Origin of the sequence: Nocardia albiluteola (assembly GCF_018860155.1) — a bacterium.
GTDB lineage: Bacteria > Actinomycetota > Actinomycetes > Mycobacteriales > Mycobacteriaceae > Nocardia > Nocardia albiluteola.
In genome coordinates, this window is record NZ_JAHKNI010000019.1 from 1 (window position 1) to 54,580 (window position 54,580).

The following is a 54,580-nucleotide window of genomic DNA, read 5'->3' on the forward strand; positions in this document are numbered from 1 at the left end:
CTGCTTCCCGTCCTCCCCGGCGTCTCCCGGATCAGACTGCCCTCAGCTACAGCGATCATGCTGCGACACAGCCCTCAGCTACAGCGATCATGCTGCGACACAATCACTTCAAAGGCCTCTCACCTCCGAACCGGAAAACAGCGCCTCGTGGCGCACGACGGTGTAGACGTACTGGTAGCCGAGGGTGAGGGCATGGCGGTGAAGCGCGGCGGTGTGGCGGGTTACGTGTACGCCGGAGAGGTCTGTGCGTAGATATCCGAGCGCTTTTGGTCGGCGGGTGGTGGCGTTGGCGATCGCTGTCCCGTTGTTCGGCGCCGGGGTGTGGGTGCGTCTTCCCCGGGTTACTGGAATATCCGTAAAGGAATGCGCCACTCGGTCATTCGATCGATAATCGCGCGGGAGGGCGATGGTGAATGGCTCCTTGTCAAGGGTTGCTGAATCCTCTAGCATGGCGCTCGACTCCGAAAGTAATTGTGACAGTGCGGTATTGGGAACGTCCGACGGCCCGGGGAGGGCCCGCTCAGTGGATCCGAGCGGCGGTGAGCGGGATGGTGGTCGACCCGGCCGCCGGGCGCATTCCTATGACACTCCGGTGTCTCGCGCTCCGCAACGTTCAACTGTTCTGGTTTACGAGAAATTTGTCGTCGTTTCCGTTGACGACAAAACCGTGTTCGAGATGAATCGCTCCTGAACAAACGAATTACTACGTAACGAGCCCGAGGAGGCCCGAGATGGCATCCACTACCACCGATTGCAACGTCGCCCGCCGCATGCTCGGCCTGACCTTGGAGACCATGCGCAGCAAACAGGGCATCAGCAGAGAGACGGCCGCCACGGCCATCTCGATCGCCCGATCCACCCTGTGGAAGCTGGAGACCGGGCAGAACGTGCGGCTGAATCCGGTGCTGCTCAAGCATCTGTGCGAGCTGTACGAAGCCGACCCGCAGGAGATCCAGGTTGTGCTGGAGTTGATCAAGGAGACCGCTTCGAAGGGGTGGTGGCAGGCGTTCGATGCCGATGCGATCCCGAAGGAGTTCGGGTTGTTCCTGAGTCTGGAGGATGCAGCAGAGCGAATCTTGTCGTACCAGACCACCTTTCTTCCGGGGTTGCTGCACACCGTCGACTATCGGCGGGAGCTGATCTGGACCGAGTTCCCGAACAAGCCGCCGGATGAGGTCGAGAGGATGTTGGAACTGGGTATGAAGCGCCAAGATCGGCTGACCAGCCAGGCCGGCCCCTTGAGCATGAAGGTGCTGATCGACGAGTCGGCGCTGCGGAGAGTCACGGGTGGTACAGCCCTGATGGAGGATCAGCTGCTCCACCTGGCCGATGTCTGCGACCTGCCCACCTTGTCGATTCGCGTAGTCCCGCACTCCGTCGGAACCTATTGGGGCCTCATGGTCGGTACATTCGTGACCTTGGAGTTCCCCTTGCGCCCGAAGATCGAGCTGACGATGCCACCGGTCGTCTACGTTCAAGGCTTCCTCGGCGACCTGTATCTGGAACAGTCAACCGAGATTCGGCAGTATCGTCAGGTGTGGGCCGACACCGAACGGTTGGCGCTGGATGAGGCGAAGTCTCGCGATCTCATCTTGAACATTGCAAAGGAGTTCCGCGCGTGAATGTTGATCTGACTCAAGCCCGTTGGTTCAAGAGCAGCCGCAGCACGGGATCCAAGGATTGCGTCGAGGTGGCCTTCCTCGATAAGGGGGCGGTGGGAGTCCGCGACAGCAAGAACCCGACCGGTCCGGCATTGGTATTCGCCCCGAGCGAGTGGGATGCCTTCACAGCCACTGCTTGCACCGGCAAGCTCGACGGCTAGCTGGAGGAACCGCATCTACAGTCGACCGGGTTGCCCTGCTTCGGCTTTCGAGGCAGGGCAACCGTCTGGTTTGAGGCCGACCCTGTCGCCCGGGTGCGCCCGATTCGCTGCTGCTTCTCCGCAGGTCAGCGGTGGAAACGTGCAAGTCGCAACTAGAGGTCGAGGTTGGGGCTGAAGTTGCTAAGGTGAAACCAACTTTTCTCGACGATCGGGGGTTGTATGCGTGCGCTCGCAGTAGTCGCCGGTGCGTGTGTGGTACTTGCGGTGGCTGGATGCGGTAACGGGGGCCAGTCGGGAACTTCGACGACAGCCGCCCGCACACTCACTCCTGACCAGCTCTGGAATCCGTGCAGTCTGCCCGACGCCGCTGTGGCGGCGACCGGGGTCAAGGCCGACACGAAAGACACGAATCCATTTGGCTCCGCACACACCGGCTGGAAAGGGTGTAATTGGAATAATGATACCTACTACCTCTCGGTCTTTGCGAACAACCATACAATGGACCAGGTTCGGTCCAGTACAAGTTTCCATAACATCCACGATGTAGACGTTCCTGGACGGAAGGCTGTTAGCTATACAGAGGGTTCCAACAACAGTTGTGGCGTGGACTTTGCAACCTCGCAAGGGGTTGTGGAGGTAATAGTAAGGCCCTCGCCCGGCACTCCGTCTACTGGCCATTATTGCGCTACCGCACTTAATACCGCGCATTCGTTGAATAGCTTGATTCCGAAATAGACGACACGGTACTGAGGGGTATGCCGATGGCTGACTCTGGTGATATGAAGCAGCAGTTTGCAACCTTGGCGGATGGCGCTGGATCTGGACAGCTGATCATCGAGGATGGCGTAGCCGATAAGTGTCGGAGCTCGGCAATGAAGGACTGCGTCGAGGTGACCTTCCTCGAGGAGGGCTTGGTGGGGGTGCGAGACAGCAAGAACCCGACTGGCCCGGCGCTCGTGTTCGCCCCAAACGAGTGGGATGCGTTCACAGCCGCCGTTGGCACCGGCAAGCTCGGTAGTTAGCGCCCGTACTTCCAGCTGATCGGTGGTCCTGGCTCGGTTGCGACGTGTGCTGGCTCTCGAGTCGCCCGACTCACGTCTGTTGAGCTGCAGGTCAGCGGCGGAAACGTACAAGTCGCAACGAGAGGTCGAGGTGGGGGGCCGAAGTTGCTAAGGTGAGACCAACTTTTTCTCGATGATCGGGGGTTGTATGCGTGCGCTCGCAGTAGTGGCCGGTGCGTGTGTGGTACTGGCGGTGGCTGGATGCGGCAAGTCCACGGAGTCGGGCACGCCACAGGCATCGGCCCAGACGCTCACCCCTGATCAACTGTGGGATCCATGCAGTTTGCCTGATTCCGCCGTGGCGGCCACCGGGGTCAAGGCCGACACCAAGAATACGAATCCACTCGGCAGCAAGTCGACCGGTTGGAAAGCGTGCAGCTGGAACAATGACACATATTTTCTGGATGTCGATTCAACCACGCATACCATCGATGAGGCTCGGTCGAATGACAAATTCAAAAACGTCCATGACGTAGATGTCCCGGGGCGTAAGGCGTTCAGCTACACCGAGGGTAGCTGGGGTAGCTGCGGTGTGGACTTTCAGACGTCTAAAGGTCTTGTCGAACTGATTGTCAGACAATCGGTGGGCTCCCCGTCTGCTGGTGATGTTTGCGCTATCGCGCTCAGTACCACGAATTCGCTGAATAATCTGATTCCGAAGTAGATATAAAGGAACATGAAAAGATCAATAAATGGTTGACTCTGTCGATATGAAACAGCAGTTCGCAACCTTGGCGGATGGCGCAGGATCGGGGCAGCTGATCATCGAAGATGGTGTAGCTGATAAATGCATACAGCACTGTCAGAACCATCTCGTGGACCTGAAGGCTCTGATAGACCGGGCTCAGCTCTTGGTTCACGTCGATGCGTTCGGCGATCTCAATTCCGCTAAATATCTCGCCAACAAGTTCGACACGCTGGGCAGTGGTGAGGCTGGATCCGGATCCTTTGGAGACGCCGTCAGTCAACGCATTGCCGTTATTCAACAAATGGAAGAAATGTTCAAAAAAGCGCGAGATGCATTCAAGAACTCGGATGAGGCCACGAAAGACAAGATCCGACAAGCTATGAAAAATCTCGATGCATAGATAATCGAAGGGGGGACCAATGGGTTTCGGAGACTTCATCAGTAGCCTCACAGGCCTGTTTGATCCTAGCGTAAGTCCCACTCAGAGTGCGACGAATGCGGGAACGCAGGGGCAGCAAGATCGGGCAACTGCTCAAACACAGGGCGCCACACTCGCCCAGAATTTCCACGGCGACTACCTGCCGGAGGGCGTGGCGGCGATGATGGAGAGCTTCGACACGATGTCGCACGATCGGATCATTCAATATCGCGACAAGGTTGTTCCCAACGATATGAATGAGAGCGCGGGACGGTGGAAAACGCTCGCTGACGACACGCACACCAAGGCCACTCTATTTCAGGGCGCCATTGAGGGGCTTATCAACAACGGCTGGTCCGGTGCCTCGGCCGAATCGGCGAAGGCAAATGTGCGCAAGTATGTCGACGACGTGGACACGCTCAAAAACGCGGCGGCCATCGTAGCTACCAAGATCAGCGATGCGGCGGCGACCTTGACCCAGGTCAAAGCTCAGATACCGGATAAGCCGCAGAATCGCGCGACTTCCGTTCTGGGAATCGTGACCGATGTGGTAACGGGTGTAACAGGGAATCCAACGAGCCTCATAGGTTCGGTAATGGCCGATCACGGCCGCAGGGACAATGCCCAGAATGCCGCCCGGGACGTAATGAACAATGTATATAAAAAGTATCTCCCCGAATCGGACCAAAATGTTCCGAAAATGCCGGGAGTAACCACGGCGGATAATACATCCCACACCGGTGCGTCCGGCCCCGTCGGCCCCTCGTCCAGCTACGGCCCGTCGTCCAATTCGAACGCGCACAGCTACGGCCCCTCGACGAGCAACAGCCCGACCGGCGCGTCCGGCCCCTCGAGTCCCTCGTCCAGCACCAGTAGCTCGACTTCCCCGTCGAGCCTGAATCTCCCCGACGCCAAGACCGGAACCTCGTCGAATCTGTCCGGGTTGAGCTCGAGCATGTCAGGCACGAACACCTCGACCGCCGGGTACAGCCCGTCGGGTGTCGGCACCGCGGGCACCACCGGCACCGGTGGTCTCAACTCCTCGACCGGCGGCTTGGGCAGCAGCGTTCCCGGCACCACCGGGACCACGACGACCACGGCCGCGAACGCAACCACCGCGGCAGGCAAAACCACCTCCGGCATGCCGAGCGGAATGATGGGTGGCGCCGGTCAGAAGGGCAAAGGCGAGGGGGATGGCGAACACAAGACGCCGGAGTGGCTCAAGGGCATTCAGGAGGAACTCGTGGGCCCCGAGCCGAAACTCCTTCCCGGCGGCGTGATCGGCGGCGATTATGCCGACAGCTAGCGCGTGGAAGCTCACCCAGGTCGAATTCTATTGTGCCTGGCGGGCTGTGGGCCGCGACCGCATGCCGTTCCCGCTCGAGTTCCGTAGCGACATCGAGGTCGGGTCCGACTTCGACCGCGAATGTGCCATCGCCGCACGCAGAGTCGCGGAACTGGCGCACGCCGATCCCGGCATCTATCAGGCTCTCGAAGTCCTTGCGCAGCCCCGAGTCCGGGTGGAGATGCTGGGTTATCGCCGCGACGGACGTGACCGTATGGTCCGCATGCACGCCGGAATCGCCGACGGCGCAGGCGCATTGCTGGTCCAGGAACCGGGCGCCGCCACCGATCTCGAGGCGGCGGGCGACATCCGGGTCTACCTGCACGGCCCCGGCGGTGTGGTCAAACGCATGGTCTCTCTCCTGCCGGACGTCCCGCCCGGCACCGCCCCCGGCGTCTCGATCAACCGCCTGGACCTGGCCCCGCAGGAGACCTGGAGCGCCGGCGAAACCCGTAGCCCCCGTGAACAAGCCATGCGCTTCTTCCGCCAGCCCTACCGCACCTACCTGGAAATCAAGGTCGACCTCGGCCCGGCCCTGGATGGCTGGCAGGAGGGCGGCGACTACCTCCGGGTCGTCGATTTCGACAAGACCGGCCGCTACCTCCTGACCCTGGGCGACCGCGTGGAGGCCACCGCCCTCACCGCCGACAAACTCCAGGCGACCATCCAACACCGCATCGACCGCGCCCTGGAACGGGACCGCACCGCCCCCTGGCGCTGACGTCATCGAATCCCCATCACACCCGAACGGCCTGTGCCAGGCAGGCCGGCTCGGGTCGAACGCCGACCGCTGGCGGTCTCGGTCGAGCCGGCGGGCGGTTCGCCCACGCCGACGACCACGCCGATCGCGGGAGTTCCACTCGCCTGAAATCGATTGGCGGCAAACCCTTCTCGACGAGGGGCGCCCGCCGGGATCATCAACGCTCGGACGCGGCCGCAACCTCCCGCGCGGCGGCGGCGATGGCGCGGAAGTCCTTGCGCACGATGCCGGTGTGGTTGCTCGCGACCTTCGCGCTCATTCGGACATTGGGGTTGCGGGCGAGGATCGGATCCAGGGTGGCGCGCATCGCCGCATGCCCCTCTTCGGTGGCGCCCTGCGCGCCGCCGGAGCCCACGACGAACCGCATGGGGAAGGTGACCAGGTCGAAGACAGGATCGCTGGCTGCCACGATCTCGTTGAGTTCGATGTTGACCTCGGCGGCCTGCTCATGGTTCATGCGCGCGGCGAGACCGAGCATGCCGGCGATCGCCATCGGTACGCGCATCGTGCGGAACAGCCGCCGGATCTCCGCCTTCCCGGCCTCCCGGTCGCCGTTGTCGACGGTCGCGAGGTAGTCCCACGGATAGCCGCCGTCGACCATGACCACGCCGGCGATCCGATCCGGGTTCCTTGTGGCCCAATGCACTGCGAGCGCGGCACCGTACGACCAGCCGACCAGCAGTGGGCGCTGCACACCGCGCGCGCCGGCCACGGCGTCGATATCCCGGAGGCAGGCCTCGAACGAGTAGTCCGCCGACTTCCCGGACTTGCCGCGGGCGCGCTCGTCGAAGGTGATGTGCCGGTAACCCGGGCCGAGTTCGGCGATGACCGGCTTCCAGCTCCGGTGGGTCGCGTAGGAGCCGTTCAGGTAGATCACCGGGCGGCCGGGGCCGCCGGAGTCGCTGACCGCCAGCGCGGTGTCGTCGACGGCGACCATGCCGCTCCAGGCCGAGTTGTTGGCGTTGTCGAGGTTCTTGGCTGCGTTGTTCATGGGAGTACGGTCGCGGGCTCGCCTGATACCGGCCTGACATCGGCCTGATGGCACCGCTGATACGGGCGCGGGAGCCCCGGACCCGCATCGTTCCGGTCGAGCGCCGGCCCGCTGAGCGGAACCGATCGCGGCGGCGAACGGCGGTGGCTGAATAGGATCGGCCGATGACCGACCTGCTCCGTGCCGATATCGCGACGATGCTGCTGGATCGCGTGGGGGACGATCACCCCGGGTTGCGGACCCGGACCGCCGATTGGACGTGGGACGAGGTAGTGCGCGAGTCGGCCGCGCGGGCCGCGCTGGCGCGAGAGTTGCGGCGGGAGGGGCCCTTTCATATCGGGGTTCTGCTGGACAACGTGCCGGACTTCGTATTCTGGCTCGGTGCGGCGGCGCTGGCGGGCGCCACCGTGGCAGGTATCAATCCGACTCGGGGAAATGCCCAGCTGGAGAACGATATTCGCTATGTGGACTGTCAACTGATCCTGACCGATTCGGCGGGGATGGTGCGGCTGCGGGAGCTGGATCTCGGGCTGAGCCCGGATCGTTTCCTGCTGGTCGACGATCCGGCCTATGCCGCGATGGTCGATAAGCACCGGGGCGCGGAGCCGGAGGCGGTGGGTGGCCCGGAGTCGCTGATGCTGCTGCTGTTCACGTCGGGAACGACCGGAACGTCCAAGGCGGTCAAGTGCAGTCAGCAGCGGCTGGCGACCACCGCGTACGCGGCCGCGACGAAGTTCGGGCATGTGCGCGAGGACGTGGATTACTGCTGCATGCCGCTGTTCCACGGCAATGCGATCATGGCGCTCTGGGCGCCCGCGCTGACGGTCGGCGCGACGGTCTGCCTGACGCCGAAATTCTCCGCCTCGCAATTCCTTCCGGACGTCCGCTACTTCGGCGCCAGCTTCTTCACCTACGTCGGCAAGGCCATCGGATATCTACTGGCCACCCCGGAAACGCCGGTGGACCTGGACAATCCGCTGGTGCGGGGCTTCGGCACGGAGGCGTCGGTGACCGACCAGGAGGAGTTCAGCCGGCGGTTCGGCGCGCGACTGTACGAGGGGTACGGGTCCAGCGAGGGGCCGAGCCTGGCCGCCCTGGACCGGAGCGCGCCACCGGCAGCGCTGGGCCGTCCGGCCCATCCGGGGGTGGCGATCGTCGACCCGGCGACCCTGAGCGAGTGCGCCCGGGCCGAACTCGACGAGTACGGCCGGGTACTCAATCCCGATGCGGCGATCGGCGAAATGGTCGACAAGCGAGGCGCTTTGGCGTTCGAGGGCTACTACAAGAACGATGCCGCCGATGCGGACCGCATCCACAACGGCTGGTACTGGACCGGGGACCTCGGTTACGTCGACACCGACGGATACCTGTATTTCGCGGGCCGGCGGGGAGATTGGATCCGCGTGGACGGCGAGAACACCTCGGCCCTACTGATCCAGCGGGTGCTCGGGCGCCACCCCCGGGTGATCGCCGCGGCGGTCTATGCCGTGCCCGACCCGCGCTCGGGCGATCAGGTGATGGCGGCCATCGAGGTCGCCGATCCGGCCGCCTTCGACGCCGTTGAATTCGCCGAATTCCTCACCGCCCAGGATGATCTCGGCACCAAGGGCGCGCCCCGGCTGCTCCGGGTGTCCGCCGATCTACCGGTGACGGGCTCCAACAAGATTCTGAAGCGCGAGCTGCAGGCCGAGACCTGGCACACCGGCGAGGCGGTCTACCGGTGGGTCGGGCGCGGGACGCCGGAGTACCGGTTGATGACCGCCAAGGATCGGGCTGAGCTGGATTCCGAGTTCGCCGCGTTCGGGCGTCAGCGACTGCTCTGAGTCCGAGCGGACATCGCGGCGCCCTGGTTTCCTTCGGGCCCGGTGTCGACCCACCGCGTTCGGCCATCGTCGGATGCTCCGAGTTCCGGCGCGCGGGCAGTGACCACGTCACCCGAGCCGGCCGGGCCTGGGCCGACGTCATGGCGTCAGCGGCGCCGGATGGTATCCGCGCGTTTCTTCGGGCCGGTATCGTGCAGGGTTCTCGGGCCGGACGGGCGTTGCACGTCCCTCGGCGCGGCGTCAGCGGGAGTGAGGCGATCGTGATGACCGACAGCGAGGTGACCGGGCATGCGATCCGCCCGGGTGGATTCGCGAGCGCGCCCGAGGAGTACGGCGACCTGTCGATCAGCGAAATCGTCAGGGAATGGGCGCGGCAGCTCCCCGGAGAACCCGCCTTCGTCACCGCCGGCCGGACGACGACCTGGCGCGAATACGACGACTCGGCCGAGGCCATCGCGGCGGAACTGCGCGAGGGCGCCGGCGCGCGCGTGGCGCTGGTGGTGCCCGATACGGCGATCGTGCATGCCGCGCTGTGCGGGTGCTACCGCGCGGGGCGGATCGCGACGGCGATCGGCGTCCGGTCGGGAGCCCGGGAGATCGCACACATCATGGGCCGTGCGGGGGCCCGGACGCTGATCACCGTGGCCTCGATCCGGGGGCGGTCGTGGCGCGAACGCCATTCGCCACCTCGGACATCACGATCCTGAACTCGACCTCGGGTACCACCGGCCTGCCGAAGGTGGTCACGCACAACGAACGGCGGTGGATCGAGTTCGCGCGCGAGGCCATGGTGGGCGGCGGGATCGGCCCGGGCGACGTGCTGTGCTCGATCGTGCCCGCCCCGTTCGGATTCGGCCTCTGGTCCGCGCACTTCCTGCCCGCACTGCTCGGCATCCCGGTCGCGGTGACGGCGCGGTTCGACGCCGAGGAGACCGCGATGCTGATCGAGCGCGAGCGGGTCAGCGTACTGTGCTGCGTCAGTACGCAATTCAAGATGCTGCTGCGTTCGGACGCGGCGCGCGAACGCGATCTGTCGAGCCTGCGGGTGCTGTACACCGGGGGTGAACCCGTGCCCTATCGCGACGCATTGGAATTCGAACAGCGCACGGGGGCAAAGGTTCTCCAGTTCTACGGATCCAACGAGTCGGGCGCGGTGAGCCGGACCACCGTCGACGACGATGTCGAGACCCGGCTGCGCACGTGCGGGTACCTGCTGGAATCGATGAACGTCCGCATCCTCGACGAGTCCGGCGCCGACTGCACCGGACCGATCCGCCGCGGGCGCCCCGCCGTTCGCGGTCCGCTCGTGTCCGCGGGCTACTGGGACGATCCCGCCGCGAATGCCGAGCTGTACACCGGCGACGGCTGGATGCTGCTGGGCGACATCGTCGAGGTCGACGAGGCGGGCCGGGTCCGAGTCGTCGGGCGCACGGCGGATTTCGTCATCCGGGGCGGGAAGAACATCTCGATCGTGGAGATCGAGAACCTGGTGCGCGGGCACGCCGGCGTCACCGATGTCGCCGTGGTGGGTGTGCCCGATCCGGTCTTCGGCGAACGCGTCTGCGCGGTGGTGGTGCTCGCGGCGGACGCGCATCTGGATACGGAATCGCTTGCGGAGTGGCTGAAATCCGGGGGAGTGAGCGCGGAATACCTGCCCGAGTACGTCGTTGCGGTCGACCACCTGGAGATCGGACCCGGTGGAAAGACCGATCGCCGGGCCGCGCGCGAGGCCGCCGCCGCTGCCCTCGGCCTCGCCTGATCGGTCCTACCGAATCGGCGGCACCTTCATCCCCTGGGAGAAGTCGATCTGGGCGGCGGAATTACCCAGGGCGGTGACCATGCCGGTGCCGATCGGCCCGCTCGAGTCGAATATCGTTGCGGTGCCCACGGATACGCCGTTCGCGGTCAGATGGCTCTGGGCGTGCAGGCCGATGCGATCCCCGACCGGCAGGCGATCCAGCGCCACGGTGAGATCCCCGTTGATGTAGCCGACGCCCTCGGAGCCGAAATTGGTCACCAGGCTGGTGGATTCCGCGGCGATGACGGCCTCGACGAACGGTCTGCGCTCCTCGCCCTCCACCGCGCCCAGCGGCACCGTCCACAGGCTCTTGCGCCCGGGGTTCTGGTGGTCGCTGATGTCGGTCGACCAGTCGTGGTCGCTGCGGTACCACCAGTTCAGGCCGGCGTCGGCGGGCGGATCGAACGGGTGCTCCGAGTGCCACTCCTGCCCGTGCGGGGCGTCGGTCGCCCGCAGCTGGACCAGGCGGGCCTGGGCGACCTCGGTGTCGCCCTGCCGCAGGCTGGCCTGGGAGATGTGAATGCGCCCGCCCTCGCGGATCACCTCGGTGTGCACCTCGAGCGGTTGCCCCTTCGCCGCCTTGAACAGGTCGATCGTGAAGCGCACCGGAATGAAGCCGGCCCGGCCGTGGTCGCGGTCGAGCGTGCGCGCCGCGGCGCCGCAGACCGCCGGTCCGCTGAGCATGTCGGCTCCCCAGCGGCCGAACGCCCACCGCGTCGGCAGGTACCGTCCGGCGTCGTCGACCGTGAACATGGAGGGCATATCTGTCATACGCCCATACTGACGCACCGACAATACGGTGTAAAACCGGCCGTCCCGCCGTGGGTGCTCACCCCGCCGACCGACCTCATCCCCGGATGGCCGCGCGCGAGGCGGCCGTCCGGGAGCGATGAGGCGAATTACTGTGCGCCCGCCTGGATTCCGGCGTTCACCTCGTTGATCGCCTGCTGGACCAGGTTCATGGCGTTGACGCGGTGGCCCGCCTTGTCGGGGCTCGCCTGCTGCAGCTCGGTCTGGGCGGCCTGCAGGTCGCCGCGGGCGCTGACCATGTGGGGCTGGAAGGCGAAGGCCACGCCGGCGCCCGCTCCCGTGAAGACGACGGCGCCCACGACGGCGGCAATGGTCAAGCGCAGCTTCGAAATTCGCATGGTGGATCCCTCCGGTTGGTGCGTGAAACAACGCGGTGAGGGTAACCGGATCTCGCGGCTCGCCGCGACTGCCCGCGGAGCCGGAAAACCGGCTCTGACATGCTGATATATCGGAAACTGCGAGGTGGCTATCTTCAGTCGATCCTCAGTGAAGACTGCCCGCCCCGTTCCAGCCGACCACGACACCGCGCTCGCTGATTCGTGACGTAGTGGAGGCCGCGGTCGTCACCGCGGAGTCGGGCAGGGCGAACTGAAGACGTATCCGGGCGCCGCTCACTCCTCGTGTGCCCGGTTGGCGGCGGTGATCACCGAATCCAGCAGCCCCGGCAGTGCCTCGTCGACCTCGGTGCGGCGCAGCCGCGCGTAGACCTGTCCGTCATCGACGATGCGCTCGGTCACCCCGGCCTCGCGGAGGGTTTTCAGGTGATGCGTCGCAGTCGACTTGTTGATCGTGTCGTAGAGGGTGCCGCAGCGCTGCGGCGCGCCCGCGTTGGCCAGGCGGCGCACCATCTCCAGGCGCACGGGGTCCTGCAGTGCGGCCAGCACATCCTGCACCGAGCCCACGGGGTGCGATTCCACGGTCATCTTGGTTCCGGTCATGATCTACCCCACTGTGGGTTTGACGGGAATCAAACCCTAGTTACGGTCGTTGAGTTCGATCACAATCAAACTTACCTGATGGAGTGAACGATGGCAGTGAGTACGGCGGTGGTCGAAGCCCCTGCGCACCGGGCCACCCAACCCTGGGCCTACGCCCTGATCCTGCTGGCGAGCGGCGTAGCGCTGGGCGTATCCGGTGCGCCCGCGCCGCTGTACGGGCTGTACCAGCGGCAGTGGCACTTCTCACCGTTCACGACCACGATCGTCTTCGCCGTCTACGCCGTCGCCGCGCTGGCCGCGGTGCTGGTGTCGGGGCGGATCTCCGATGTGGTGGGACGTAAACCCGTGCTGCTGGGCGCCTTCGCGACGATGATCGTGGGCCTGGTGGTCTTCCTCTTCGCGGACAACGTCGCGATGCTGCTGCTGGCGCGGGCGCTGCACGGCCTGGCGGTGGGATCCACCGTCGTCGCTGGCGCCGCGGCGTTGCTGGACCTGAAGCCCAAGCACGGCGCGCGCACCGGACAGCTCAGCGGCGTGGCATTCAATGTCGGTATGGCCGTGGCGATTCTGGGCTCGGCGCTGCTGGCGCAGTACGTGCCGCATCCGCTGCGGACGCCGTATCTGGTGATCACGATCCTGTGCCTGGCGATCGGCGTCGGCGTGCTGGCCATGCGCGAACCGCACACCGCACGTGCGACGGGCCCCATCACGATCGCCAAACCGGCCGTGCCGCAGGAGATCCGGGGTGACTTCTGGTTCTCGGCACTGGGCGTGATGGCGGCGTGGTCGGTGCTGGGCGTGCTGTTGTCGCTGTACCCCTCGCTGGCCGCGGCCAAGACCGGCGTGCACAACCTCGTCTTCGGGGGCGCCGTCGTCGCGGCAACCGCCACCGCCGGTGCGCTGGCCCAGCTGTTCGCCACCGGAATTCCGGCCCGGCGCGCGGCCATCGCCGGTGATCTCGGCATGGCGGTGGCGCTGCTGCTGACCATTCCGGCGCTGGCGACCCACAACTGGGTGCTGGTGCTGCTGGCCGGTGTGGTGCTCGGCGCGACCTTCGGCCTGGGCTTCGGCGGCTCGCTGCGGCACCTGGCCAGCGTTGTGCCGCAACACAAGCGCGGCGAGACGATGTCGGCGTACTACCTGCTGGCCTACGGTGCGATGGCGCTGCCGACCGTGCTCGCGGGGTGGGCGGCGACCGAGTGGGGGATGGCCACGATTTTCCCCTGGTTCGTCATCGCGGTCGCCCTGGCCTGCGTGGGCGCGGCCGTCATCGGCCTGCGGGGTCGCGCGGCGGATTGATCCTCGTCGTCCCGGTATGCCTCCGGCCGGGATCTGCGCTCGCACAGCGGGTGTGGATCCCGGCCGGAAGCATGCCTGGACGACGGTCCGCAAGCATGCCGGGATGACGGCATGGAGGTGTGTGAGGAGTTTCTGTGCGCTGCACGACAACAGGAAGCGTGCGGTAGCGCCTGCCGAGGGGTGCGGAAGCGTGCCGGCTGTTCTGTGCGATGAGTGTCGCTGCGGTGGTGCCGATTTGGGGCTACCATGCCGCTATGTTTCGGAGGGGGCGGTTCGGCGAGCGGCTGACCCGCCGGGCGCAGCGATCGGCGCTGCTGCTGGCTGTGGTGTTCGCGGTGGTCGGCGGCCTGGCCATCGCGGGTATCGCCTGGTGGGTGCTGTGGCTGGCGTTGGGGGCCAGGGTGCAACCGCCGAATCAGCTGGACCTGACCAAGATCGCACTGTCGATCTCGGCGGGGGTGGGCGGCGCGGTCGCCCTGGTCGTCGCGTATCGGCGGCAGCGCGACAACGAGCGCGGGCGGTTCACCGAGCAGTTCGGCGCGGCGGCCAAGCAACTCGGCGATCCGGACGTGGCGGTGCGCATCGCCGGCGTGTATGCGATGGCGGGGGTGGCCGACGAATTCGGTTCCGCGAGCCGGCGCCAGCAGTGCGTCGATGTGCTGTGCGGATACCTCCGGCTGCCGTACGAACCCGAGGCGGGCGCCAATCATCTGGTGTCCAGGTCCGAGACCGTCGAGGTCGACGGCCGTAAGCAGGAGCTGAAATATCAACTGCGGCAGAATGATCGGCAGGTCCGTCGCGCCATCGTCGATGTGATCGTCGCGCACGTGCGGCCTACGGCCGAGGTGTCGTGGTCGATGTGCAACTTCGACTTCTCCGATGCGGTGCTGGAGGATTCGGACTTCCGGCGGGCGATCTTCGCGGGGGAGCGCACCTATTTCGCTCGTGCGGTCTTCACCGGCAACCGTGCCACGACCTTCGAGTTCGCCAGGTTCACCGGGCAGTATATTTCGTTCCGCAGCTGCGAATTCCGCGGCGCGACCACGTTGTTCCGGGATGCGGAGTTCGCGCCGATCGAGCAGGCCAAGAGCGAGATTCCCGGATCCGGGGTCCGATTCGACGGCGCGGTGTTCGACTCCCGCACCGGCTTCGAGCGCGCGGTCTTCCGCGGGGTGAAGGTGACGTTCGAGGAGACGGCCTTCACCGGGGAGCGGACCTCGTTCGCCGACACGAAGTTTCTCACCGAGACCACCGCATTCGACGGCGCGGAATTCGACGGTTCCGCAGTGCGCTTCGACGGCGCCGAATTCGACAGTGCGCGAATCTCGTTCGCCGGGGCCAAGTTCTATGCCGCGCGAGTGATTTTCGACGGCGCCCGGTTCGGCGCGCGTACGCGCTGGCGGCGCAGCGCCACCATCGGCACCGATCTCTCCGGCGCGGAATACCACGGCGCGGTCTCCTTCGCCGACGTGCACTTCGAGGGCCGCGCCACCGACTTCTCCGGTGGCGACTTCTTCGGCGAGATCAGCTTCCGCCGCACCAAATTCGCCGCCCAACAGACCCACTTCGACCAGCCCAAGGCGTGGGTGGGCGTGCGCGTCGACTGGGATATCGATCCGAAGTACAAACCGGCGCAGATCACTCCCGAGATCTGGCCCCCGGCCCCGGCGGGTCCGCCCGCGGAGCCCGCGGCCTGAGCCTGCCGGCTCGGGTACCGGGTCCGCGCGGCTCAAAATCCCGGCGAGTTAAAGGAGTTACCCGATCGCTGGGCGTCCGTACCGTCGAAATCCGAATTACGCAGTACGCGATGCCCTTCGGAGGTTCCACCATGCCTGTGTCTGCCCGTAAACTGACGAGCCGGATCGGCGCGGTCATCGAGAATTTCGATTTCGAGCGTGAGCCCAGCGCGGATGACATCGCGGAGCTGCGAGAAGCCCTGAACGTGCACAAGGCGATCGTGTTCGACGGCGTGCACCTCGACGACGCGGGCCAGCAGCGGGTGGCGTCCTGGTTCGGGGAGCTGACCGCCGCGCACCCCACCCTGCCGGCCGTGCAGGACGCCGCCCGGGTGCTGCCGGTCGACAGCGAGACCTCGAAATCCAACCAGTGGCATACCGACGTCACCTTCGTCGCCAACCCGCCGCAGCTCACGACGCTGCGCAGCATCGTGGTGCCGCCGTACGGCGGCGAGACGCTGATCGCGAACGCCGGCGCCGCGTACCGGGATCTGCCCGCCTCGCTGCGCGACCTCGCGGACTCCCTGCGCGCGGTGCACACCAATGATTACGACTACGTCCGCCCGTCCGCCGCGAGTGCGGCGCGGCAGGAACACGACCGGATCTTCGTCTCGACCGTCTACGAGGCCGAGCATCCCGTCGTTCGGGTACATCCGCTGACCGGGGAGCGGGGGCTGTTCATCGGCGGCTTCGCCCAGCGGATCGTCGGGCTCTCGGCCAGCGAATCCAGGGATCTGCTGCGGACGTTCCAGAAGTACGTGACCCGTCCGGAGAACGTGGTCCGGTGGTCGTGGTCGCCGAATCAGCTGGTGATCTTCGACAATCGGATCACCCAGCACTACGCGATCGACAACTACGACCACCATCCGCGCCGGCTCAACCGGGTAACCGTCGCCGGGGAACTGCCCGCGGGCGTCGACGGCACCCGCAGCCGCCAGCTGGTCGGCGATTCGTCGCACTACTCACCTGTCCTCGAGGCCGCGGCATGACACGCGCGGGTGTGGCGCCACCCGTCATCGGCGGGTTCGTGAGTGCGCCGGACGTCGCGCCACCGGAACCGGCGCGCGAGGTTTTCGTGGCAGACGGTGCCCGGGCGGGCAACCGGTTCGCGCGGCTGCGTCGCCGCATCACCTGGCCGCTGGGGATCTACACGACACCTGTGCTGATCCTGGTGCTCTGGGAGATCCTCTCCGAGACCGGAATCCTGGGTGCGGCCTACGCGCCCGCGCCGACCGCGATCGTGCGGTCGGCGGTCGAGCTGTGGCAGCAGGGCGTGCTCGGTCCCGATCTGGCGATCTCCTTGCGCCGGGCGGCGACCGGCCTCGCCATCGGCCTCACGGCCGGCATCGTGACGGGCATCGCCGGGGGACTGTTGCGCAGCGGCGAATACCTGTTCAACGGGGTGGTGAGCATCTTCAACACCATCCCGATCCTCGCGGTGCTCCCGATCATGATCGTGTGGTTCGGCATCGACGAGCTGCCCAAGGTATTGATCATCGGGTTCGGCGCGTTCGTCCCGATGTATCTGAACCTCTTCTCCGCGATACGCGGCGTCGACCAGCGGCTCATCGAGATGGCGCGGACCACGGGCGCGGGGACCTGGCGACTGGTCAGCCGGGTGCTGGTGCCGGGGGCCTTGCCGGGATTCCTTGTCGGCCTGCGGTTTTCCCTGGCCTACAGCGTGCTGGGGCTGGTTGCCGCGGAGACCGTCAATGCGAACAAGGGTCTTGGTTTCCTGATCACGCAGGGGCAGACCTATCTGCAGACCAATCAGGTGTTCGTCGGGCTGGTGATCTACTCGATCCTCGGGCTGCTCGCCGATCAGTTCGTCCGGATCCTGGAGCGGGTCGTGCTGCGTTGGCGACCCGGTTACGAGGCATCGTGAACGGGGCGAAGCGGCGCGAGCGAAGGTGCCGGGCTGTGGGTGCGACGGAACCGAGCGAGGTGGAGTCGTGACCAGCGTACTCGAGCCGAGGTTGCGGGCCGGGGTGCTCGTGGATCAGGTGGTCCGGCGGTTCGGTGACCGCACCGTTCTGGATCATCTCGATCTGTGCATCGAGGCGGAGGAACTCGTGGTGCTGCTCGGCCCGTCGGGCTGCGGCAAGAGCACCCTGCTGCGGCTGCTCGGGGGACTGGATCGGCCGGACGGCGGCGTCGTCGAGGTTCCGGCCAAGCGCGCCATCGTGTTTCAGGCCGATCGGCTACTTCCCTGGCAGCGGGTCGTGCGCAATGTGACCCTGGGCCTGCATGGGGCCGACGCCGACCGCCGCGCCCGCACGGCGTTGCGGGAGGTCGGGCTGGAAGGCCGCGAAAAGGCGTGGCCCAGAGAACTTTCCGGCGGCGAGGCGCAGCGCGTGGCCCTCGCCCGCGCGCTGGTCTCGGAACCCGATCTGGTGCTGCTCGACGAACCCTTCGCGGCGCTGGACGCCATCACCCGCCTGCGGATGCACGAGCTCGTCCGGGCCCTGCGGCACCGGCATCATGCCGCGATGCTGCTGGTCACCCACGATATCGACGAGGCGATCGCGCTGGCCGATCGCATCGTCGTCATGAGCGGCGGCCGGATCGGGGGTGCTCATTCGGTCGGACTCTCCGCCGCGGACCGGGAGGCGAGCATCGCCCGGGAGGAACTGCGGGCGGCGCTGCTCACCGAGCTCGGACTCGTTGCACGGCAATAACTCTCGGCAAGTGCAGCGACAACTTTCACATCAGCAAGGACCTCGAATGTCGATCACGCTCAACCATGCCCTCCGAACCCTCGCGCTGGCCGCGGCCGTGACCACCCTCGCCGCGTGCGGCTCGTCCGGCGCGGGGACGGCCAAGCCGCTGGCCAAGACCTTCGGATCGGCGAATCATCCCGAATGGAGCAACTACACCTTCACCATCGGCGACAACGGCGGGGACGGCAGCGAGGGCCTTGCGGCGCTCACCGGCGTCTTCGACAACGCCCCGTACAAGGTGAAGTTCGCGCGATTCACCTTCGGGCCGCCGCTGGTGCAGGCCGCGGCGTCCGGCGATCTCGACCTGGGCAGCGTCGGCGACGTCCCCCCGATCACCGGGGCCGCGAAGGAGTACGGGTTCAGCATCGTCGGGGTGTCGCGGTATCTGGATCCGACGCAGGCCGTCGAGAACATCCTCGTGCCGAAGGGCTCGTCGATCCATAGCGCGCAGGACCTGCGCGGCAAGAAAATCGCTGTGCCCCAGGGCAGTTCCGCGCACGGGCTGGTCCTCAACGCGCTCGCGAGCGCCGGGCTGACTCCGGCCGACGTCCAGCTGGACTTCCTGGACCCCGCGGCGGGTGCGACGGCCTTCGCGAGCGGGAAGGTCGATGCGTGGGCGATCTGGAATCCGCAGTCCGCCTTGGCGATCAAGCAGGGAGCGCGCGCACTGGTCAAGGGACTGCCGCCGCTGGATCAGACCAGCAACTATTACGTCGCGCCCAACCGGGACCTTGCCGATCCGTCGCGACGTGCGGCGCTCACCGACGTCTTCCAGCGTCTTGCTGCGGAATTCTCCTGGGGTGCAAAGCATCCCGATCAGCTCGCGCAGGTGATCGCCCGGGAGGACGGCATCCCGCTCGCCGACGCCAAGGCGGTGCTCGCCGAATACGAATTCCACGTGACCCCGGCGCAGCAGTCCGACATCGACGCCGAGCAGCAGCTGGGCGATGCATTCCTCGAGGCGGGGCAGATCGATAAGTCCGTCAATGTCGCGCAGATAACGCAGAACATTCTCCCCGCGGGGTACGACAGCGCGAATACCGTGGGCAGTTGATCGGTCCCGGCGCGATGACCTCGGCGAACCCGGCTGGAACGGGGCGCCGAACTCGCGCCGAAAACGTCTCGCATCCGGACAGCCGGGCGCAGTACTGTCTCGGAACATGGCAAGGGATGAGCGCGGTGTCACCGCCCAGAGCGAGGATTTCTCAGCCTGGTACAACGAGGTCGTCTTCAAGGCGGGTCTCGTGGACCGCGGCCCGGCCAAGGGCACCATGGTCATTCGACCGTACGGGTACCGCCTGTGGGAGCGGTTGCAGTCCGAGCTCGACCGCCGCATCAAGGACACCGGCCACGAGAACGCGTACTTCCCGCTGCTGATCCCGCAGAGCTACCTGAGCCGCGAGGCCGAGCACGTCGAGGGCTTCTCCCCGGAGCTTGCCGTCGTCACTCACGCCGGGGGCAAGGAGCTCGAGGAGCCGCTGGTGGTGCGGCCCACCTCGGAGACGATCATCGGCGAAATGATGGCCAAATGGATCGACTCCCACCGCGATCTACCGCTGCTGCTGAATCAGTGGGCGAACGTGGTGCGCTGGGAGATGCGGCCGCGAATGTTCCTGCGCACCACGGAGTTCCTGTGGCAAGAGGGGCATACGGCGCATGCGAGCGAGGCGGACGCCCGCGGCGAAACCATGCTCGCACTGGACATCTACCACGAGGTGGCCCGCGAGCTGGCCGCGATGCCGGTGATCGCGGGGGAGAAGACGCCGGGCGAGCGGTTCGCGGGCGCGGTGGCGACCTTCACCATCGAGGGCATGATGCGTGACGGCCGCGCGCTGCAGGCGGGCACCTCGCACTACATGGGAACCAACTTCGCGACCGCGTTCGACATCCGCTACACCAGCGATGCGGGCCGGGATGAGCTGTGCCACACCACATCCTGGGGCATGAGCACGCGGATGATCGGCGGCATCGTGATGACCCACGGCGACGACAAGGGCCTGGTCTTCCCTCCGCGCCTGGCGCCGCATCAGGTGGTGATCGTGCCGATCGTGCGCGGTGATGATACGACGGTTCTCACGGCCACCGACGAGCTCGCCCAGCGTCTGCGAGCGGCCGGGGTGCGTACCCACGTCGATGCCCGCACACAGGTCACGCCCGGCTTCAAATACAACGAGTGGGAGATGCGCGGGGTGCCGATCCGGCTCGAGCTCGGTCCCCGGGATCTGCAGGCGGGCACCGTCATGCTGGTCAGGCGCCTGGGGCGGGACGGTAAGGAGGCCGTGCCGATTGATACTTTGCCGCAGGCAATGCCCGCCATCCTCGATGAGTTCCAGGCGTTCCTGCTGGCCCGGGCCACCGAGTTCCGTGACGAGCACACCCGCACGGTCGAGAGCTGGGACGAATTCGCCGAGGCGGTGTCGACCGGATGGGCCGTCGCGCTGCACTGCGGCATACCCGCGTGCGAGGAGGACATCAAATCCGTCACCGCGGCCACCCCGCGCTGCATACCGCTGGAGGGCCCGGCGGCGACCGGTGCCTGCGTGCGATGCGGGGCGGCATCGGCATACGGCAAGCGCGTCATTTTCGGTCGCGCCTACTAGGGTTGCGCCCGATTTCGGCCTGTGCGTGCTCGCTTCATGAAGACCGCGCCGAATCTTCCTATGGCATGGGAAAAGTGACACGAACCGCACGGCCGAATTCGTGCTGTGAGGTTTCTGGGTGAATGCTGAGGTGTTTCTCGAGGTCGTCGGTGAGTGGCGCATCCTCGGAGGTCAGCACGGTAATCTGACGAAATGTCGTCTCCGCTCCTTGTTCTCGGCGCTGGTCAGCGCTGCGGAAGCACGCTGCTGCAGCGCTTGATCTCCTCCCATCCCGACGCGTTCATCTGGGGGGAGCAGCGCGGGCATCTGGCGAATATTCTCGAGGCGGTGGAGGGCCTGCGCGGCCACAACGAACAACGCGGCTGGGGCGGGCGGGACGAATTCGCCAAGCAGGGCTATCAGGGCTTCATGGCCAACCTGATGCCGGAGCAAGCCGTGGTAGACGAGGCGTTCGAGGCGTTCTGCACCCGCCTGTTCGCTGCGGAGGGCGCGCGGGTCTGGGGCTTCAAAGAGGTGCGGTACGACCTGCGATTCGCCGAGGCGTTGCGGCGGTACCTCCCGGGCACCCGGGTGATCTTCGTCGTCCGGGATCCGCGCAGCGTGCTGTGCAGTCTGGACGAATGGGAGCAGACCGATTGGTGGACGCGCGCGAAAACCCAGGCCACGATCAACAATTGGCAGCGGATCGCCGCCTCGTTCCAGCAGGAGACCGCGCTTCCGGTGCTGACCCTGCGCTACGAGGATTACACCGCCGATCCGGCGGGCACGGCGCGGCGGGTGGGCGCGTTCGCCGGTCTGGATCCGGCGGGCTTCGATCTGTCGGTCTTCGACCGCAAGGTCCACAACCTCGGCGCCGAGGGGCACCGCGACCTGCGCGAGTGGAGCGAACTTCCGCTCGCGCTGCGCGCCCTGCTGTACGACGAGCCGATCCGTTTGGCCGCCAAGGCCTACGACTACTGGATCTATTAGGCGATCCGCCGAATCGGTTGTCGCGGTACAGAGTCACGCGCTGAGCGGGACCCGGTCTTGCCGGGATCGGGAAAGGCGTTCAGGCTGGACCGGGTACGGTCCGGGTGGCCGGGCGCAAGGAGAGGTACCGCGGTGGACATCGATGACACGTCGTCCGTTGACGGCACCGGAAATGGTTCCGCGGCAGGGGATTCGGAGTTGTGTTTCAGCTCCGCGCGAGAGCTGGCCCGGGCGCTGCGCGTGCGGCAGGTGTCAGCGACAGAGGTGGTCCGGGCGCATCTGGCGCAGATCGAGCGCGTCAACCCGTCGGTCAATGCCGTTGTCACGCTGGTTGCCGAGCAGGCCCTCGAGCAGGCGCACGCGGCCGACGAGCGGCTGGCCGCGGGGCTTCCCGTCGGGCCGCTGCACGGAATTCCGATGGCACACAAGGATACTCACGATACCGCCGGAGTCCTGACCACCTACGGGTCGCCGGTGTTCGCGGCGAACGTGCCCGCGCGCGACGAACTGGTGATCGAGCGGCTGCGCGCGGCCGGGGCCATCGCGTTGGGCAAGACGAACGTGCCCGAGTTCGCCGCGGGCTCGCACACGGTGAACCCCGTCTTCGGTGCCACCCGCAACCCGTACGATCCGGGGCGATCGGCGGGCGGCAGCAGCGGTGGGGCCGCGGCGGCGCTGGCCTGCGGCATGCATCCGCTGGCCGACGGCAGCGATATGGGTGGGTCACTGCGCAATCCGGCTTCGTTCTGCAACGTGGTCGGGCTGCGGCCCTCGCCGGGACGGGTCCCGAGCTGGCCCGTCGCGGACGGCTGGTTCACCCTCGCTGTGCAGGGACCGATGGCGCGTAGCGTCGGCGACGTGGCGCTGCTGCTGTCGGTCCTGGCCGGGCCCGATTCGCGCAGCCCGATCGCCCTCGGCGAGCCCGGCACGGATTTCGCGTCGCTGGCCCTCCGGGAGCCCCGCGGGCTGCGGGTGGCGTGGACGCCGGACCTGGGCGGGGCGGTGCCGGTGCAGCGGGAGGTTCGCGAGGTCGTCGAATCCGCCGCGCGTGTGTTCGAGGGGCTGGGCGCGATCGTCGAACCCGGCTGCCCGGACCTGACCGGCGCCGACGAGGTCTTCCGCACCCTGCGCGCGGCCAACTTCGCGCTCGGACTCGGGTCGCTGCTGGACGAGCATCGCGAATTACTCAAGCCGTCGCTGATCTGGAATATCGAGGCCGGACGGTCGCTGACCGGGCAGGAGATCACCCGCGCCAAGCAGCTGCACACCGCGCTGTTCCACCGGGTGCGGGAATTCTTCGACCGCTACGACGTCCTGCTCGCACCGGTCAGCCAGGTCGTGCCGTTCGACATCGACCTGGAATATCCCGGCGAGATCAACGGCGAACCGATGCAGACGTACCTGGACTGGATGCGCTCGGCGTATCTGATCAGCGCCACCGGCTGCCCGGCTCTGTCGGTCCCCGCCGGATTCACCCCGGGCGGGCTGCCCGTCGGGGTGCAGATCGTGGGTCCGCATCATGCGGATCTGGCGGTGCTGCAGGCGGGGTATGCGTTCGAGCAGGAAACGGGGTACGGGCGGGTGCGGCCGGGGGTGGTCGGCTAGCGGCGCGCGGTATTCGGAGGGGGCTGTTGCGGTCTGTCCGGCAATCGGTCCACAACCGTGCCCGCATCGTCACGCCAGCTGTGCTCAGAGGCGACATCGCTGGTACGACAGCCGGATCGGTCAAGACAGACTCTGCCGCTGACGGATCGATGTAAGCCGACTTTTGGCGAACCCGGTCCTTCGGGCGAGCGGGGCGGGTCGGGTGCGGGCGGCGCGAACGACGGGGAGTTGGGTGCGGGGATTGTGCAGTGGTCATGCAGCAGGGGGTTGGTGCGGGGTAGCGTTTCGCTCATGAAGATCCGTGGTGCTGTTCTGGAACGCATCGGTGCGCCCGCGCCGTACGCCGAGTCGACCCCGCTGGTCGTCGGGGAGCTGGAGTTGGGGGAGCCTGGTCCCGGCGAGATTTTGGTGCGGATCGAGGCGGCGGGGCTGTGCCACTCGGATCTGTCAGTGGTGGACGGGAATCGGGTGCGGCCCGTGCCGATGCTGCTCGGGCACGAGGCGGCCGGGCGGGTTGAGCGGATCGGGTCCGGTGAGAGTGACCTGCAGGTGGGGCAGCGTGTGGTGATGACTTTTCTGCCGCGGTGCGGAGAGTGTGAGGGGTGTGCGACCAACGGCCGCACACCGTGTGTGCCGGGCAGCGTCGCGAATAATGCTGGGGAGCTGCTGGGTGGTGGGCGGCGGCTGTTGCGGGGTGAGGAGACGATTCAGCATCATCTCGGGGTGTCCGGGTTCGCCACGCATGCGGTGGTCGACCGGCGCTCGGTAGTACCCGTCGACGACGACGTGCCGCCCGAGGTGGCCGCGGTGCTGGGCTGTGCGGTGCTGACCGGCGGTGGGGCGCTGCTGAATTCGGCGAAGCCGGGGCCGGGGGACCGGATCATGGTGGTCGGGCTCGGTGGGGTCGGAATGGCCGCGGTGCTGGTCGCCGCCTCGCTCCGCAAGGACCTGGGCAGCGAGGTGATCGCCGTCGACACCCTGCCCGAAAAGCTCTCGCTGGCAACCGAACTCGGCGCGACGCAGGTGTACACCCCGGCGGAGCTGGCCGAACGCGGCATCGTGGCGGAGGTCGTGGTGGAGGCCGCGGGCAACGTGCGCGCCTTCGAGACCGCGGTCGCGGCGACGGCCGCGGGCGGCACCACGGTCACCGTCGGGCTGCCCAATCCCGAAGCACGCGCGAGCATTTCGCCGCTCGGCCTGGTCGCTCAGGGTCGCTCGATCGTCGGCAGCTACCTCGGCTCGGCCGTCCCTGCCCGCGACATCCCCGAATACGTGCGGATGTGGCGCGAGGGCCGGCTGCCGGTCGAGCGCCTCGTCTCCTCGCGGCTGCGGCTCGAGGACATCAACCACGCGATGGACGAACTGGCTGCCGGACACGGGCTGCGGCAGGTCATCGTCTTCGACTGAGGGCCGGCAGTGCCGGTTGCGGGCGACCGGCCCGGTATGGAGTTGGGATTGGCGGGCGTAGTGCAGCTCGTAAGCGGACAGATGACAGCGCATCGGCCTGGGCCGGAGTAGGCCGGCGGTGGCGGCGCTGTCCGGCCCGTCTGTGCGTGGTCGCCGGGTGAGACCTGCGGCACTTCCGGACGGACGGTGTCCGGCTCGCGTTACCGCGAGCAGTAGGCTCTGCGGAGACTGTCGGCCGGGCATGTGAGGAGATCAAGGTGAGTGCGGACCGGATCCGGGTGGGTGTGCTCGGCGCGCTGGGCAAGGTGGGGCAGGCGGTGTGCGCGGCGGTCGAGGCGGCGCCGGATCTGGAGCTGGTCGCGGGCCTGGACAAGGGGGACCGGCTCGAGGGCTTCACCGAGGTGGGCGCTCAGGTGGTCGTCGACTTCACGCATCCGGATGTCGTGATGCCGAACCTGCGGTGGCTGGTCGAGCACGGAATCCACGCGGTCGTCGGGACCACCGGATTCGACGAGGCCCGCCTGGCGCAGGTGCGCGGCTGGCTGGCCGACCGGCCAGAGGTCGGCGTGCTGATCGCGCCGAACTTCGCGATCGGCGCGGTGCTGTCGATGCGATTCGCCGAGCAGGCCGCCCGCTGGTTCGATTCGGTCGAGGTCATCGAGCTGCATCACCCGAACAAGGCCGACGCGCCGTCGGGCACCGCCTACCGCACCGCCGGAATCATCGCCGAGGCCCGCAAGAACGCGGGCGTCGGGCCGAGCCCGGACGCCACCAGCACCGAACTCGACGGCGCTCGTGGCGCGAGCGTCGACGGCGTGCGGGTGCATTCGGTGCGCCTGGCCGGGCTCGTCGCCCACCAGGAGGTGCTGTTCGGCACCCAGGGCGAGACGCTCACCATCCGTCACGATTCCCTCGACCGCACCTCGTTCACGCCCGGCGTGCTGCTTGGTGTGCGGCAGATCGGAGCGCGGCCGGGCCTGACAGTCGGGCTCGACCCGCTGCTGGACCTGTGAGCGTGAATGTGCCACAGGCACAACGACATCGGCTCGTTGAGCACACAGCCCAATGTCGGTGCCGTGCTGACTCGTGCGGGCGTTCGATGAGTGCCGTTCGTGTATCCCCGGTCGGAGCCGATGAGGAGGTGCGGCGATGACCGCTGCTACCGATAACAACCGCCAGCTGCTGAAGGTCATCGGGTTCATCGCGTTCCTGGTGATCGCGCTGGCGTTCTACTTCCTGCTGCTGGGCCGGATCGCGGTGGCGCTCATCGCAACCGGGAAGGCCGCCGCCGTCGCGATGGGCGTCGGCGTGCTGATCCTGCCGATCATCGGCGTCTGGGTGGTCGCGACGAGTATCCGTGCGGCCCTGGCTCATCAGCACCTGGCCCGCCGGATCCACGCCGAGGGCGGCGAGCTGGACGTGTCCGAGCTGCCCCGCCGTCCCTCGGGCCGCATCGAAAAAGATGCCGCCGACGCCCTTTTCGAACAGGTCAAGCGGGAATGGGAAGCCGCCCCGGACGATTGGCGCACCAACTACCGCGCCGCCCGCGCCTACGATTACGCGGGCGACCGGACCCGCGCCCGCGAAACCATGCGGCGGGCCGTCGCGCTGGAGCGTGCCGAGCGCGCGGCGCGGAACTGAACCGCTTCACCGTACTTCGCTCGGTGTCGGCCGAATCATCTGCTCTGGCAACGAGAATCATGGGACATCGAGGGCCCCGCTGGCCGGGCGGCCCTGCTGTCGCTCGGCCGCGAAGCCGAGCCGGTCGGCAACGGTAAGGCTGACGATGCCGGCTCGGCGAGGGCAGGTCGAGTCTCAGCCCCGCGGCGGGTGCACCTTCGCCCAGTGCTCGGCGATGTCGATCCGGCGAGCCAGCCAGACCTTGTCGTGGGACTGGACGTGGTCGAGGAAGCGTTCCAGGGCGCGGGTGCGGCCGGGGCGGCCGACCAGCCGGCAGTGCAGGCCGACCGACAGCATCTTGGGTGCTCCGGCCGCGCCCTCGGAGTACAGGACGTCGAAGGCGTCGCGCAGGTAGGCGAAGAACTCGTCGCCATTGGCGAATCCGGCGGGGGAGGAGAACTTCATGTCGTTGGTCTCCAGCGTGTACGGCACCACCAGGTGGTCGGTGTCGTGCACGCGGGTCCAGTACGGCAGGTCGTCGGCGTAGGAGTCCGAGTCGTAGGTGAATCCGCCGTGCTCGACCACCAATTCGCGGGTCTGCGGCGAATCCCGGCCCGTGTACCAGCCGCGCGGCGGCTCGCCGAACAGCTCGGTGATGATGCGCACCGCCTCGGCCATATGCTTGCGCTCGGTCTCGGGATCGGTCAGCTGGTACGACACCCAGCGCAGGCCGTGGCAGGCGATCTCGTGACCCAGGCGCTTGAATGCGGCCACCGCCTCGGGATTTCGCTCCAGCGCCCGCGCCACCCCGAAGATGGTGAGCGGGATGTCCCGGCTCTCGAAGGTCCGCAGCACCCGCCACAGGCCCGCGCGCGAACCGTACTCGTACAGTGACTCCATGCTCAGGTGGCGGTTCGGAAATGCCTGGGCCGGAACCATTTCCGAGAGGAATGTCTCCGACGCCTCGTCGCCGTCCAGGACGCAGTTCTCCGAGCCCTCCTCGTAGTTGAGCACGAACTGCACGGCGATGTTCGCCTCGCCGGGCCACTGTGGATGCGGTGGATTCGGCCCGTAACCGACCATGTCGCGGGGGTATTCACTCATCACTGCTCCTCGTTACTGTGCCGTGGTCCGGGTGCCGCCGCCAACACGCGAACCTTGTGCTACCGCGTAATTCGATGTCGATCAGAGCCGTCGAAGCTAAGGGCGCGGTGAAACCGGCTGCGCCGCTCACGATGTCGGCAACTTCCGGTCCCGCAGCTGGTGCAGCACCTCGACGGTGGCCGCAGGGACCAGCGCCGTCACGTCCTCCGGTCCGAAGGCGCCGCAGTCCAGCCCGCGCAGCACCACCGTGGCCAGCGCCTGCGCGGTCGCCGGCTCGTCGACGACGGCCCCGCCCTGACGCTGCAGGTAGCGGTCGATGCGGGGAGCGGCCGCGGTCAGCGCGCCCCGGAAGAAGGTGAAGGTCGCCAGCCAGCGTGTCACCAGGTGGCCGGGATGCATGTCCCAGCCCTGGTAGTAGCCGCGCTCGAGGGAGCGGGTGACCAGGCGGAAGTGCCGGTTCAGCGCCGCGGGCGCCTCCGCGCCCACGGGCAGCACCTGGGTCGAGCCGTCGCACACCCACACCCCGGTCTGCGCGGCCGCGGCCTGCATGACCGCCTTGGCGTGGTCGGCGACCGGATGCTCGAGCGACTGGAACTGCGGGGAGATGCCGCAGGCCGCGCTGTAATCGTAGGTGCCGTAATGCAATCCGGTGCAGCGCCCGGCCGAGTGCGCGATCGCCCGCGCCACGGTGGCGGTGCCGTCGGCGGCGATCACCGCCTGCGGGCTCTCGATCTGCAGCTCGAAACGCAATGCGCCCGAGGCCAATCCGTGGGCCTGCTCCAGCGCCTCACACACCTGCACCGCGACGTCGACCTGTTCGACCGCGCGCAGCTTGGGCACGGTGAAGACGAATCCGTCGGGCACGCCCCCGGCGCCGTCGAGCACCCGCTCCAACGTGCGGATCGCGCGGTCGTATTCGGCAGCGGTCAGGCCCTTGGTCCGGATGCCGCGGGAGATGACGGTCGCGGGCAGCGCGGCGAGCACCTCACCGGCGCGGGTGGCGTCGCCGTCCTCGACCTCGCCGCCGCGGGTGCCGTAGCCATCCTCGAAATCCAGCCGAAGATCCTGAATCGGGCGCTGTGCCAGCGTGTTCCGCACCCGGCTCACCGAGTCGGCCCCGGCCAGCTCCGTCAGCAGGTCGGCGTGCCGGTCGGCCAGTTCCAGTGCGGCCGTACCCCATTCGTGGGGGAGATCCTTGGTGGCGTCGGCCGCACACACATACGCGGTGTGAATCGGCTGACCGGGCCGGTCGCCGGGATACCGACGGTTCAGCTCGGCATCGACGGCCCGCAGGCGTTCGCCGACGCTACCCAGGAATTCGGCGGGCACTGTCATCTATCGTCTCCTTCGCCGGCGACCTCGGCCGCGCAGATCGATGTATCCAGCGCGGAATCGGCCCGATGCGTCGTCGACGGCCGGTGGTCGGTCGCCGGCGCGGCTCGGGAATTCCGCGGGCAGCGTCATCGATTATCTTCCTCGATGCCGAAGCCGGACAGCAGTCCGGTGTAGTGCTTGGGCAGGGGCGCGGCGAACTCGCCGCGCCCCGACTTGCGCAGCCCGAGGGTGACCAGCGACTGCACCGTCAGCGTGGCCGCCGCGACCCCGTCGATGACCGGCACGCCCGTCTCCTGCGTCAGGTACGCGCACAGATCGGCCATGCCGGCGCAGCCCAACACGATCGCCTCGGAGCCGTCCGCGGCGATGGCCTCCCGGCAGGCTTCCGCGATCACGCCGCGCACCTTCGGATTCTCGAGCTCGAGCACCGGAATGTCGGTGCCGTGCACACCGAGGCAGAACCGTTGCAGCCCATAGCGTTCCGCCAGATCCACTGCCTGCCCGGCGGTGCGGGCCAGGGTGGTGACGACGCTGAACCCCCGGCCGAGATGGCTCGCGGCGTGCATCGCGGCCTCGGCGATGCCGATCACCGGCCCCCGCGCGAGCTCCCGCGCGGCGTACAGGCCCGGATCGCCGAAGCAGGCGATGACGTACCCGTCCACACCCTCGCGCTCGCCCCGGGCGATCTCGGTGAGCAGGCCGGGCGCCGCCAGCGCCTCGTCGTAGTGGCTCTCGATCGAGGCGGGTCCCATGCTCGAGGTGACCGACTCCACGACGGTGCCCGCACCCGCGACCGCGCGTGCGCACTCGTCGATGACCGCGGTCATCGTGGCGGTGGTGTTCGGGTTGATCACGCGGATTTTCATGGCGTCGCGGCACGCTTCCGATCGAACGGCCCCGCGCGAGCGGGTCTGACTCGCGCGACGGTACCCATCCGGTGTTGCCTGATTGTTGCATGAATTGTATATGTTGCCCGGCGATTACCCTGACCTGCGGCGATCGTACGGCTACCCGGCCGGATGCGCTGCGGATTCCGTACGCGGCCAGGGGCTTCCGGCCAGTGCCTCGATGCCGTTGTTGAATCGGCGCAGGTAGGCGGCGAAGGTGGCGACGTCCTCGGCCGGCCAGTCGCCCAGCACCCGGGCCATGCCCTGGACGTTGGCCGTGCGCGCGGCTTCGAGGCGGGCCCGCCCGGCCTGGGTGAGCCGGAACTTGCGGGCGATACCGCCGTCCGGATCGGCGATGCGCTCCACGAGCCGGGCGCGCAGTAGCACCCCGGTCTGGCGGTTGAGGGTCGAGGCATCCAGTCGCAGCGCATCGCTGAGCTGACGGATCGACAGCGGCCCGGCGGCCGCCAGCCGGCTCAGCAGCAGATATGCGCTGCGCTCGAGCAGGCCGTTCGCGCTCCGGAAGTGCGGATTGAGGGTGTACCTGCTGAGCAGCATGGTCTCGAATTCGACCAGGTCCATGGGTCCATCCATACGCGGAACCCCTTTCGTTCGCCGCGGGTGCACATCGCCGCGCATCGCCCAATTGTGCATTCGGCAATTGTTGTGCACCTAGCACTCGATATGCATAATACACACAGAGGCATAACTCTCGAGGGAGAACGACGTGGCCGAAGAAGAACCCGCCGCCAGGTCCGGCGGCATCCTGGCGGTGCTGGCGATTGCCGGCATCGTCGCGTCGCTGACGCAGACACTGGTCATCCCGCTGCTGGGGCAGCTGCCGCAGCTGCTGCACACCTCCACCGCGAACGCGACCTGGGTGGTGACCGCGAGCCTGCTCGTCGGCGCGGTGGTGACGCCGGTGGCCGGGCGGCTGGGCGACCTGTACGGCAAGCGGACCGTGCTGATCGGCTCGACGGTGCCGCTGATCGTCGGGTCCGTCGTGTGCGCGCTGTCCTCCTCACTGTGGCCGATGGTCATCGGGCGCGGCCTGCAGGGCATGGGCGTGGGCATCATCCCGGTCGGCATCGCCGCACTGCGCGATCTGCTGCCGCCCGCGCGGCTCGGCTCGGGCATCGCGCTGATCAGCTCGTCGCTGGGAATCGGTGGCGCACTGGGGCTTCCGCTGTCCGCGGCGGTGGTGCAGTACAGCAACTGGCGGGTGCTGTTCTGGGGCGTCGCGGTGGCCAGCGTCGTGGTGGCCGGGCTGATCTACTTCGTGCTGCCCAAGACGCCGCCGGTCGGTGGGCACGGCCGGTTCGACGTCGTGGGCGCGGTGGGGCTGGGCGCCGGACTGGTCTGCCTGCTGCTCGGGGTGTCCAAGGGGGGCGACTGGGGCTGGGGCAGTGGCGGGATCATCGGGCTGTTCGTCGGCGCGGTCGTGGTGCTGCTGCTCTGGGGCTGGTGGGAGCTGCGCATCGCCGCACCGCTGGTCGATCTGCGCACCACCGCTCGCCCGCAGGTGCTGATGACCAACGTCGCGTCCATCATGGTGGGCGTCGCGATGTACTCCTCGTCGCTGATCCTTCCGCAGCTCATGCAGCTGCCCACGATCACCGGATACGGTCTGGGACAGTCGATGATGGCGATGGGTCTGTACATGGCCCCCGGCGGCCTGATGATGATGCTGGTCTCGCCGGTCAGCGCCAAGCTGTCGGCGCTGCGCGGGCCGAAGGTGACCCTGGCCGTCGGCGCGCTGATCATGGCCGCCGGGTACGGCCTGTCGATGGTGCTGATGGGGCACGCCTGGTCACTGATGCTCGTGACGATCATCGTCAGCTCCGGCACCGGATTCGCCTACGGGGCAATGCCCGCGCTGATCATGAGCGGCGTGCCGCAGTCGGAGACGGCCGCCGCCAACAGCTTCAACACCCTGATGCGCTCGATCGGCACCTCGACGGCGTCGGCCGTCATCGGTGTCGTGCTCGCGCAGATGAGCATCACCCTTGCCGGGCACAGCATTCCGACCAAGAACGGATTCCGGACCGGTCTGCTGATCGGGTGTGGTGTTGCGTTGGTCGCCGCGGTTGTCGCGATGGCCATTCCGGTCCGCCGGGCGGTCACGGCGCGGCATGCCGCGGGCGCTGTTGCGGTGGGTGAGACCGGACCCGTTGCGGCCGAGGATAGCTCGTCGGAGACGAGAGATTCCGCGGCGCCCTTCGCGGCGCATGCGGCAGCCTCCCCCGGGCGTGCGGCCAGCGGTGTAGCGCGGCCCGTCGCTTCGTCGAGCCGGGCTCTACCCGCCGACGGCCCAGTGGTTTTCGGCCGCGTGCGGGATGCGAGTGGCGTTGTGCCGGGCGCGACCCTGACACTGATCTCGATGTCGGGCCGGCAGCTGGGCCGGGCGGCGACAGGGGTCGACGGATACTACGAGCTGACTACCCCGTCCGCGGGATCCTATGTACTGATCGCCTCGGGCCCAGGGCGGCGCCCGGACGCCACCACCGTCACTCTCGGCTCGCGGCCGGTCGCCTGCGATGTGCTCCTGACCGGCATGGGGGAGCTCACCGGAACCGTCACCCGCACAACCGATCGCGACCCAGTGCCCGCCGCGCGCGTGGCGGCGCTGGATCCGCGCGGGGAGGTGCTGGCCTCGGCCGAGACCGACATCCTGGGCCGGTTCGGCCTCACCGAGCTGCCCGAGGGAGATTTCATTATCGCGGTGAGTGCCATGGGTTTTCATCCCACCGCGATGCCCGTGCGGGTGAGCGGGTCCGGCGTGACCGAGATCGAGGTGTCGCTGCGGCCGGGTACCCGTCTGGGCGGGGTGATCCGGGGACGCGACGACCGTCCGCTGCACGACGCCCAGGTGACGCTGATGGATCCGGCCGGGCAGGTCGTGGACACCGTGACGACCGGCCCGGACGGCACGTACCTCTTCGGGAATCTGGACGACGGCGAATACACCGTGGTCGCCAGCGGCTATGCGCCGGTGGGGGTTTCGGTGAACGTCCGGGGTGCGGTCATGGGCGGTGTGGACGTGCAGATGAGCCACGGTGTCGCCGGCGCGCTGCCGGCGGTGGCGACGGCACGGCTCGACTAACAGCCGAGGTTTCAGTCCATGCCCCGCTTGCCCGGAGCCCAGAAGGGTTTGGTGCGAACGGCACGGCGGGGCCAGAGGCGCTCGGAGACCAGGTGTTTGGTGATCATCTGGATGGTGCGGGCCTCGCCGGCAAGGTAGGCGGCGCCCGGGGTGGGTGGGAGCGCGAGGTCGCGGATCGCTTCGAGCAGCGTCTCCGAGCCGGCGGCCGACGCACTTCCGCGCAGGGGTCGGGACAGGTCGGTGGCGCGGGAAAGGGGGAGACGGTCTGCGGCGGTGGCGGTCTCGATCGCGCCGTGGATGGGGACGTCCTCGGGAATCGCGCGCAGCATGGGGCCGAATGCGACCGCGGCGGTCTCCTCGCCCGCGAACAGGTGATAGGGCGCATCGTCGCGGAGCGTGAATGAGCCCTCGGGGCCGCGGAATCGAACCTCCTGACCGACCTGCGCGGTGCGGGCCCAGCGTGCGCCGGGGCCGTCGCCGTGGTCCAGGACGCACAGGTGCAGCTCGCCCGCGTCCGGGTCGTGGTGCCACACCGAATACGTGCGCAGCTCGCCCATCCGGGCCACTGGGTTGCCCGTCTCCGCTGTGCCGGTGGCGATTCGAAGCTGCTGGCCGGGAATCCAGGTGAGGCCGCGCAGTTCCGGGCCGCCGAGGCGCAGGCGGATGGTGCGGGCGGCGATCCGCTCGATCTCCAGGATGTGGGCGGTGGTGAAGAAGCGGTCCAGGAGCCGGTCGCCGAGACCGCGCGCCTGGCGGTGGGGTGCAGACTGGGTGGGAATTCCGGTGTGCGCCATGGGATTACCTTCGTCGTGAGGTGATTGGCTAGTCGGGCCGCCGACCGCGGCGGCGACGATCGTGATGGTGTTCGTGATGCAGACGCTTGGCCTCGGCCTTGAGGTCCTGCAATTGCCGTGTGGCCGTGGCCAATACGTCGCGCACCTGATCGACGACCGCGGGATCGCCGTGTGAGTGCACGACCGCCGAGACGGCGGTCTTGAACAAACGCAATGCGGGACCGATGATCTCGGCCGCATCCGGATCGCGGAACATGCCCCAGTCGCCGCGCTCGGCGGCCCGGGTCCAGATCCGGTCGATCCCCTCCTCGTGCGCGGCGACCTCGGCCCGGCCCGGCCCGGTGGGATGGAATACCTTGCGGCCGCTGTCGATTTCGAGTTCGACCAGGCCCTCGTCCTCGAGCTGCTGCAGGGTGGGATACACCGCGCCCGCGCTGGGGCGGTACGCCCCGCCGCACCGATCCTCGAGCCGCGACATCAGCTCGTATCCGTGGCCGGGCTGCTCGGTGATCAGCGCCAGCAGGGCCAGTCGCAGCTCGCCGGGCCCGAAGAAGCGCCCGGAGCCGGGCCCGCCGACCTCGGCGGAACGTCGTGGACTCACCATCCCAAGATATATCTTAAGATACATCTGAAGCAAGAGGTGATTGAGCCGTCGGTGCGGGACCCGGCGAGTGCGGATCCGCCCGCGCAGGGTGGTTCGGCGTCAAGGCCTGCCGTGCGGAATGCCGACCGGACGAGTCGGCCGGAGGAATCCCCGCGGGCGATTACGAGACGCTAGACAGGTGCACCGTGTGGGCGACCGCCGTCACCTGGAGCCCGTCGGGGCCCGGCTGGATGGCTGTGAGCTGGGCGCCCAGCGGGAGCTGCTGCAGCGGCACGGTGAAGGCGAGGGTCCGGCGCAACAGCGACAGCGGTATCGACGGCCCGCCCGCCGCGGCCTGCACCGAGACCGGGGTGACCTGGATGCCGTTCGCGGTCGGTGCGACGGTGACGACAACCGTTGCGGGAATGGAGATTCCCTCGACCTTGAAGGTGCCGATGACATGCAGCCCGTCCGCGCCGTTGGTGATCGACTGCACACCCGAGGGTGCGTAGCCGCGGACGGTGTCGTAGGGAACCACAGCCGTCGCCGACGCCGTCGCCGCGACGAAGTTCGAGGTCCGGTTGTGGAGTACGTCGGCCAGGGGCGCGGTGACGTCGGTCAGGGTGACATCGAGGTCGCGGACGGAGATCCGCTGGTCGCTCCAGGTGCCGACACGCACGTCGATGTGGTGGTAGCTGCCGTTCACGGCCTGCGTCAGGAACGGGATGCCGCCGATGGTGACGCCCGGCTGGGACGGGAGGTTGTACTCGGCGGCGACCCTGCGGCCGATCTCGTTCTGTGCCAGCACGACGCCGACTCGGTCGCCGACGACCAGCGCGATTCCCAGCACGATGATCAATATCAGCAAAGCCCGCATGCACTCACCCTCTCGGCCATTCCATCGTCTTGCGGGCGATCATGGTCGAGTCGCGAGTCCGGCCACGCCGCCGAGGGCGAGGGTAGCCGGGATGTCGTCGGGAATCTCGTCGGGATTCCATCGGGGCAGGTCGACCAGTCCCGGTTCGATGAGATCGAATCCGTCGAACAGCGTCGCGATCTCGGCCCGCGAGCGCAGGACGGCCGCGGTGCTCGTCGACCGCGTCACCGTGTTGATCTTTGCCACGAGCTCGGGCGGACCCTCGTTGCAGGCGTGCGAAATAGCCAGATAGCTTCCGGCGCTCAACCTTTCGCGAATTCGGTCGATAATCGCATGCGGGCCTGCCCGATCGGGGATCACGTGCAGCACGCCGAGCATCAGCACGGCCACCGGCTCTGTGAAATCGAGCAGTCCGGTCACGGCGGGATCGTCCAGGATCGGCTCGATCCGGGTGATATCGCCGCGCATGGCGGTCAGCCGGGAGTCTCCGGTCAGCAGTTGCCGTCCGATCGCCACCGCCACCGGATCGATGTCGACGTATGCCACGCGCACCCGTGGGTCGATCGCGTGTGCGATCTCGTGCACGTTGCCCGCGGTGGGAATTCCCGAACCCAGGTCCAGGAATTGGCGCACCCCTGCCTCGGCGACCAGATGTTTGACCACGCGGCGCAGGAACGCCCGGTACGCGCGGGTGGTCGCGATCAGATCGGGATCGGTCCGGGCCAATCCGTCGGCGATCGCCCGATCGACCTCGAAATTGGCGAACCCGCCGAGTATGTAGTCGTAGATCCGCGCCACGCTCGGCGTTTCGGGGTCGATGTCCTCCGGTAGCCAGTCCGGCAGTGGAGTGCTCATCCACACAGTATGGCGATTATTCGGTTTCGCTGAAGTATTCGCGCAGAGTCGGCGCCACGGCCGCGGGATCTCCGCCCTCGTTCGTCTGGCTGCGGTCCGCGGGGGAGCCGTGGTCCAGGCCGTCGAGTACGACGCTGCGATGATTGGGCAGGACTCGGTCCAGCGCGTCGAAGGCGGGGCGGATGAACGCCGGGCCCTTCTTGGTGCCGCGCAGCAGCAGCACGTCGGTCCGCAGGTCGGCGAAATCGTTCAGCCTGCCTGCCTTTTCGGCAAGGATGACGGCCTCGTAGCGCAGGGTCGGGGTCATCGCGCGCAGGGTGATCGTGCCGGGCGCGGGCGCGCGGTCCTCCTTTTTCATGGCCGCATCGATGAACGCGGCCAGCAGGCGGCGGGGCATGAATTTCATTGCCGCGGGGGCCAGGTCGAATCCGAGCATGCAGGTCACGATCGCCGCGCCGTCGCGCCCGGCGGCCAGTTCACGATCGAAGCGGGATACCCAGTCGGTGTAGGTACCCGAATCGTCCAGGAGCAGCCCGGGCTCGTAGACCGCGAGCTTCCGGATCGCCGGCAGGGTGCGCGCCGCCTCCAGGGTGATCACGCCGCTCGAGCTGATGCCGAACACTCGCTCGGCGCCGGAGACCTCGAGCATTGCCGCCAGGTCGTCTACCTCGGTGCGCAGCGAATGGTCCGCTCGGTGCGCACCGGAGGCGCCGCGTCCCCGCCGGTCCGGCAGGTAGACGGTGAACGAATCCGACAGTGCTGCAGCCAGTCCTGAGAGGCTGCGGCCGGACTGATTGCTGCCGTGCAGCAGTACCATCGCCGGGCCGGTGCCGGCGCGCAGGTAGCCGATGGTGGTGCCGTCGGCCGAGATCGTCGAGCCGGATTGAAACTCGACGGAGGTCGTGGTGGTCATGAAGTGCTCCTGAGTGCATCGCGCTGTCTGGTCATAGTGTGATTGAAACTAGTTTCTCTAACACTATTCGTAGACGAGTATATGTCGGCGCGCGCGGATGCGCCAGTGGTGCGACAGATATGGGGCGAGATCGCTAGGCGAAGACCGCGAGCACGGCGGGTGCGGTCAGCGCGATGCCCAGCACGATGTTGGTGCGGCGGTGCAGGGCGAGGAAGGCGACGAATTCCCGGAGGAAGGCGGCCCCGAGGCCGGCCGCCGGCGTGACGATCCGGATCCCTTCCAGGCATACGACCACGGCGCCGTTGGTGAACAGTCCGATGCCCGCCATCAGCAGCGCCAGCCGCGACAGCACAATGAACAGGCCGAATCCGAGCGCCTCGGCGGAGGTGTGATCGATCTCGCCGCGCGACCAGATCGCCCACAGCAACAGCGTCGCGGCGGCGGCGAATACGAATCCTCGTGCGGCAGGCGTTGATTGGGCGTCAGCAAGACCCGCCCGGTGCGGAGGTGCAGCCGGGCGTGCGGGGGGCCGGTGCGAGCGCGACTCTCATTCGGGCACCTCCGATCCTGCGCTGTGCACCCCCGGACTGTTCCGTGGTGGTCGTGAAATCTACTGTCGCAGTGCGATCTTCAGCGCATATAGGTGTCGGCTGCGAACTCGCTGCGAGCCGCGAATCGCGAGCTTGCGGCAAACCGCACTGAGCGCATCGCGAACTGGCCGCGCGCTGGGAACTGGCTGGCCGCTTGCGAACTGGCTGTGCGCTGCGAGCTGGCTGTGTGTTGCGGACTGGTTGTGTGTTGCGGACTGGTTGTGCATCGCGGACTCGCTCCGCGCCGCAAACCGGCTGCGCGGTGCGGACTCGCTGCGCATCGCCGGCGGCGCTGCGAACCGTGAACCGGCGAGCGGTCAGGCGGCGATCAAGATCGGCTCGGTGAGGTCTGACGGTGTGATGTCGTAGACGGTATCGTCCGGAACGATCATCACTGCCGCCGCGACTTCCGGTGCGCCGGTAACATTCTGGTGCAGGAAGGGTCGCATTGCCAGCATGACGACGACCGCGACGATCAACGAGATACCGAGTCCCGCAAGGGGATTGCCGGTGAACGCGCTGCCGATATAGCCGAGCATCGTGGCATAGCAGGCCCAGAGCATCGAGCCGAGCAGCGAGGTCGGGGTGAACCGGCGCAGCCTCCAGCGCAGGGATCCGGCCAGCACCGCCCCCGCGCTGCCCCCGGCGGGCAGCCAACGCGCGGCGACGAATACCGGTACACCCCAGCGCTCGGCCCGATCGACCAGCCACCCGGTCGCGCGGCCGGTCGCACGACCGCGGGAGAGCCAGGCGAGCACCCGGGCGCCGCCCCAGCGCCCGGCGGCGTAGAGCAGGTGATCGGACGCCGAACAGCCCAGTCCCGCGACGAGGATCAGCACGATCGGCGAGACGTGTAGCACGGCGGCGAGCGCGCCCAGTCCGACCAGCGTCGGCTCCGTCGGCGCGATCGGCAGAACGGCAACCACGAATGCGGTGATCAGCGCTGCGATGTCCATATGCCACAGCATGATCCCCGAGCCTGGGAGCGGGCTGCGAGCACGGTGTGGTAGTGGTCGTAGGTATGGACGATCATGAACTTGCCGCCACGCTGGCCGAGGAGGCGGGCAAACTGCTGCTGGCCATCCGATCACAGGGCGGCGCGGCCGGTGACCGGCAGTCCAATGCGTTACTGCTGGAACGACTCGCACAGGCCCGGCCCGACGACGCGGTGCTGTCCGAGGAGAGCCCCGACGATGCCGCCCGCGTCGACCGCTCGCGCGTGTGGATCGTCGACCCGCTCGACGGCACCCGCGAATACGGCGAGCCGCCCCGCCCCGACTGGGCCGTGCACGTGGCGCTCGCGGTGGACGGCGAGCCGGTCGTGGGTGCGGTGGCCCTCCCGGCCGAGGACCTGGTCCTGCGCACCGGCGTACAGCTCGAGCTCGCCCCGCCGGTTCCGGGCCCGATCCGGATGGCCGTCTCCCGTAGCAGGACCTCCCCGCGGGTGCGGCGGCTGCTGGAGACCCTCTCGGCGACCTCCGTGCCGATGGGATCGGCGGGGGTGAAGGCGATGGCCGTCGTGCGCGGCGCCGCCGACGTCTACGCCCACTCCGGCGGCCAGTACGAATGGGATTCGTGCGCCCCCGTCGCGGTCGCCGCTGCCGCGGGCCTGCACGTCTCGCGCCTCGACGGCAGCCCCCTACGCTACAACCGCCCCGACCCGTATCTGCCCGACCTGCTTATCTGCCGCCCGGAACTGGCCGAGCGGGTGCTGCGCGCAGTCAACGGAGGGTGAAGCCGCCACCCGAGCGGAGTTCGGCCCGGGCCAAGTGAATGGCGCGCGGGGAGGGTCCCGGGGTGGCTCCGCGTTTCTGCCTGGAAGGATCGGTCCCGGAACCCCAGATCGCAGATGCCCTGGCCGCGCAGGCTGGTCATGCGGTTCGAGTCGGCGACCCAGCTCGCGGACCAGCTGCGGATAGGTCGGTGCGCCCCGAATTTCCCACGGACACAGGGAGGTACGACTCGTGAAGGCTCTGCAATATCGCACCCTCGGCGCCGCGCCGGAGGTCGTCACTGTCGCGGATCCCGAGCCGGCGCCCGGTCAGGTGTTGCTACGGGTGACCGCGGCCGGGGTCTGTCATTCCGATATCGCCGTGATGTCCTGGCCGCAGGTGCCGTTCGAGCTGCCGCTGACCCTCGGTCATGAGGGCGCGGGCACCGTCGCGGCGCTTGGCGCGGGCGTGACCGGTTTCCAGGTCGGCGACGCGGTGGTGGTGTACGGGCCCTGGGGCTGCGGAACCTGTCCGCCGTGCGCGGCGGGCAAGGAGAACTACTGCGTGCGGGCGGCGGAGCTTGGCATTCGCCCGCCCGGCCTGGGTGCGCCCGGGGCGATCGCCGAATACATGATCGTCGACGATCCGCGGCACCTGGTGCCGCTCGATGGATTGGATCCGGTGCGGACGGTACCGCTCACGGATGCCGGGCTGACGCCGTATCACGCCATCAAGCGGTCGCTGCCGAAGCTGATACCCGGGGCCACCGCGGTCGTGATCGGGGCAGGCGGGCTCGGTCACGTGGGCATCCAGCTGCTGCGTGCGTTGAGCCCGGCGCGGGTGATCGCGCTGGACGTGAGCGAAGAGAAACTGGCGCTGGCGCGCTCGGTCGGCGCGCACGAGACGGTGGTCTCCGACGAGCGCGCGGGGGCCCGGGTGCGGGAGCTGACCGGCGGCCGCGGCGCGACGGCGGTCTTCGATTTCGTCGGCGCGCCCCCGACTACGGCGACCGCCGGTGCGTGCGTGGCGATGGAGGGCGATGTGACGATCGTCGGGCTCGGCGGCGGCACCCTGCCGGTCGGGTTCGGGGCGCTGCCGTACGAGGTGAACGTCATGGCGCCGTACTGGGGCAGCCGTGGCGAGCTGATGGAGGTGCTGGACCTGGCGCGCGCGGGATCTGTCGACGTGTACGTCGAGACCTATTCGCTCGACGAGGCTCCGCTGGCCTACGAGCGGTTGCACGCGGGAAAGATCAACGGGCGCGCGGTCATTCTGCCCAACGGCTGAGCCCCCGGATCGGCTTCGTCCCCGGCCGCCGTGAGCGACCGGGGACAAAGCGTTCTCGAATTACTTGACGGCCAGGGTGATCAGCGCGGCGACCACGGCCAGTACGACGGCCGCGGCGCCCCAGAGCGCGCCCTGCCGGCGCCACGGGCGGCCGTGGTCCAGGGACAGGCGCCCCGCGCCGGTGAAGGCGATCGCGGTCACCGCGATGGCGTAGACCAGGGGCAGTTCGTAGCCCTTCGCGAAGCCCAGGTCCCAGGTCGTGTGGATCGCGTTGATCATGGTGCCCAGTGCGATGGCCGCTCCCAGCGGGGTGAGCAGGCCCAGCACCAGCAGCGCGCCGCCGGTAACCTCGGACAGCCCGGCCAGCGTCGCGAAGAAACGGCCCGGGGTGTAGCCCATCTGGCCGAAGGCCCCAGCGGTGGCCGTCAGGCCGTAGCCGCCGAACCAGCCGAAGAGCTTCTGGGTGCCGTGGACGACGAGCAGCGCGCCGAAGCCGACGCGCAGGATCAGCAGGCCGATATCGGATCCGGACGTGCCGGTGCGGGAGTCGGAGGTGGAGGCGGTATCGATCGTTTCTGCCGGGCTCGTCGTGGTGGTCATACGGGTATCTCCTGGTGTCGGTGGTCGTCTTGGGCCATCGGCGGCGGACTAAGCGGACCGCGGTCCGATTGTACGTCGAAGAGCGTAACCGACGCTCGGTCGCGGTTATTCCGGACCGGGTGTCCAGGGAGGTTTCCGGAGTCGTCGCGGTCGGCGAGCCGGGCTAGGGGTTCCCGTAGACGCGCTCGGGCGTCACCAGGACGACCGCGCGGCGCTCGTCGGCCATCACCCGGTCGTATTCCTCGAAGTCGTCGTGGGTGCCGCCGGCCGCGGTGAACACCTCGCGCAGCAGCAGGCGCAGCCGTTCGGCATCGATGCCGGGCACCGGATCGTCGGGTCCGCAGATCCAGACGGGCCCCTCGGCGGCGGCCCACTCCCAGCCGACCCGGGCGACGACGGTCATGCGCGGCCGCGCGCGCAGATTGGCCAGCTTGCGGGTGCCCCCGCGAAGCACCATGCCCACCATGCGTTCACCGGTCTGCGGATGTGCCAGCACACCGGCATTGACGAGAGTGGACTGCACGGTGCCGTCGGCCCGCGCGGTCGAGACGACGCAGAGCCCGTGATCGCCGCCGATGAGACGGGCAAAACCAGCAAGATCGCTCATAGCCGGAGTCTACGAGGTCCGCGGGCCACGGACCAGGCCGCGGCGACGGGCGCGATTGCCGCACTCCGACGGAAATTATGGGGCTGTCGGCGATCATCCCTGAACCCGCGCAACGGATTTCGCGCCCTGCGGCGACCGGTGTGGAACAATGCGTGCGACCCGGACAGTCCCGGAAGGCAGGCGGCAGGTGGCTGCTACGCAACGCATCGCGCAGGTCAGTCGCGTCGACGCGCCGATCGAGAAGGTCTGGGCGGCGATTACCTCGTTCGAGGGGATCAACGCCGAGCTGCGCCCGTACCTGCGGATGACGGTCCCGCGTGGGGCGTGCGGCCGCACCATCGCGGATGCCGAGCCGGGAATCACGCTGGGGCGCAGCTACATTCTCCTGTTCGGTGGGCTGCCGATCGACGCCGACACTATCGGAATCGCGGAAATCGACCCGGGGCGTCGCTTCCGGGAGGAGTCCACGATGGTGTCCATGCGGGTCTGGGTGCACGAGCGCGCGCTGCGAGCCCTGGACGACGGTCGCACCGAGGTGACCGACGTGGTGCATTTCACACCCCGTGCACCCCTGGGCCTGATCCCCGGCTGGGGCTCGCTGCTGCGTTCGGCCCTGGCCTTCGTCTTCCGGCACCGGCACCGTCGATTGCAGGAGACGCTGGGCGCGGCGTAGCGACGGGGTCGGTTCGCCGCGGTCTCGGTGCGTGCGTCGTCGTGGGTAGGGGTGACGTTCAGGTGCGCAGGACCGGGGCCAGCGTTTCGACGAGCCGGTCGGCGTAGGCCGGGTCGAGGTCGCCGCCGCTGATCAGCAGGCGGTAATAGAGGGCGCCGTAGATCAGATCGATGACGATGTCGGCGTCGGTGCCGGCCGAGAGCTGGCCGTCGTCGATGCCCGCGGCGATCAGTTCGATCACTCCGGCACGACGGGTGTCGATGAACCGTTCGCGCAGTGCTGCGGCGAGTTCGGGATCGTGCTGTGCCGCGGCGACGAGGGCGACGAACGGGCGGCGGGCTTCGGGGGTGTTCATCAGCCGTGCGACGCGCTGAACCTGAATTCGCAGGCGGGTCAGGGCATCTCCGACCGCGGGCGCTTGCATCTGCCCGGCGAAAGCGTCGGTGAAGGCGTCCATCACCACCGCCGCTTTGGTCGGCCACCAGCGGTAGATGGTGTTCTTGCTGACTCCGGCGCGCGCGGCGATCTCGTCCATGGTCAGCCCGGGGAGTCCGCGGTCGGTCAGCAGCTCCCGCGCCGCGTCCAGGACCGCGCGGCGCGATCGTTCGCTGCGCGGTCGTCCCGGTCCGCGCGCATCGTTCTGTGCTGGCATTGCGTCAGTGTAGCAGTTTCGATACTGTACGATCAGTATCGAAAAAAGAGCCTGTTGAGGAGCTTGAAGTGGAAATGAATCGGGTGTGGTTGGTGACCGGCGCATCCTCGGGATTCGGCCTCGAGATCAGCCGGACCGTGGTTGCGCAGGGCGGCCGGGTGGTGGCGACCGCGCGTCGCCCCGAGCGGTCCGAGGCGCTGCGGGAATTCGCGGCGGCTCATCCCGATCGCGTGCTCGTCGTGGCCCTGGATGTCACCGACGCGCAGCAGGCGCGCGACGCGGTGGCGCGGGCGGTGGCGGAGTTCGGCCGCCTCGATGTCGTAGTCAACAACGCGGGCTACGGGATTTTCGGTGCGACGGAGGAGATTCTCGATCATGCGGTGCGGGAAGCGTTCGATACGAATGTCTTCGGATCGCTGCATGTGATCCGCGCCTGCCTGCCCGTGCTGCGTGCGCAAAAGCATGGACACCTGGTGCAGATCTCCTCGACAGCCGGAGTCGCTTCTCCTTCACCGGGTTTGGGCCTCTATGCAGCCACGAAGTTCGCGGTCGAAGGCATGAACGAGGGCCTGGCCAAGGAGGTCGCCCACCTCGGAATCGGCGTCACTATCGTCGAGCCGGGCATGTTCGGCACGAATTTCGTGGGTGCGTTGGCGAATACGCCTGTGCGGCACCCCGATTACGCCGCGAGCGTCGCGACCTCCCACGAGCGCCTGGCCAACCTCGACACCAGCGTCTACGGCGACCCGGTCGAGGCGGCACGGCGCATCGTCGCGGCCGTCGAATCCCCGAACCCGCCCCTGCGGCTGCCGCTGGGGCGGGACGCCGTCGCCGCGATCCGTGCCAAGCTGACCAATCAGCTTGCCGAGCTGGATGAATGGGAGAAGGTTGCCGTGCTGGTCGAGTGAGCGGGCGGATCAGATGAGGGTGCCCACGTCGTGGGCGACGAGGTTGTCCATCGCGCGCTCCGCGACGGCCGCGATGGTCATCGAGGGGTTGCAGGCCGCGCAGTTGCCGGGGATCAGCGCGCCGTCGAGCACGTAGAGCCCGCGCTGGCCGTGCACCCGGCCGTCGAGGTCGCAGACCGGGCCCATGCTCGCCCCGCCCAGGGGGTGCCAGGTGGAGGGGAAGGCCAGGTTGGTGTCGGTGAGCGCGCTGCCCCGGCCCGCGATCCGCTGCACAGTAGGGCCGATGTGGGCGGTCTGGATGGCGGCGTCGCCCTCCCGCGGCCAGCGCAACGCCGCGTCGTCGGTGGCCGGGACGTAGTCGAAATGCCCACGGGCGCTGCTGACTCCGTAACCGACCAGCATCGTGCTGTGCGGGTCCATGCCGATCGGTGGGATCGATGCCTGGATGACGGTGTACGCGGACGCCGGGTCGCCCCAGTTCAGGCTGCCGTAGACGACCGGCCCGCCCTGCGCGGCGCCGAAGGGCTGGGACGGGTCGGTCCACACGTAGATGCGGTCGGCGTTGGTGCCCCAGGTGCCGCCGAGGCCGTCGGGCATGTCCGGGATGTGGCCTTTCGCGGCGGCGCGCACCAGGAGTTTGGTGGTGTTGAGGCTGCCCGCGGCCATGATCAGCGCGGGCGTGGTGAGGATCAGATTCTCCAGAACCCTTCCCGTGGTGTCGATTCGGTCGACGCGGACCGTCCAGCGCCCGTCCCGCGCGCGCTCGACATCGGTGACTTGATGCAGCGTGCGCACCTCGGCCCGGCCGGTCGCCTCGGCGGCGGCGAGGTAGGTGACGTCGACCGAATGCTTCCCGCCGTTGTTCACCCCCAGCGCCCCGGCGCCGTTGGTGTAGGAGGGCCGCATCGCACCGCGCAACTCGTCCAGGGCGAAGTTCCAGTCGATCGGCATGGGAATCTTCGACACCGGCAGACCTGCCTGCCTGGCATGGTCGGCAAACACCCTGGCGGCCAGGTAATTCGGGCTGTCGATCAGGCGGTCGGGCGCGACCTCGAGCTGCAGCATGCGCGCCACCCGGGGGTAGTGCACGCGGTTCATCAGGGCCCAGTCCAGGCCCTCGGGGAACTGGGTGTAGAAGGCCGCCTCGGTCGGTTGCAGCGTCATGCCCTGGTACACCAGCGATCCGCCGCCCACTCCGGCCGCACACAGGGCCGTCATGTTGTCCCCGGCGACCGCCTCGAGCAGGCCGGTGTACGGCTCGAAGGCCAGCGGCACGCCGAAAGGCCGTGGGTCGGAGCGATACCAGAGCATGCGTTTGTCGGGCTTGGTGGCCAGCGGAAACGTGGTGGCATTCGGCCCGGTCGGCCAGCGCAGCCCCCGCTCGAGCAGCAGTACCGGCACGCCGGCCCGCGCCAGCCGCAGGGTCGCGACGCCGCCGCCGAATCCCGAGCCGATCACGATCACCCGGTGCTCCTCGCGGGTGACCGGGATGCGGTCCGCGCGTGCGGTTCCCACGCTCATCGTGGTGAATCCCGTTGCCGCCGAGGCAATTCCTGCCGACGCGGCGGCGCCGAGGAAGGATCGGCGGGTGATTTCGGGCATGGGTGACCTCCGGAACACCGACGGACAGATCCGCGCGATGCGTGGCGGCACATCCGGCGGCGGAGTCGCCCGAACGGTGTCGTCGGGCTGCGCGCTAAAACTAGACACTATGACGCAATAGTGTCAAGATATTGGTGCCGAAAGTGGGCAGCAAGCGGCCGTGCCGGAAGGAGAGGGGTCGTGCCGTCAGTCCCGCGTCGCCGCGCCGGTCGGTAACGCCGGTACCAGCCAACGGGTGATGAACCGCCGGAGGTCGTCGTCGCTACGAAGGTCCGGATCGTCGAACAGCACCACCGCGGTGCCCAGGTGCAGCGCGATCTGGGCGAAGTCGCCGAGCTCGCCCTCGATGCCCGGATCCAGCGCCACGAGCGGTGAGAGCAGCTCCAGGACAACCGGTTTGGCCCGGGCGGCCATACCCGGCTCGAATACCGGGTTGCCGTGCTCGGCGCGCAGCAGGGCGGCCAGCACCGGGTCGTTGCGAGTCACCGCCCGGCAGGCGACGAGCAGCTCGATCAGATAGTCCGGCACATTGTCGATCTCGGCCAGGCGTGCGCGGATATCGGTCAGCGACCGCATGAGCAGATCAGCCATCGCCTGCGACACCAGATCCTCGCGAGTCCCGAAGTTCGAGTACACGGTCTGCCGCGTCACCCCGGCCGCGTGTGCCGCCGCGGCGATGTTCACGCCCTCGAACCCCGCCTCGCCGATCAGCTCGAGCGTGGCGTCCAGAATCTTCCTGCGCGATCGCATTCCACCAGTATCGACGACACCGTGCTCGCTACAGCCGAGGCGCGGCAGGTCGGATTGCAGCCGCATTGTGCCCGGGCCTCATTCGGCCAGGGGCACGACTCCTGGCGTCGGGCCGCCACCCGGCCCCGTGGGGGCGGCGGCGTGATGACGGCTCTACTCGTCCTCGGGCTCGTCGGTCTCGGCGAAAAGCCCCAGGTCCGTGGGCAATCCGGCAACCACGCCGTTGAGCCGGGAGTGGTGCACCTCGGTCGCCGCGAGCAGTTCCTCGGCGTCCCCGGCCAGGAATGCTGCCAGCTGGCGGCTGTGGTCGGCCTGCAGCACCACCCGGTCCGCCGTGGTCGTGTGCACCATCGGCTGCACGGGTTCGGTGATGTTCCAGGCGTATTCGAGCATGTGCACGAGCCGGGCCATGCCCGATGGTCGGGTGAGCGCCAGGTGGAAATTGCGGGTCTCGCGGTGGTAGGCGGCCGGATCGTCCTGCAGCACAGCCTGTTCGAGCCGGGCGTGCGCCTCGGTGGCGATGCGGTGATCCTCCGGCCCGGCCCGGTGTACCGCCGCGGCCAGCGCCGCGGACTCCAGGCGCTCGCGCGCCACATACAGCTCGCGCAGCTCGGCCGCGGTCAGCCGGGTCACGGTGTAGCCGAAGTTCGGCCGATGCTCGATCAACCCCTCGCCGATGAGGGTCTGCAGCGATTCCCGCACCGGAATCGGGCTGACGTCGAACCGCTGGGCGAATTCGCGCAGCGGCAATCCGGTGCCCGGCGGCAGGTTCCCGTCCAGGATCAGCTGCCGCAGTCCGGTCAGGATCTCCTGCTGGGAGTAGCCGCGGCGAGGATCCGCGGGTGGTGCGAGGTCGGGCAGCCGGGGCAGGCGCGATCGGGAGGTCACCGATGTACGGTATCCGGTCACCCGTTTCGGGTGATACCGCAACTAGCCTGGACCCGTGCCGACCCTGCTGATCGTCCACCACACCCCCTCGCCGTTCATGCAGGCGATGTTCGAGGCCGTGGTGTCCGGCGCGACCGATCCGGAGATCCAGGGCGTGCGGGTCGTGCGCCGCGCGGCGCTGGCCCTGTCGCCGACCGACGTGCTGGAGGCGGACGGGTATCTGCTCGGTACCCCGGCCAACCTCGGCTACATGAGTGGCGCCCTCAAGCACGCGTTCGACGTCGTGTACTACCCCTGCCTCGATTCGACGCGGGGGCGTCCGTTCGGGCTCTACCTGCACGGCAACGAGGGCACCGAGGGCGCGGAGAAGGGCGTGACCGCCATCACGACCGGGCTGGGATGGGTGAAGGCCGCCGAGTACGTGGTGGTGTCGGGCAAACCGGCCAAGAACGATCTCGAAGCCTGCTGGGAACTCGGCGCGACCGTGGCGGCGCAGCTCATGGAATGAGCGCCGCGCACCGATGAATCCGGGGCGGACCCGTCGTCAAAGCAGGCATGACCAAACCTTTTCGATTCGGTGTCGTTGCCCCGCTCAGAACCGACCTGCCGACGTGGCTGGACCGGGCGCGGCGCATTGCCGACAGCGGCTACTCGACGCTGCTGATGCCCGACTTCCCGCTGATGCAACCGGCGCCCGGGCCCATGCTTGCCACCGTCGCCGCGGTGACCGACCTGCGCGTGGGCAGCTGGGTGTACGCCTCCCCGCTGCGTCCGGCCTGGCTGACTGCGTGGGAATCACACTCGCTGTCGCTGGTGACCGACGGCCGCTTCGAGATGGGCATCGGCACCGGCCGACCGGGCATCGAGGACGAGCTGCGCGACAAGGGAGTGGCCGACGTGCCGCCGCGGAGCGAGCGGCTGGCGCAGGTGCGCGAAACCGTCAGGAGGCTGCGCGATTTCGACGGCCCCGACCGCCACACGCCCGTGGCGATGGCCGTCATGGGGCCGAAGGCCCGGGCGCTGGCCGCGGAGGTCGCGGACACGGTCACCTTCGTGCTGGGGGATCAGCCCCGGGGTGAGGTCGAGGAGCTGGCGCGGGAGTTCCGCACCGAGGGGCGCGTCGAGCTCGCGCTCGCCGTGCCGGTCATCGGGGATACCGTCGCGCCCCACATGGCGCGTCCCGACACCGATACCGCCGCGCTGCACGCCGCGGACGCGATGACCATACTCCCCGACGACCCCGCGGCCGCCGCCGAGGAAATCCAGCGGCGGCGCGAGGAAATGGGCTTCTCCTACTTCGTTTTCGGGGCCGACTTCGCCGACCGGTTCGCTCCGATCGTCGCGGAGCTCGCGGGGAAGTAGTGCCGATCGGTCGTCAGTGCGCGGCGACGAACGGTCCGGAGTAGGTTCCGGGGTGGGTTGCCATGTCCTGCAGCATTACCGCCGCGTTCCAGGCGACGGCGGTATGGGCGCTGTCGCCCGGCAGGGTCAGCTGGATCGAGGCGACCTTCAGTACGGCGTCGCCGCCGGCGTCGGCAAGGTAGGTGATGTCGAAGCTCCCGGCGCCGCCCGGCGGGAGAGTGATCGTGGCCGCGGTGGCGTTGGAGTGCTCCAGCGTCCACTTGTAGTTCGGTGACGCGCCGGTCGTTCCGACCACATTCTCGCCCGTGCCGACCAGATCGACGTCGGGAAATCCGTTCAGCTTGCACGGTGCGCCCGAGGTGTTGGTCAACGTCACCGGCTGCGTGTTCTGCCCCGGCGTCAGCGTGGTGAGCTTGCCGAGGGTGGCCTTGACGTGCGCGCTCGTGCAGGCGCCGGAACTCGACGCGGTCGCCTCCACGGGGTGGCTGGGCGCGGCGGTCGCGGTGGCGGTCTGCTGCGAGGCCGAGCTCGCCGCGGGGGATGCGTCCTTCTGACTGTTCGAGCAGCCGGTCAATACCGTTGCCGCCGCGCCGATTGCCGCCAATCCCAGTGCCCAGCGATTTGTCACGCTCATATCCGTCCCTCGGGTGTCGATGCCGGACGCGCCTGCCCACGCGCTCGGCCGTGAGCTGCAGATTAGCCTTCCGGCCGGGGATCCAAACGCTGTGGTCCTCCGGTGTACCCGCGGCGGCGCCTCGTGCGGCCGGTCGAATCCCGGTGCGGGCGTGCGTGAACGGCTGCCGCACATCGGATCCGTCCGACAGTGCTACGCCCGTACGGGATCAATCGGGCAGGGCGACGGCCGCCGGCTGCCACGCATCGGATCAGTCGGGAAGTGCCACCGCCGCGCCGCTCACCCGCACCCGCGGATCGTCCTGGCGCAGTTCGACTCCCAGAATCGCGGGACGACCGAGATCGTCCCCCTGGTGCAGCGTGAGCACGGCCGCGGGCTCGACCGCGCCCAGCTCCCGCAGGTACGCCCCGAACGCGGCGGCCGCCGCGCCTGTCGCCGGTCTGGGCGGATCGGGCCCTGGTGAACACAGGTAGCCGCCTACTCGTGCGGGCGCCTCGTGTGCGGAATCAGACTCGGAGGTGTCATTTTTCGCGCGGCCCGTGTGGGGCGGCGCTCGGCTTCCACTGACGCCGCGACCCCCCGAAACCAATGGCTGACGCTCGGCCTCCCGCACCTGCATACTCGAATCCAGTACGTTTCCGGGTTCCGGCGGCGTACGCGCGCGCCGCCACCGGGGGCGAGGTGTTCGGGAGCTGGGAAGAGGTGACAGCGGTATGGACGGGGCATATCAGGGGCAGGCCGCGCCGCGGCGGATCGGGCTGGTCGAGGATCACGAGTCCGTTGCGCTGGGGCTGGCCAGCATGCTGGCGCCGCAGGACGACCTCGAACTCGTGATCACCGCCGGGACGGTGGCCGAATTATTCGATGCCGCACCGGAATTGGATCTAGTGGTGCTGGATCTGCGGCTCGCGGACGGTTCCGCGCCCGAGGACAATGTGCGCGCGCTGCGTGAGGCTGGCCTCGAGGTGCTGGTGTTCACCGGGGCCGACAATCCGTTCCTGGTGCGGGCGGCGGCCCGGGCGGGGGTGCTGGGGGTCGTCCGCAAGTCAGAGGACGTGCAGACCGTAGTGTCGGCCGTGCGCGCGGCCGCGTCGGGCGAGCAGGTCGTGACGACCGACTGGGCCGCGGCCATCGACGGCGACCCGCAGCTGTCCGACGTCGGGCTCAGCCCACGTCAGCAGGAGGTGCTCACGCTGTACGCGTCGGGGGAGAAGGCCTCGCGGGTCGCGCGCATGACGGGTCTGTCCGAACAGACCGTCAACGACTATCTCGGCCGGATCCGCCAGAAGTACGCCGATGCCGGGCGTCCCGCCCCCACCAAGACCGACCTGTACAAGCGGGCGGTCGAGGACGGCTGGCTGCCGGTGCCCGAGCGCAATCCGCGGGCATGAGCGAGCGCAGCGAGCGGTTGATCGGCACAGCCGCCACAGCGGGCATGTCGGAGCCGAGCGCCGGCGAGGCACAGACATGACCGCTGCGGGCGCCCTGAAATCCCGGCGTGCGCACACCAGGCCCCAGGTGCCGGCCGGGCTCGGATGGTGGGGGAGAGTCGCCGCGGCACAACCCGTGTCGTGGTCGGCAACGGACGGCATCGTGCGGCGCGTGGGGCTGTCGATCGGGCTGGGCGGGGTGATCATGGGGCTGGTCGACCTGCCCGAGATCGTGGAGCAGGGCCGGGGTGCGCCCGGCGGGTGGACCCCGATCGCCGTTGTGCTGACCTTTGGATTCTTCCCGGTGCTGGCCGGGATGTCGGTGTGGTCGAGGCCCACGACGGTCCGTGCCGTGGCCGGTTTGGCGGCGGTGAGTTACCTGGAGGCGCTGGCGATCACGTTGTTCGCGCTGCACCCGCACACCCTCGACGCCTCGTCGGTGTGGCTCTACCGGATGCTGCCGCTCGGCGTACTTGTCGCGGCGCTGGCCTGGCCGCTGCCGGTCGCGATCGGCTACCTCCTGATCGGTGCGACCGCGGTGGTATGCACCGATATCTTTCTGGCCCAACCGATCACAACGTTGTTGGCGGCGAACGACTTCGTGCGGGCGCTGGGCCTGTCGACGCTGTTCCTGTGGTGCATGACCTGCGCGCGGCGCGCCGGCGCGCGGGTGGATCGGGAATCGGCGATCGCCGGGCGGCGCGCGGCAGCGGCCGCCGCTACGACCGCCCGCGATCACGAGCGTGCCCGGTTCGCCGCGCTCATCCACGACGCCGTGCTGTCCACCCTGCTCGATGCCTCGCGAGGCAACGAGACGTGCACTGCCGCGGACGCGCCGGACGCGCAGGCATTCACGACCGCACAGCGGGGGGTCGACTCGACCGGGTCGGTCCCGGTGAACTCGGTTGTGCGCAGACAGGCTCGGGCGACTCTGACTCAGCTCGACGAAATCCGTCTCGATGCGCCCGGGCCTGAGGTGCTCGACGCCAGGTCGGCAGTGATCTATCTGCGTTCGGCGGTGCACGAGATCAATCCGGGTATCCGGTTCGCCACCCGCACCTGGCCCGGCTACGACGATATGCGCATGCCCGTCGCGGTCGCCGGGACCCTGGCCGCGGCGCTCGGGGAGGCCGTGCGAAACAGTCTGCGCCACGCCGCCGGTGAGGGACGCCCGGTCTGCCGCACGGTGACCTGCACGATCAGCGCCGGCAGCATCCGGCTCGTATTCGCCGACGACGGAGCGGGGTTCGACGTGCGGCAGGTGCCCGCCGACCGCCTGGGCATCGCGGTCAGCATCCTGGGGCGGATGCGCCAGCTGCCCGGCGGTGCCGGATTCGTGGAATCACGCCCGGGGGAGGGCGCCACGGTGACGCTGGTGTGGGGCGGCGATGACCTTCCGTGACCCGGAATCCCCCGATGCCGACCCGGAATCCGGTTTCGACCTGCGGGATCTGCTCGGCTTGCGTGGCGGCGTCGCATGGTTGTTCCTGCTGGTCCTGGAACTGACCATCGTGCTGTACATGCTCGGCAATCTCGGCGCCGCATCGCCGGTGCGCGCGCTGAGCGCGCTGGTGGTGATGGCGGTCGCCGGGGCGCTTGTACTGATGGCGCCGACCGATCCGCTGCCGCTGCCGGTCACCGCGATCGTTGCCGGAGGCGGGCCGGTCGCCACCGTGCTGACCGCCACGACCCTGAACTCCGCACCGGCCCGGCATCTGGTCTGGACGACCTTCGCCTCCTCGTACGTGGTCGCGGTGCTGGTGCTGCGCATGCGGATCGGGGCCGCGTGGCTCAGCGTGGCGGCGTCGGCCGCGGTGCTCGTTGCCGCCGCGGCCGTGTACGGCGTGCCCGCCGACACCGTCGTCTCCGCGTCGATCGTCCCGGTGGGTACGGTGACGGCCATCTCCGTGTTCTCGGTGATCATGCGACCTACCCAGCGGTCACTGCGCATGCTGCGCGCGGAGGCGGAGAGGCGCGCGGCCGCGGTGGCAACCATGGCCGCGGCGGACGGCGAACGGATCCGGCAGCTGGGCCGTCTGGACCGGGTCGCGCGCCCGATCCTGGAGCGGATCGCCGACGGCGCGGTGCTGACGGTCGCCGAGCGCGAGCAGTGCCGGCTGCTGGAGGCCGAGCTGCGCGACGGCCTCCGCGCCCCGCAGCTGGTGACCGAGGAGCTCAGCACCGCCGCCCGGGGTGCGCGGGCGCGCGGGGTAGAGGTGGTGCTGCTGGACGACGGCGGCTTCGCGGACGCGCCGCCCGGTGTGCGCCGGTGTGTGATCGACTCGGCGGCAACGGAACTGGATGCCGCCAACGCGGGTTCGGTGACCGTGCGGGTGCTGCCGCCGGGCCGCCGGGTGCTGGCCACGGTGCTGGCGCACACCCCCGACTACGACCGCCGCACCGAGATCGACACCGAGGGGAACGTCGCGGTCACGAGCTGAGACCGCCGAGATACCCTGTGCGCGAGGATATTTCAGGCTTCGTCGTGGTCCTTCGGCCGGTCCTGCTTCGCCTCGCCGTTCGGAGCATCCTCCCGGAACGTCTCGGCGTGGTAATGCCGGCGCGCCCGCATCTGATCGCGCAGGGCGTCCTGCACGGTCGCGCCCAGCCACGAGTTCAGCGACATCCCGCTCTGCGCGGCGGCCTGCTGGGCACGGTTCTTGATCTCGTCGACCATGCGCAGCGTGACGCGGCTGATGTCGCCGGTGATGTCCTCGAACGTGGGTGCCTCCTGGCCGGGGTGCGACCCGTTCCCGCGCACGTCGACGTGCGCGTCGGTGCCGTCCACCGAGACGTGCACCGTGCGGTCGCCGAGCGATTCGCTGATCTCCGCGGCCAGATCCGACAGCGCGGCCAGCAGGGTCAGCCGGGCGGCGTTCTCGGTGGCCGAGGCCAGGGCCGCCGCGGTGGACTGGGTCTTTTCGTCCCCCAGGGCCGCGGCGGTGACCAGGTCCTCGCGGAGGCGGGCGGTGTACTTGTTCAAATCCATGACACCATAATGACGTCATATGTGGCGTCATTCAAGGAAAATCTGACGCCGCAACAGTGAATGTGCTTCGAATTCGCCCTGGGGCCCAGCGGGTATGGAGGGCGACCTTTCGGGCCCTACATGGCGACCAGGTAGCCTTTCTGACCATGACGAACGGTGAATCGACGGGAACGGAGCTGCGCGCCTCCGGCACGGTCGGTGTCGCGATGGTGACCCCCTTTACCGCCGAGGGCAAGCTCGATGTCGATGCCGGAGTGGCCCTGGCCGCTCACCTGGTCGATCGCGGTGTCGACCTGCTCGCCATATCCGGCACCACCGGGGAGTCGCCGACCACCACCGAGTCGGAGAAGTTCGATCTGCTGCGTGCGGTCGTCGGGGCGGTGGGCGAGCGCGCCACCGTCATCGCCGGCGCCGGCACCTACGACACCGCGCACAGCATCGAGCTGGCCCGCAACGCCCAGCGCGCGGGCGCGCACGGATTGCTGGTGGTTACCCCGTACTACTCGCGCCCCTCGCAGGAGGGCCTGATCGCCCACTTCACCGCCGTGGCCGATGCCACCGATCTGCCGGTGACCCTCTACGACATTCCGCCCCGCTCGGTGGTGCCGATCGCCTCGGAGACGATCCTCCGCCTGTCGGAGCACCCGCGCATCGTCGCGGTGAAGGACGCCAAGGGCGACCTGGCCGGTGGCGCCCAGCTGATCGCGGAGACCGACCTGACCTACTACTCGGGAGACGACATCCTCAACCTGCCGTGGCTATCGGTCGGCGCGACCGGATTCATCAGCGTCATCGGACATCTCGTGCCGGAGCGGCTGCGCCAGCTGCGGCACGCCTACCTCACCGGTGACGTGGTGCGGGCGCGCGAGCTGCACGTCGGCATGCTGCCGCTGTGCCGGGCGATGGCCCGGGTCGGCGGCGTGTCGATGACCAAGGCGGCGCTGCGGCTGCTCGGGGTGGAGGTCGGCGAGCCGCGCCTGCCCCAACTGATGCCGGATACCGAGCAGATCGACGCGATCGCCGCGGATCTGCGGA

59 protein-coding genes and 1 pseudogene (1 of these 60 cut by a window edge) are annotated in these 54,580 nt (G+C 68.4%); 35 read left to right on the top strand and 25 right to left on the bottom strand.

Going from position 1 to position 54,580, the window contains the following annotated elements; all coding sequences use genetic code 11:
- Window positions 1–108: 108 nt before the first annotated feature.
- On the bottom strand, window positions 109–450 hold the full coding sequence (locus KO481_RS36955; protein ID WP_215923191.1) for a hypothetical protein: 342 nt from the start codon (window positions 448–450) through the stop codon (window positions 109–111).
- A gap of 281 nt (window positions 451–731) precedes the next feature.
- Here KO481_RS36955 and KO481_RS36960 point away from each other — a divergent pair, with 281 nt between their 5' ends.
- From KO481_RS36960 to KO481_RS36995, 8 genes are all read left to right on the top strand, one after another.
- A complete protein-coding gene (locus KO481_RS36960; protein ID WP_215923192.1) occupies window positions 732–1,622 on the top strand; it encodes a helix-turn-helix domain-containing protein in 891 nt (296 codons plus the stop codon).
- Entirely contained in the window at window positions 1,619–1,822 is a 204-nt protein-coding gene (locus tag KO481_RS36965; RefSeq protein ID WP_215923193.1) for a DUF397 domain-containing protein, read from the top strand. The genes KO481_RS36960 and KO481_RS36965 overlap by 4 nt, the downstream gene beginning before the upstream one ends.
- A 219-nt stretch (window positions 1,823–2,041) precedes the next feature.
- Window positions 2,042–2,557: a DUF3558 domain-containing protein gene (locus KO481_RS44950; protein ID WP_215923194.1), complete on the top strand. Its 516-nt coding sequence runs from the start codon at window positions 2,042–2,044 to the stop codon at window positions 2,555–2,557.
- A gap of 44 nt (window positions 2,558–2,601) precedes the next feature.
- The gene (locus KO481_RS36975) at window positions 2,602–2,844 is read left to right on the top strand and encodes a DUF397 domain-containing protein (protein ID WP_215923195.1); all 243 of its coding nucleotides are present in this window, start codon (window positions 2,602–2,604) and stop codon (window positions 2,842–2,844) included.
- A gap of 187 nt (window positions 2,845–3,031) precedes the next feature.
- A complete protein-coding gene (locus KO481_RS36980) occupies window positions 3,032–3,547 on the top strand; it encodes a DUF3558 domain-containing protein (RefSeq protein ID WP_215923196.1) in 516 nt (171 codons plus the stop codon).
- A gap of 46 nt (window positions 3,548–3,593) precedes the next feature.
- A complete protein-coding gene (locus tag KO481_RS36985) occupies window positions 3,594–3,971 on the top strand; it encodes a hypothetical protein (protein ID WP_215923197.1) in 378 nt (125 codons plus the stop codon).
- Window positions 3,972–3,990: 19 nt separating this feature from the next.
- Window positions 3,991–5,295, top strand: a complete 1,305-nt coding sequence (locus KO481_RS36990) for a PPE domain-containing protein (RefSeq protein ID WP_215923198.1) — start codon at window positions 3,991–3,993, stop codon at window positions 5,293–5,295.
- Window positions 5,282–6,055 (top strand): ESX secretion-associated protein EspG, encoded by a 774-nt coding sequence (locus KO481_RS36995; RefSeq protein ID WP_281066268.1) that lies wholly within the window; start codon window positions 5,282–5,284, stop codon window positions 6,053–6,055. The genes KO481_RS36990 and KO481_RS36995 overlap by 14 nt, the downstream gene beginning before the upstream one ends.
- Before the next feature lie 196 nt (window positions 6,056–6,251).
- On the opposite strand, the gene KO481_RS37000 is transcribed toward KO481_RS36995, so the two are convergent.
- Window positions 6,252–7,085: an alpha/beta fold hydrolase gene (locus KO481_RS37000; protein ID WP_245402071.1), complete on the bottom strand. Its 834-nt coding sequence runs from the start codon at window positions 7,083–7,085 to the stop codon at window positions 6,252–6,254.
- Window positions 7,086–7,249: 164 nt separating this feature from the next.
- Here KO481_RS37000 and casI point away from each other — a divergent pair, with 164 nt between their 5' ends.
- From casI to KO481_RS37010, 3 genes are all read left to right on the top strand, one after another.
- Window positions 7,250–8,908, top strand: coding sequence for a steroid-22-oyl-CoA synthetase (gene casI / locus KO481_RS37005; RefSeq protein WP_215923200.1), 1,659 nt, complete (start codon window positions 7,250–7,252; stop codon window positions 8,906–8,908).
- A gap of 263 nt (window positions 8,909–9,171) precedes the next feature.
- Complete coding sequence (locus tag KO481_RS43650) at window positions 9,172–9,615, top strand: AMP-binding protein (protein ID WP_245402072.1); 444 nt, start codon at window positions 9,172–9,174, stop codon at window positions 9,613–9,615.
- Window positions 9,573–10,667 (top strand): class I adenylate-forming enzyme family protein, encoded by a 1,095-nt coding sequence (locus KO481_RS37010; protein WP_308166929.1) that lies wholly within the window; start codon window positions 9,573–9,575, stop codon window positions 10,665–10,667. The genes KO481_RS43650 and KO481_RS37010 overlap by 43 nt, the downstream gene beginning before the upstream one ends.
- Before the next feature lie 6 nt (window positions 10,668–10,673).
- Here KO481_RS37010 and KO481_RS37015 read toward each other — a convergent pair whose 3' ends face one another.
- The 3 genes from KO481_RS37015 to KO481_RS37025 form a co-directional block, all read right to left on the bottom strand.
- Window positions 10,674–11,477, bottom strand: a complete 804-nt coding sequence (locus KO481_RS37015; RefSeq protein ID WP_215923201.1) for an acyl-CoA thioesterase domain-containing protein — start codon at window positions 11,475–11,477, stop codon at window positions 10,674–10,676.
- A 128-nt stretch (window positions 11,478–11,605) separates the two neighbouring features.
- The gene (locus KO481_RS37020) at window positions 11,606–11,854 is read right to left on the bottom strand and encodes a hypothetical protein (RefSeq protein ID WP_215923202.1); all 249 of its coding nucleotides are present in this window, start codon (window positions 11,852–11,854) and stop codon (window positions 11,606–11,608) included.
- Between the two features lie 273 nt (window positions 11,855–12,127).
- The gene (locus tag KO481_RS37025; RefSeq protein WP_215923203.1) at window positions 12,128–12,454 is read right to left on the bottom strand and encodes an ArsR/SmtB family transcription factor; all 327 of its coding nucleotides are present in this window, start codon (window positions 12,452–12,454) and stop codon (window positions 12,128–12,130) included.
- Window positions 12,455–12,544: 90 nt separating this feature from the next.
- Here KO481_RS37025 and KO481_RS37030 point away from each other — a divergent pair, with 90 nt between their 5' ends.
- The 12 genes from KO481_RS37030 to KO481_RS37085 all read left to right on the top strand — a co-directional run bounded on the left by KO481_RS37030 (window position 12,545) and on the right by KO481_RS37085 (window position 26,431).
- Entirely contained in the window at window positions 12,545–13,753 is a 1,209-nt protein-coding gene (locus tag KO481_RS37030) for an MFS transporter (RefSeq protein ID WP_215923204.1), read from the top strand.
- Between the two features lie 254 nt (window positions 13,754–14,007).
- The gene (locus tag KO481_RS37035; protein ID WP_215923205.1) at window positions 14,008–15,450 is read left to right on the top strand and encodes a pentapeptide repeat-containing protein; all 1,443 of its coding nucleotides are present in this window, start codon (window positions 14,008–14,010) and stop codon (window positions 15,448–15,450) included.
- 131 nt (window positions 15,451–15,581) lie between these two features.
- Window positions 15,582–16,478 (top strand): TauD/TfdA dioxygenase family protein, encoded by an 897-nt coding sequence (locus KO481_RS37040; protein ID WP_215923206.1) that lies wholly within the window; start codon window positions 15,582–15,584, stop codon window positions 16,476–16,478.
- Entirely contained in the window at window positions 16,475–17,374 is a 900-nt protein-coding gene (locus KO481_RS37045) for an ABC transporter permease (RefSeq protein ID WP_215923207.1), read from the top strand. The genes KO481_RS37040 and KO481_RS37045 overlap by 4 nt, the downstream gene beginning before the upstream one ends.
- Window positions 17,375–17,441: 67 nt before the next feature.
- The gene (locus KO481_RS37050; RefSeq protein WP_215923208.1) at window positions 17,442–18,167 is read left to right on the top strand and encodes an ABC transporter ATP-binding protein; all 726 of its coding nucleotides are present in this window, start codon (window positions 17,442–17,444) and stop codon (window positions 18,165–18,167) included.
- A 46-nt stretch (window positions 18,168–18,213) separates the two neighbouring features.
- Window positions 18,214–19,263, top strand: coding sequence for an ABC transporter substrate-binding protein (locus tag KO481_RS37055; protein ID WP_215923209.1), 1,050 nt, complete (start codon window positions 18,214–18,216; stop codon window positions 19,261–19,263).
- A 106-nt stretch (window positions 19,264–19,369) separates the two neighbouring features.
- Window positions 19,370–20,809 carry a proline--tRNA ligase gene (proS, locus tag KO481_RS37060; RefSeq protein ID WP_215923210.1) on the top strand — a complete coding sequence of 480 codons (1,440 nt, stop codon included), beginning with the start codon at window positions 19,370–19,372 and terminating at the stop codon, window positions 20,807–20,809.
- Window positions 20,810–21,001: 192 nt separating this feature from the next.
- Complete coding sequence (locus tag KO481_RS37065) at window positions 21,002–21,778, top strand: sulfotransferase family protein (RefSeq protein WP_215923211.1); 777 nt, start codon at window positions 21,002–21,004, stop codon at window positions 21,776–21,778.
- A 132-nt stretch (window positions 21,779–21,910) separates the two neighbouring features.
- Entirely contained in the window at window positions 21,911–23,383 is a 1,473-nt protein-coding gene (locus KO481_RS37070) for an amidase (protein WP_215923212.1), read from the top strand.
- 291 nt (window positions 23,384–23,674) lie between these two features.
- Window positions 23,675–24,790: an alcohol dehydrogenase catalytic domain-containing protein gene (locus tag KO481_RS37075; protein WP_215923213.1), complete on the top strand. Its 1,116-nt coding sequence runs from the start codon at window positions 23,675–23,677 to the stop codon at window positions 24,788–24,790.
- Between the two features lie 257 nt (window positions 24,791–25,047).
- Complete coding sequence (gene dapB, locus KO481_RS37080; protein ID WP_215923214.1) at window positions 25,048–25,803, top strand: 4-hydroxy-tetrahydrodipicolinate reductase; 756 nt, start codon at window positions 25,048–25,050, stop codon at window positions 25,801–25,803.
- 136 nt (window positions 25,804–25,939) lie between these two features.
- Complete coding sequence (locus KO481_RS37085) at window positions 25,940–26,431, top strand: hypothetical protein (RefSeq protein WP_215923215.1); 492 nt, start codon at window positions 25,940–25,942, stop codon at window positions 26,429–26,431.
- A 174-nt stretch (window positions 26,432–26,605) separates the two neighbouring features.
- On the opposite strand, the gene puuE is transcribed toward KO481_RS37085, so the two are convergent.
- The 4 genes from puuE to KO481_RS37105 all read right to left on the bottom strand — a co-directional run bounded on the left by puuE (window position 26,606) and on the right by KO481_RS37105 (window position 30,330).
- Window positions 26,606–27,514, bottom strand: a complete 909-nt coding sequence (puuE, locus tag KO481_RS37090; protein ID WP_215923216.1) for an allantoinase PuuE — start codon at window positions 27,512–27,514, stop codon at window positions 26,606–26,608.
- A 126-nt stretch (window positions 27,515–27,640) separates the two neighbouring features.
- Window positions 27,641–28,849: a DUF6986 family protein gene (locus KO481_RS37095; RefSeq protein WP_215923217.1), complete on the bottom strand. Its 1,209-nt coding sequence runs from the start codon at window positions 28,847–28,849 to the stop codon at window positions 27,641–27,643.
- A 125-nt stretch (window positions 28,850–28,974) separates the two neighbouring features.
- A complete protein-coding gene (locus KO481_RS37100) occupies window positions 28,975–29,715 on the bottom strand; it encodes an aspartate/glutamate racemase family protein (protein WP_215923218.1) in 741 nt (246 codons plus the stop codon).
- Window positions 29,716–29,856: 141 nt separating this feature from the next.
- Window positions 29,857–30,330, bottom strand: coding sequence for a MarR family winged helix-turn-helix transcriptional regulator (locus tag KO481_RS37105; RefSeq protein WP_215923219.1), 474 nt, complete (start codon window positions 30,328–30,330; stop codon window positions 29,857–29,859).
- A 133-nt stretch (window positions 30,331–30,463) separates the two neighbouring features.
- Between KO481_RS37105 and KO481_RS43655 the strand changes: the two are divergent.
- A pseudogene (locus tag KO481_RS43655) lies at window positions 30,464–31,864 on the top strand (MFS transporter); the annotation flags it as partial.
- 201 nt (window positions 31,865–32,065) lie between these two features.
- A complete protein-coding gene (locus tag KO481_RS43660) occupies window positions 32,066–32,839 on the top strand; it encodes an MSCRAMM family protein (protein WP_372452178.1) in 774 nt (257 codons plus the stop codon).
- Window positions 32,840–32,850: 11 nt separating this feature from the next.
- Here KO481_RS43660 and KO481_RS37115 read toward each other — a convergent pair whose 3' ends face one another.
- The 7 genes from KO481_RS37115 to KO481_RS37145 all read right to left on the bottom strand — a co-directional run bounded on the left by KO481_RS37115 (window position 32,851) and on the right by KO481_RS37145 (window position 38,407).
- On the bottom strand, window positions 32,851–33,633 hold the full coding sequence (locus KO481_RS37115) for a siderophore-interacting protein (RefSeq protein ID WP_215923221.1): 783 nt from the start codon (window positions 33,631–33,633) through the stop codon (window positions 32,851–32,853).
- 28 nt (window positions 33,634–33,661) lie between these two features.
- Window positions 33,662–34,234 (bottom strand): PadR family transcriptional regulator, encoded by a 573-nt coding sequence (locus tag KO481_RS37120; protein WP_215923222.1) that lies wholly within the window; start codon window positions 34,232–34,234, stop codon window positions 33,662–33,664.
- Between the two features lie 163 nt (window positions 34,235–34,397).
- Window positions 34,398–35,093: an LmeA family phospholipid-binding protein gene (locus KO481_RS37125; protein WP_215923223.1), complete on the bottom strand. Its 696-nt coding sequence runs from the start codon at window positions 35,091–35,093 to the stop codon at window positions 34,398–34,400.
- A 39-nt stretch (window positions 35,094–35,132) separates the two neighbouring features.
- Window positions 35,133–35,948, bottom strand: a complete 816-nt coding sequence (locus tag KO481_RS37130) for an SAM-dependent methyltransferase (RefSeq protein ID WP_215923224.1) — start codon at window positions 35,946–35,948, stop codon at window positions 35,133–35,135.
- Window positions 35,949–35,964: 16 nt separating this feature from the next.
- Entirely contained in the window at window positions 35,965–36,861 is an 897-nt protein-coding gene (locus KO481_RS37135; RefSeq protein ID WP_215923225.1) for an alpha/beta fold hydrolase, read from the bottom strand.
- 133 nt (window positions 36,862–36,994) lie between these two features.
- The gene (locus KO481_RS37140; protein ID WP_215923226.1) at window positions 36,995–37,288 is read right to left on the bottom strand and encodes a hypothetical protein; all 294 of its coding nucleotides are present in this window, start codon (window positions 37,286–37,288) and stop codon (window positions 36,995–36,997) included.
- 480 nt (window positions 37,289–37,768) lie between these two features.
- Window positions 37,769–38,407: a DedA family protein gene (locus KO481_RS37145; protein ID WP_215923227.1), complete on the bottom strand. Its 639-nt coding sequence runs from the start codon at window positions 38,405–38,407 to the stop codon at window positions 37,769–37,771.
- A 65-nt stretch (window positions 38,408–38,472) separates the two neighbouring features.
- Between KO481_RS37145 and KO481_RS37150 the strand changes: the two genes are divergently transcribed.
- Window positions 38,473–39,186 carry a 3'(2'),5'-bisphosphate nucleotidase CysQ gene (locus tag KO481_RS37150; protein WP_215923228.1) on the top strand — a complete coding sequence of 238 codons (714 nt, stop codon included), beginning with the start codon at window positions 38,473–38,475 and terminating at the stop codon, window positions 39,184–39,186.
- 229 nt (window positions 39,187–39,415) lie between these two features.
- On the top strand, window positions 39,416–40,450 hold the full coding sequence (locus tag KO481_RS37155) for an NAD(P)-dependent alcohol dehydrogenase (RefSeq protein WP_215923229.1): 1,035 nt from the start codon (window positions 39,416–39,418) through the stop codon (window positions 40,448–40,450).
- Window positions 40,451–40,510: 60 nt separating this feature from the next.
- Here the strand turns inward: KO481_RS37155 and KO481_RS37160 are convergent, their stop codons facing one another.
- Together KO481_RS37160 and KO481_RS37165 are read right to left on the bottom strand one after the other, a co-directional pair.
- On the bottom strand, window positions 40,511–41,050 hold the full coding sequence (locus tag KO481_RS37160; protein ID WP_215923230.1) for a DoxX family protein: 540 nt from the start codon (window positions 41,048–41,050) through the stop codon (window positions 40,511–40,513).
- Between the two features lie 163 nt (window positions 41,051–41,213).
- A complete protein-coding gene (locus KO481_RS37165; RefSeq protein WP_215923231.1) occupies window positions 41,214–41,657 on the bottom strand; it encodes a pyridoxamine 5'-phosphate oxidase family protein in 444 nt (147 codons plus the stop codon).
- Between the two features lie 187 nt (window positions 41,658–41,844).
- Here KO481_RS37165 and KO481_RS37170 point away from each other — a divergent pair, with 187 nt between their 5' ends.
- Window positions 41,845–42,330, top strand: coding sequence for an Rv1443c family protein (locus tag KO481_RS37170; RefSeq protein ID WP_215923232.1), 486 nt, complete (start codon window positions 41,845–41,847; stop codon window positions 42,328–42,330).
- Between the two features lie 58 nt (window positions 42,331–42,388).
- Here KO481_RS37170 and KO481_RS37175 read toward each other — a convergent pair whose 3' ends face one another.
- Complete coding sequence (locus tag KO481_RS37175) at window positions 42,389–42,982, bottom strand: TetR/AcrR family transcriptional regulator (RefSeq protein WP_215923233.1); 594 nt, start codon at window positions 42,980–42,982, stop codon at window positions 42,389–42,391.
- Between the two features lie 74 nt (window positions 42,983–43,056).
- Between KO481_RS37175 and KO481_RS37180 the strand changes: the two genes are divergently transcribed.
- Window positions 43,057–43,890, top strand: a complete 834-nt coding sequence (locus KO481_RS37180; RefSeq protein ID WP_215923306.1) for an SDR family NAD(P)-dependent oxidoreductase — start codon at window positions 43,057–43,059, stop codon at window positions 43,888–43,890.
- 9 nt (window positions 43,891–43,899) lie between these two features.
- Here KO481_RS37180 and KO481_RS37185 read toward each other — a convergent pair whose 3' ends face one another.
- From KO481_RS37185 to KO481_RS37195, 3 genes are all read right to left on the bottom strand, one after another.
- On the bottom strand, window positions 43,900–45,492 hold the full coding sequence (locus tag KO481_RS37185; RefSeq protein WP_215923234.1) for a GMC oxidoreductase: 1,593 nt from the start codon (window positions 45,490–45,492) through the stop codon (window positions 43,900–43,902).
- A gap of 186 nt (window positions 45,493–45,678) precedes the next feature.
- Entirely contained in the window at window positions 45,679–46,242 is a 564-nt protein-coding gene (locus KO481_RS37190) for a TetR/AcrR family transcriptional regulator (protein ID WP_215923235.1), read from the bottom strand.
- Window positions 46,243–46,395: 153 nt separating this feature from the next.
- Window positions 46,396–47,112 (bottom strand): GntR family transcriptional regulator, encoded by a 717-nt coding sequence (locus tag KO481_RS37195; protein WP_245402090.1) that lies wholly within the window; start codon window positions 47,110–47,112, stop codon window positions 46,396–46,398.
- 73 nt (window positions 47,113–47,185) lie between these two features.
- Here KO481_RS37195 and KO481_RS37200 point away from each other — a divergent pair, with 73 nt between their 5' ends.
- Both KO481_RS37200 and KO481_RS37205 read left to right on the top strand, forming a co-directional pair.
- Window positions 47,186–47,638: a flavodoxin family protein gene (locus KO481_RS37200; RefSeq protein ID WP_308166930.1), complete on the top strand. Its 453-nt coding sequence runs from the start codon at window positions 47,186–47,188 to the stop codon at window positions 47,636–47,638.
- A gap of 47 nt (window positions 47,639–47,685) precedes the next feature.
- Window positions 47,686–48,492, top strand: coding sequence for an LLM class flavin-dependent oxidoreductase (locus tag KO481_RS37205; RefSeq protein WP_215923237.1), 807 nt, complete (start codon window positions 47,686–47,688; stop codon window positions 48,490–48,492).
- A 13-nt stretch (window positions 48,493–48,505) separates the two neighbouring features.
- On the opposite strand, the gene KO481_RS37210 is transcribed toward KO481_RS37205, so the two are convergent.
- Together KO481_RS37210 and KO481_RS37215 are read right to left on the bottom strand one after the other, a co-directional pair.
- On the bottom strand, window positions 48,506–49,126 hold the full coding sequence (locus tag KO481_RS37210; RefSeq protein WP_215923238.1) for a DUF4232 domain-containing protein: 621 nt from the start codon (window positions 49,124–49,126) through the stop codon (window positions 48,506–48,508).
- 250 nt (window positions 49,127–49,376) lie between these two features.
- Window positions 49,377–49,745 carry a PhzF family phenazine biosynthesis protein gene (locus KO481_RS37215; RefSeq protein WP_215923239.1) on the bottom strand — a complete coding sequence of 123 codons (369 nt, stop codon included), beginning with the start codon at window positions 49,743–49,745 and terminating at the stop codon, window positions 49,377–49,379.
- 94 nt (window positions 49,746–49,839) lie between these two features.
- On the opposite strand from KO481_RS37215, the gene KO481_RS37220 reads away from it, so the two are divergent.
- From KO481_RS37220 to KO481_RS37230, 3 genes are all read left to right on the top strand, one after another.
- Window positions 49,840–50,517 carry a response regulator transcription factor gene (locus KO481_RS37220; RefSeq protein WP_215923240.1) on the top strand — a complete coding sequence of 226 codons (678 nt, stop codon included), beginning with the start codon at window positions 49,840–49,842 and terminating at the stop codon, window positions 50,515–50,517.
- 76 nt (window positions 50,518–50,593) lie between these two features.
- Window positions 50,594–51,958 carry a sensor histidine kinase gene (locus KO481_RS37225; protein ID WP_215923241.1) on the top strand — a complete coding sequence of 455 codons (1,365 nt, stop codon included), beginning with the start codon at window positions 50,594–50,596 and terminating at the stop codon, window positions 51,956–51,958.
- The gene (locus KO481_RS37230) at window positions 51,945–52,997 is read left to right on the top strand and encodes a DUF8320 family protein (protein ID WP_215923242.1); all 1,053 of its coding nucleotides are present in this window, start codon (window positions 51,945–51,947) and stop codon (window positions 52,995–52,997) included. The genes KO481_RS37225 and KO481_RS37230 overlap by 14 nt, the downstream gene beginning before the upstream one ends.
- A 32-nt stretch (window positions 52,998–53,029) precedes the next feature.
- On the opposite strand, the gene KO481_RS37235 is transcribed toward KO481_RS37230, so the two are convergent.
- On the bottom strand, window positions 53,030–53,545 hold the full coding sequence (locus tag KO481_RS37235; RefSeq protein ID WP_245402073.1) for a hypothetical protein: 516 nt from the start codon (window positions 53,543–53,545) through the stop codon (window positions 53,030–53,032).
- A 146-nt stretch (window positions 53,546–53,691) separates the two neighbouring features.
- Between KO481_RS37235 and dapA the strand changes: the two genes are divergently transcribed.
- On the top strand, window positions 53,692–54,580 hold the 5' portion of the coding sequence (gene dapA / locus KO481_RS37240) for a 4-hydroxy-tetrahydrodipicolinate synthase (protein ID WP_215923243.1). 20 nt of this gene lie beyond the right edge of the window; 889 of the gene's 909 nt are visible here — the first part of the coding sequence; its start codon is at window positions 53,692–53,694; its stop codon lies beyond the right edge, outside the window.

Excerpts from the sequence above, each read along its gene's own strand:
- KO481_RS36955 (WP_215923191.1), bottom strand. The coding sequence starts at position 450 with ATGCTAGAGGATTCAGCAACCCTTGACAAGGAGCCATTCACCATCGCC.
- KO481_RS36960 (WP_215923192.1), top strand. The coding sequence starts at position 732 with ATGGCATCCACTACCACCGATTGCAACGTCGCCCGCCGCATGCTCGGC.
- KO481_RS44950 (WP_215923194.1), top strand. The coding sequence starts at position 2,042 with ATGCGTGCGCTCGCAGTAGTCGCCGGTGCGTGTGTGGTACTTGCGGTG.
- KO481_RS36975 (WP_215923195.1), top strand. The coding sequence starts at position 2,602 with ATGAAGCAGCAGTTTGCAACCTTGGCGGATGGCGCTGGATCTGGACAG.
- KO481_RS36980 (WP_215923196.1), top strand. The coding sequence starts at position 3,032 with ATGCGTGCGCTCGCAGTAGTGGCCGGTGCGTGTGTGGTACTGGCGGTG.
- KO481_RS36985 (WP_215923197.1), top strand. The coding sequence starts at position 3,594 with ATGAAACAGCAGTTCGCAACCTTGGCGGATGGCGCAGGATCGGGGCAG.
- KO481_RS36990 (WP_215923198.1), top strand. The coding sequence starts at position 3,991 with ATGGGTTTCGGAGACTTCATCAGTAGCCTCACAGGCCTGTTTGATCCT.
- KO481_RS36995 (WP_281066268.1), top strand. The coding sequence starts at position 5,282 with ATGCCGACAGCTAGCGCGTGGAAGCTCACCCAGGTCGAATTCTATTGT.
- KO481_RS37000 (WP_245402071.1), bottom strand. The coding sequence starts at position 7,085 with ATGAACAACGCAGCCAAGAACCTCGACAACGCCAACAACTCGGCCTGG.
- casI (WP_215923200.1), top strand. The coding sequence starts at position 7,250 with ATGACCGACCTGCTCCGTGCCGATATCGCGACGATGCTGCTGGATCGC.
- KO481_RS43650 (WP_245402072.1), top strand. The coding sequence starts at position 9,172 with ATGACCGACAGCGAGGTGACCGGGCATGCGATCCGCCCGGGTGGATTC.
- KO481_RS37015 (WP_215923201.1), bottom strand. The coding sequence starts at position 11,477 with ATGACAGATATGCCCTCCATGTTCACGGTCGACGACGCCGGACGGTAC.
- KO481_RS37020 (WP_215923202.1), bottom strand. The coding sequence starts at position 11,854 with ATGCGAATTTCGAAGCTGCGCTTGACCATTGCCGCCGTCGTGGGCGCC.
- KO481_RS37025 (WP_215923203.1), bottom strand. The coding sequence starts at position 12,454 with ATGACCGGAACCAAGATGACCGTGGAATCGCACCCCGTGGGCTCGGTG.
- KO481_RS37030 (WP_215923204.1), top strand. The coding sequence starts at position 12,545 with ATGGCAGTGAGTACGGCGGTGGTCGAAGCCCCTGCGCACCGGGCCACC.
- KO481_RS37035 (WP_215923205.1), top strand. The coding sequence starts at position 14,008 with ATGTTTCGGAGGGGGCGGTTCGGCGAGCGGCTGACCCGCCGGGCGCAG.
- KO481_RS37040 (WP_215923206.1), top strand. The coding sequence starts at position 15,582 with ATGCCTGTGTCTGCCCGTAAACTGACGAGCCGGATCGGCGCGGTCATC.
- KO481_RS37045 (WP_215923207.1), top strand. The coding sequence starts at position 16,475 with ATGACACGCGCGGGTGTGGCGCCACCCGTCATCGGCGGGTTCGTGAGT.
- KO481_RS37055 (WP_215923209.1), top strand. The coding sequence starts at position 18,214 with ATGTCGATCACGCTCAACCATGCCCTCCGAACCCTCGCGCTGGCCGCG.
- proS (WP_215923210.1), top strand. The coding sequence starts at position 19,370 with ATGGCAAGGGATGAGCGCGGTGTCACCGCCCAGAGCGAGGATTTCTCA.
- KO481_RS37065 (WP_215923211.1), top strand. The coding sequence starts at position 21,002 with ATGTCGTCTCCGCTCCTTGTTCTCGGCGCTGGTCAGCGCTGCGGAAGC.
- KO481_RS37075 (WP_215923213.1), top strand. The coding sequence starts at position 23,675 with ATGAAGATCCGTGGTGCTGTTCTGGAACGCATCGGTGCGCCCGCGCCG.
- KO481_RS37085 (WP_215923215.1), top strand. The coding sequence starts at position 25,940 with ATGACCGCTGCTACCGATAACAACCGCCAGCTGCTGAAGGTCATCGGG.
- puuE (WP_215923216.1), bottom strand. The coding sequence starts at position 27,514 with ATGAGTGAATACCCCCGCGACATGGTCGGTTACGGGCCGAATCCACCG.
- KO481_RS37095 (WP_215923217.1), bottom strand. The coding sequence starts at position 28,849 with ATGACAGTGCCCGCCGAATTCCTGGGTAGCGTCGGCGAACGCCTGCGG.
- KO481_RS37100 (WP_215923218.1), bottom strand. The coding sequence starts at position 29,715 with ATGAAAATCCGCGTGATCAACCCGAACACCACCGCCACGATGACCGCG.
- KO481_RS37105 (WP_215923219.1), bottom strand. The coding sequence starts at position 30,330 with ATGGATGGACCCATGGACCTGGTCGAATTCGAGACCATGCTGCTCAGC.
- KO481_RS37115 (WP_215923221.1), bottom strand. The coding sequence starts at position 33,633 with ATGGCGCACACCGGAATTCCCACCCAGTCTGCACCCCACCGCCAGGCG.
- KO481_RS37125 (WP_215923223.1), bottom strand. The coding sequence starts at position 35,093 with ATGCGGGCTTTGCTGATATTGATCATCGTGCTGGGAATCGCGCTGGTC.
- KO481_RS37130 (WP_215923224.1), bottom strand. The coding sequence starts at position 35,948 with ATGAGCACTCCACTGCCGGACTGGCTACCGGAGGACATCGACCCCGAA.
- KO481_RS37135 (WP_215923225.1), bottom strand. The coding sequence starts at position 36,861 with ATGACCACCACGACCTCCGTCGAGTTTCAATCCGGCTCGACGATCTCG.
- KO481_RS37145 (WP_215923227.1), bottom strand. The coding sequence starts at position 38,407 with ATGGACATCGCAGCGCTGATCACCGCATTCGTGGTTGCCGTTCTGCCG.
- KO481_RS37150 (WP_215923228.1), top strand. The coding sequence starts at position 38,473 with ATGGACGATCATGAACTTGCCGCCACGCTGGCCGAGGAGGCGGGCAAA.
- KO481_RS37160 (WP_215923230.1), bottom strand. The coding sequence starts at position 41,050 with ATGACCACCACGACGAGCCCGGCAGAAACGATCGATACCGCCTCCACC.
- KO481_RS37165 (WP_215923231.1), bottom strand. The coding sequence starts at position 41,657 with ATGAGCGATCTTGCTGGTTTTGCCCGTCTCATCGGCGGCGATCACGGG.
- KO481_RS37175 (WP_215923233.1), bottom strand. The coding sequence starts at position 42,982 with ATGCCAGCACAGAACGATGCGCGCGGACCGGGACGACCGCGCAGCGAA.
- KO481_RS37180 (WP_215923306.1), top strand. The coding sequence starts at position 43,057 with ATGAATCGGGTGTGGTTGGTGACCGGCGCATCCTCGGGATTCGGCCTC.
- KO481_RS37185 (WP_215923234.1), bottom strand. The coding sequence starts at position 45,492 with ATGCCCGAAATCACCCGCCGATCCTTCCTCGGCGCCGCCGCGTCGGCA.
- KO481_RS37190 (WP_215923235.1), bottom strand. The coding sequence starts at position 46,242 with ATGCGATCGCGCAGGAAGATTCTGGACGCCACGCTCGAGCTGATCGGC.
- KO481_RS37205 (WP_215923237.1), top strand. The coding sequence starts at position 47,686 with ATGACCAAACCTTTTCGATTCGGTGTCGTTGCCCCGCTCAGAACCGAC.
- KO481_RS37210 (WP_215923238.1), bottom strand. The coding sequence starts at position 49,126 with ATGAGCGTGACAAATCGCTGGGCACTGGGATTGGCGGCAATCGGCGCG.
- KO481_RS37215 (WP_215923239.1), bottom strand. The coding sequence starts at position 49,745 with ATGCAGGTGCGGGAGGCCGAGCGTCAGCCATTGGTTTCGGGGGGTCGC.
- KO481_RS37220 (WP_215923240.1), top strand. The coding sequence starts at position 49,840 with ATGGACGGGGCATATCAGGGGCAGGCCGCGCCGCGGCGGATCGGGCTG.
- KO481_RS37225 (WP_215923241.1), top strand. The coding sequence starts at position 50,594 with ATGACCGCTGCGGGCGCCCTGAAATCCCGGCGTGCGCACACCAGGCCC.
- KO481_RS37230 (WP_215923242.1), top strand. The coding sequence starts at position 51,945 with ATGACCTTCCGTGACCCGGAATCCCCCGATGCCGACCCGGAATCCGGT.
- KO481_RS37235 (WP_245402073.1), bottom strand. The coding sequence starts at position 53,545 with ATGGATTTGAACAAGTACACCGCCCGCCTCCGCGAGGACCTGGTCACC.